Here is a 55,741-nt window from a genome sequence, read left to right as displayed (position 1 = left end):
AGGTTCGCAGTCCCGTCGAACGCGAGTGGGCGAACGAGAAACGCAAAGCCACCGAGGATCAACGCCTCGCCGCGCTGCTGACGCGCTACCGGATCACGACGGAGCGGAAGCCGAATGGCGCTCCCCGGCTAGCGAACGGTCCATGACCCGTCTCGCCGGCATCCTTCTCTTTCTCGCGCAGTTGCTTGCGGTCAGTCTCGCTGCGGCCGACGAGCTTCGGCCCGCCTATCTCGACATCCGGGAAACGGCGGCCGACGAATTCGCCGTCGTGTGGAAGGTCCCGGCGCTCGGCGATATGCGGCTGGGCATCTACATTCGCCTGCCTGCGTCCTGCCGCCCAAAGGCGGAGCCGGTCAGGACCATTCAGGCGGGGTCCTTCTTCGAGCGATCGAGCGTGGTTTGCGCCGGCGGCCTGAAGGGCCAGGAAATTTCCGTCGACGGCCTCAGGGCAGGCGTGACGGACGCGCTGGCGCGAATTGAGTACCGTGACGGCACGACGGAAGTCGCACGGATCACCCCGGACTCCCCGACCATCGTCGTCGTGGGCACCCAGAGCAGGCTCGAGGTCGCCAAGACCTATCTGCTGCTCGGGATCGACCATATCCTCACGGGTTTCGATCATCTGCTGTTCGTGCTGGCGCTGATGCTGCTGATCCGTGCTCCCTGGATGCTGGCGAAGACGATCACCGCCTTCACGATCGCGCACAGCATCACGCTGGCAGGCGCCACCCTCGGCTATTTCAGCCTGCCGCAGAAGCCCGTCGAAGCCGCTATCGCGCTCAGCATCGCCTTCGTTGCAAGCGAGCTCATCAAGATCAAGGCGGGCGAACGACGTCTGTCGCAAGCCTATCCATGGCTGGTCTCCTTCGCCTTCGGCCTGCTTCACGGCTTCGGCTTTGCCGGCGCGCTCAAGGAGACCGGTTTGCCGCAACTGGACATCCCGCTGGCTCTGCTCATGTTCAACATCGGCGTGGAGGCCGGCCAGCTCCTGTTCGTCGCAGCGATGCTGATCGTGGTCCGAGCAGCTACAGCGTTCGTTAAATTGCCTGTGGTGCCGGCCCGCCTCGCCGCCGCCTACCTGATCGGCACCATTTCCATGGTCTGGTTCGTCAACAGGGTCACAAGCTTCGCGATCTAGCGAGCGATCACCTCAACCAGTGAGCCGACAACCAGGGCCACTGCGGGCGCAACAGATCGGGTGCTTGGATTGCCTGCGACATTTGGCCTTCGATTGATCGTCCGCGATCAATGTCACTTCCCTCGCCTGTTACTCTTCGAAGGACGGTGACCTCTGATCTACCCCCAGCGAGTGCGATGCGTGCGGGGTAACGGGAGCGCAAATGAAGGCCTCACGCATTTTGATCCGAGCGCTCCTGGCTGTGCCTCTGTTGCTCATTGAAATCGAACCCGGCGCGAGCGACGGCTCCGATGACCACAACAACTGTGGTGTCGATGAACGGCCGCTTGCGCAGCGTCACTTGGCCACCGATAGCGAGGGCCGCACGAGTTGAACTGACGACTTGTACTTCACGTCGTGAACCGGAGGGACCCCGTCATGATCAGAAACGGGCTGTACGCGCTAACCGTCGAGTTGCTTGACGGCATTCAAGGCGGAGGCAATGGCGTCCTCGTATTGCGCGACGGCACGATCCGCGGCGGAGACTCCTACTTTTACTTCATCGGCTGTTACGTATGTAGCGGCGGCAGGTGGAAAGGCGAGGTCACCTCGCAAGAGCACACGCTGAACTTGGCGACGCGGCCCTTTGCACGAAAGGTCGCCACCGTTGGCTTCAGTGGATGCTATACCGACCGCGGCGCCGAAAACACCAACACCGCGTTGCTAGGCAATCGGAGCATTCCGTTCCGAACGACCCTGCGCCTGCTGCTCGCCGACCAGGACTTTGACGTGCTCGGCGCTCGATCGACGGCGTAACGACCATCTCCGATGAAGGCACGCAGGCGCTCCTGCCCGGGCCGGCCGCCGAAAACCGATCGAATGCGTTGATCGTGCCCGAGGGGCACGATCCGGCGAGCCCTATTTGGCGGCCGAGTACCAGATCGGCGACGTCCAGGCCCGTTCCTGCACCGTGGGCGCCACGCCTTCAAGCAACGGCAGTTTCGCGCGAAAGGCATCATAGGTGCTCCAGCGCGGCGTCGGGATCTGCAGCACGCGAGCGTAGTAGAGAGCGTGCTGGGTGGGATCGAAGTCGGCGTCCACCCAGGTCCCGGTCAGCTGCGGACTGCCACCCGAATTGCTGTAGGTTGCCGTCTTCACATCGACCGTATTCGCCACCGGCGGCAGCTTGCCGTCCGGACCGACTTTGCGATCGCCTGACCACGCGACGTTGACGATCTTCTCCTGCGGCGCGCCGTGCGCGCCGATCCAGCCTTTGATGATCTGGATGCGATCGAGATTGGCGTCCTTCGGACCCTTGATCGCCGTCACGTTGAAGCGCAATGGCCGCTTCTCGCCGGCGGCGACCGCCGGCAGGTTTCCGCCCATCGGCACCCCGAACCTGTACCCGTTCTCGACCATGGCCTTCGGGTTGGCGTCCGGCCCGGGAAGATCGAAACCCGCGAACATGCGGATCTTGATGCGGACACCACTGGTCGCAAACGTTTCCTTCGCCTTCATCGCGTCCCAGATCGCGCCCCGCGTATTGCTGGTCGCCCAGACGCCGGTGAGCGCGCCGGGGTTGAGGTCGATACCGCCGATCCAGCCGCCGACATCCGCGGTCCGGCGTCGCTCGACCGTACCGTCGGCGGCGCCATGGCTGCCGACCTTGAAGTTACTTTCGTCGGTATCGCCGGGCGTGCCGTTGTGGCTGTCGGTCCCTCCCACGACGCCGTATTTGTAGGGATTGGCTCCCAGCGTGCGCTCATATTCGAGGCCTTTGACGAGCCCATAACGAACGAAGTTTTCCTTCTGCGCCACGCGACCGCTGTAGTTCGCCATCGTGTCCGCGTTCTCGAAATTCGCGAATTCGTCGGCGGCCCAGAACTTGCGGTGAACTTCGGAATTGCCCTTCACCTGCATCATCTCAATCAGCGGCTCGAAATGGGCGCGCGTTTTCGCATAGGCTCCATCGATCGGCCTGCCCTGCGGATCGAGCGGGTCGAACATCATGCCCTTACTGGCGTTCGAGTTGTGCGGGATCGCGATCACCGAGGCGCCGATTCTCTCCAGGCCGCCCATCCAGGCCCAGAGCCCGTCCTCGCGATTGATATCGATGTAGCTCATGGGAATCTCGGGCACGCGGATGTCCCGGAAGAACACGTTGCGATGCAGATTGCCGCCCTTGGGCGCCGCGCTCCATTCGAACGCGGGAATCGTCGTGAACTTGCCGGGCTGATAGTTCCGCTCGGCGGCCTCGAGTTCGATGACCCAGGCGCTCTTCGTGGTCTCGGTACCTGCGAAGAACGGCGGGTGCTGCGGCGTCTCGGAACGGTTGCTCTTCACGACATAGTTCAGGAACCAAGTCTCGCGGTCCTCGATCGAGGTCATCGACCGCAATTCCTTCAGCTTGTCCTGATCGTGTCCGGGCGCGCCCGCGACCATGGTCGAGTACATCTCGCCGAGATATTCGGCGTGATCCGTCACCGCGGCGAAATCGAGAGGCTCGACGATGCGGTGCACCTGGCCGTTGACCGTCATCTTCTCGCCCTGGGCGAAGCGATACGCCCCATCCGGGGTCAGCCGCGCCCCGCCGAGATAGGCGTCCAGCGAATAGGCGGTGTGGACATGCGTTTCGCCAAAATAGGCCTCCCGCAGCGGATTGGACGGAGCCCTGGCCTCGGCGGCCACGATCCGCGCCTGCTCCTTCTGCATCGCAGGGCTGGCCGCCAGCAGCTTCAGATCGTCCGCTCGCGCTGCCACAGCACACAAGGATGCGGCCAGCAGCAGGCCGCCGCCGATGGCGCCATGTCCGATCGTGGTGACGCCCTCCCCTTTGTTGTTCATGTTCATGCCCCGTATGTATTGCCACCGCGCTTCGGGGCGCACGTCCGAAGATTTCCCGGGCCGGCGAGACACGCTCGTTTACCATGCATTTCCGGGACGAATTGTTCGCCCATGAACAATACGCCGGGAGATTCGAGATTGGCGAGCCAAACCGATCGATGGTGCCGACCACCCTGCGGCTCCATCAATTGCGTCGGGGGGCAGCGCAGCTCAACGCTGCAGCAGCAGATCCAGCTCGCTCTGCGCCTTCTTGACGGCTGCCGCGAACCAGCTCTGGCTTGGCGCTTCCTTGGCGAAGCAGGCCGTGAAAGCGGTCATCGCATTGTCTTCGCGGGTGATGTCGCCGCGCGGGTCCTTCTTGTCGACGGGCTTCGCCATCATCTGCTTCCAGACCTTTTCGCAGGCCGGGATCGGGGCCGTCTTCACGGCCTCGGTTGCGGCGAGGAAATAGACCTTGTCGCCCTGGATCGCGACCACATCGATTTCATTCGGTGAACCCTTGAGGTCGCCATTGCCGCGCATGCCGAGCACGGCGGCCGCGACGCTTGCCCCTGCGGGCTTCGCGATCGGCAGCTCCGCATATTTGGCGAAGGCGGCATCCTGGATGGCGTAATGGTAGAAGCGGTCCGATCTGAGCGCCGCGCCGATCTCCTGCGGGATGCCGTCGTCGCGATGTTCGCCCAGCCAGCGTTTGAGCAGCGTCGTCGTAGTCACCACCGCTTGCGTCTTGTAATCCTCGGAAGCGAAGCTGAGTCCGTCGAGATGGCCGAATCCGACGTCGTCCTTGAAGAGTGTGTCGACGTTCGACTTGCCCTCGGCGGGCAGCCCCTTGATCATGACCGGTCCCAGCAGGCCGCGCAGCACGCCTGCGAGCTCCTTCAGCGCCGCGTCGTGCTGCCTGGTGAGCTCGTCGCTCTCCTTGGCTTTCGAGAACTTTGCGATGTAGCGATCGCGCAGGTCGAGATAGTGCTGCTCGGGCGCGGCCGCATGGGCGGGCGTGGCGAAGACGAGCAGGCAGAGCAAGGCAAGCGATCTCATGCAGTGTCCGGAAAAACTGGGAGCGACCTTCAGTCTTTGTGCCCCTGCCGGCCGGGAAGGTTCATCCGGGAACGGCCCGCCCGGCCCTACTCCGCCGGCGTGAGTTGCTGCCGGCTCAGGCGAACAGCGGCCGTCTCGCGCACGCGGATTCGGGCGCGGCGCTTGCGCCACCAGATCACGACGCCGGTGACCGATAGCGCTGCCACCACCAATCCCATGATCGAGATCAGGATGCGGCCGAACAGCCCGACGATCCGGCCCGAATGCAACGGAAACTGCGCCTGCACGAAGATGTCGGCGGCGGTGCCGACCCAGGGCAGCCGCTCGCCGATGGGGCGGCCATCCTCGCTGTCGTAGTAGAGCTGCGCCGGGCCGACGCCGCCGGCGCCGTGATCGTCACCGGGATGGAAGAAGGCGGCGGCATAGACGCCATGAGCCGGGCCGTAGCTGATCGCGCCGACCGGGGTGGTCCACCCTCGCCCCTTGCCGTCGGCTGCCGCGCGTGCGGCGATGTCGGCGAAGGTCACCTTGGGCTCGATGGGATCGTCGAGATCGCGATAGGGCCGCTGCTCATACGGCGTCGGCGTGTAGTTCGACACCATCTTCATCAGCGGCGAGAACACCTCGAAATAGAGGTTCAGCGAGAACGCCGTGAAGGCGATGACGAACAGCACGCCCCAGGTCCACAGGCTGAAGGCGCGGTGGATGTCGAAATTGATCCGGTAGGCGCTGCCCGAGGTCTTGATGGTCCAGGCCGGCGCCCAGCGCGCCCAGAAGCCGCGCTCGAGCTGGCGTGCGACTTCAGGCGCCCGCGCGGCCCTGGCACGCCGCCGTGAAGGCAGCGTCAGGTAGAAACCGACGAAGCAATCGATGGTCCAGATGATGGCGATGACGCCGAGCAGGCGCATGCCCCAGCGGTCGCTACCCCAGAATTCCGGGATGTGCATCGTGTAGTGAAGCTTGTAGAGGAACGAGACGAAGTTCTCCCGCGTCACCGGCCAGACCGCGCCCCAGTAGCGGCGGCCGAGCTCCGCGCCGGTGTTGGGATCGAGGAACACCTGATTGTAGTCGAGCGGGTAACGCTTGCCGGTCGCAGGGTCGATCCGCGGCATGATGAAGAACCATAGCGAGTGGCCCTCCTCCGGCGTCATGAAAAGATAGACGACGCGCGCACGGGGATCGCGCTGCTCGATCATCTTCGCGAGCTCGATCGATGGTATCGCCGGGCCCTTGCTGCTGACGTCGAACAGATGGCTGTTCAGGACGTCGTCGAGCTCGTGATCCCAGGAGATGATCGCCCCGGTGATGCCGGAGAAGAACAGGAATCCGGCCGTGAGCAGTCCAGCCCAGCGATGCAGCCTGCCGAATATCGCTCTCATCGCTCAGATCTCATTCCGCGGGTCCGGCCCCCATTGCCGGACCGTCTTCAGTTGAATTCACCAGCGGCAGGTCAGCTTGCCGATGGCCTCGCGTCCTTCGGCATAGAAGCAACCTGACGCGGCGCCATAGCAGGCCGCAACACGATGCAGGTCGGTCAGGTTGGTGACGTTCAGCGACAGTCGCCAATTGTCACCTCTGTCGAGGCCCCACGCACAGCCGGTTTTGCCGATCTCGTTTCTGATGTCTCGCCCTAACGCAGCCGATTTCGGAGCGCGATAGGAACAGCATTAGAATTTCTTCAGACATGTATGCGGCAGGTGCGGCGAATGCGCCTAGCAGATGCATGGTCGCTGGATTTGGAATTCTTCTAAGCGAACAGGGCGGCCGGACAGGACAACGGCGATATCGAGAGCCAGAGCGTAGAACGAATCCTTTACCATCCCCTCGCCGCTCGATTGAGACTGACGCCCCCAGGAGGTAGACTCTGTTGCGGGATATTTCAGTCAGTTTGCGAAACGCGCCGCAACGTTCTGTGCGGGCGCGTGCTGGGCCTCCAGGGTTCGACATCCATGAACGAATTGCGCGCTGCGACCAGGCAATCCACGGCCAGGACCGGGATCATCGAGTTTGACGGCGCCAGGGGTGCCGTCAGGATCCCGTGCACGATCTGCGACGTCTCCGGTACAGGTGCGAGACTGAAGCTCGACTGGTCGCTGTCGTTTCCGAAGGAGGCCACGCTGGTCTTTGCCGACGCCCTGCGAAAGAGCTGTCGTGTCGCCTGGCAAAAGCGAAGGCTGCTCGGCGTCGCGTTCGCGGATGGCGTTGCGAGCCCGGACGAGCAGGCCCTCATGATGACCGAGGAAGAGCAGGCTCTGCACCGGCGTCACATCGGCGCGCAGGTCAAGGCAGCGCGGGAAGCGCGCGGTTACACAGAGGCCCAGATTGCGAACCTCATTGCCGTCTCGCCCGAGTTCGTGTCACGTGCCGAGAGCGGAGAGATGAGCATTCCGCTCCACCAGCTCACGCACATTGCCGATTTGTTGCTGGTCGACCTCGACAGCCTCGTTGCCGGACCGGCGTCGATCGGATTGGTGCCAGGCGAGGCGCGCGGCAGCGATCTCGAACTGGCGGCGGAGTGAAGGCGCGCGCCGAAGTCAGTGTATCCCGACAAGAAACTGAACCAGAGTCGCGCCGCCAATGGGCACGATGAGCAACAGCAGCACGTTGACGCCGAGCAGCCAGATCAGGACCTTCTGCTCCCGAACCGAGAGCCGACGCTGACGCGGGTCAGGCTGCGGGTCCTCCGGTGGCCAGGAGCCGGGCAGGTCAACGAACATATCGCTCACCTCATGGCTGGCTGAGAACCGGCAAGACCGGAACGACAGTGTCGCCACCGTGGCCATCACGTCAAGCTGGAACCCGGCTTCCGCCTAGCCGTCGTGGCAGCAACTGCCACCGCCCTTCCCCTCTCCCGCCAGCACGCTGCGGCTGTTGCGGTCCGGTGGAATGTCTCCGGCCGCATTGGCAGCGAAGAAACCGACCGGCTTCAGCATGAAGCCGGCATATTCGACCGGCATGATCGGAAAGTCCTCGGGCTTGCAGACATGGGTATGGCCGAACGAGTGCCACAGCACGATGTCGGCATTCTCGATACTTCTGTTCTGCGCTACATAGCGCGGCAGGCCATCGCCGCCAGCATGGACATTTGGATAGTCGCCGCTGGCGTATTTTTCGCTCGCGTCGAACGCTGTCACCCAGACATGCTTCGTCGCGAAGCCCCCGCGGCTGCGCACATAGCTGCCCTCCTGCGCCAGCATCAACGGGCTCGGATTGACCATGAGTTTATAGGCGGGAGCATTGCCGACCGAATTGGTCTCGTTGGGATTGCTGATCTTCCAGAATCGGCCGGTCTCGCCATTGGCGATCGCCGCCGCGTCGCGCTCGCGGGAGAGCACGCGCGTCGTGGTGTCGAACACGTTGCCGTGCGGATTGTCGCGTCCCCAGGGCCGCGGCACGAAGTCGTGCTCGGTCACGGTATTGCCACCGCCGTCGAGATCCATGTGCAGGCGCACGTTGAAGAAGTGCTGGTGCGTCGGCCCGCCGAGATTGTCGTCGACCATGCCGCCCCATTTGTAGGTCTCGCCCGGCCGCACCGCGGCGGTCTGGATGATTCCGGTGAGCTTGGTCTCGAGCTGGATCGTGCCGTCCTGGTAGAGATACCAGTAGAAACCATAGTCGTAGTTGCCGACCGTGGCGAAGAACGAGATCACCAGCCGCCGCGACCGGCGCACCTCGAACAGGCCGTTGCGGAATTCGTAGTGCTTCCAGGCAATGCCGTAGTCTTCCTCGTGCATGCAGATGGCGTTCTTCATGACGAAGGGCTCGCCCTTGTTGTCGGCGGCCGGCACGTCGAAATAATGGATGTTGCCGAGACAGTCGCAGCCGAGCTCGAGCGCATTCGCGAGCATGCCGAGGCCGTATTCGCCGGCGTCGAAGGCCGACTTCCAGAAATGGTTGGCGGTCGGGTCGGCGTAGGGCACCACCATTTCGGTGACGCTGGCGCGATGGATCAGCGAACGCTTGCGGTCGCCGTCCTGATAGGCGAGCTGATGCAGCACGAGGCCTTCGCGCGGCGTGAAGCCGACGCGAAAGCTCCACTTCTGCCAATCGACCTTCCATCCGTCGACGCGAAAGCTCGCGCCCTCGGGCTGCTCGATGTGCAGGGGCTTGATGTCCGCGCGCGGGCTTGCGACTTCGTGCGCGCCGTAGTTCCGCTTCTTGCGCGGGATCGGCACGATCTGGCTTTCGTCGGTGAGGTCGATGACCTTGCCGCCGATCAGATCGACCACCGCGACCACGCCCTCGATCGGATGGGCGTAGCCGTTGTCCTGGAGATGCTCGCGGAAATAGCTGACGGCGCGCACGATGCGGGCGCCGCGCTCGAATTCATTGTCGAAGAAGCCCGAGGAGAACGGGTCGACCTGAACGAGCTCGATGTCCTTGTCGCTGAGCCCGCGCCGCTGCATCGCCGCACGCCAGCCCGGATCGGCCTTCACAACAGCCTCGCATTTGAAGAACTCTTCCAGCATCACCGGCGGCTGCCCATAGGGCGCCTCGCGGTTGGGGAGGAGCTTCCGATCGACGATCTCGCCGCGGCCAAGATCCACGATGTGCTCGATCGCCTCGCCGGTGGCGATGTCAAGTGTCAGCACGAAGGCGCGGCGCGCTGCTCCGCCCGCGGCCAGCTCCTGCTTGGTCGGCTCTTCCAGCCGTACCGTCGGGAAGCGGCAGTGTTCCGGGGAGGTTGCTCCCGCACGCACCAGCGTGCAGGCCGCAGTGATCTCCTCAGTGGTCAGAGGATCGAGCGGATGCGCCGGGGCGGCGTGGGCGAGCGATCGGGCTTTGGCGGGATCGAGCATGATGATGTCCAGAAGTCAGCGCGGGGCAAGATGGGCGGTGATGGCGCGGAAGGCAGCGAGCCAGCGATGGTCGAGTGGCACGTCCATCGCCTTCGGCTGCGTCGCGAGCTTGGCGATGACGGTGTCGGAGGCCGGATCGACGTAGAGCCACTGGCCGTGGATGCCGATCGCCGCGAGATCGTTGCGTGACGGATCGAGCGTGTACCACTTGCTGCGGTAGCGCGCGCCCGGGAAGATCTCGGCGAGATCGCCGTCGGCCCAGGCCTGGGGATCTCCGTTCTCGTGGATGTCGTCGATCCACCAGCCCGGCACCACCTGCTGGCCCTCGACAACGCCGCGGCAGCGGATCATCTCGCCGAAGCGGATGAGATCGCGGGCAGTGACGGAAAGGCCGCCAGCGATGCGGCCCATGCCGTGGCTGTCGAGCGTGAGGGAGCCGTCCTCCTCGGCGCCCATCGGCTGCCAGAGATATTCTGAGAGGATGCGGGCGTAAGGCCTGCCACAGGCGCGCTCGCAGACCCAGCCGAGGACTTCCGTGTTGGTCGAGACATAGTGGAACACCTTGCCGTGCGGCTTGCCGGTGCCACGCAGGGTCGTGAGATAAGCGCGCTGGTGGCTGGGCTCGACACCCGATGGCGGCACATCCCAGCCTGAGGAGAAGCGGTAACGCGCGACGTCGCCGGCGGGATCCTCGTAATCTTCCTCGAACTTGATGGCGACGGCCATGTCGAGGACGTTGCGGACCGTGCAGCTGCCGTAGACGGAATTCTCCAACTCCGGCACGTAGCGCACCACCCTCGCCTCCGGATCAAGCAGCCCGCGCGCGGCCAGCACGCCGCAGAGCGTACCGGCAATCGACTTGCTGATCGAGCAGATCAGATGCGGCGTTGTCGCGCTCATGCCGTCGCCATACCATTCGTGGACCAGCGTGCCCCGATGCATCACGAGCAGCGCGTCGCCGAAGGTCTCGCGCAAGGTCGCCTCGATCGTGGTCGGCTTGCCGTCCGGCGCCGTGAAGCCGAGCTTGGCCAGCTCGCGCGGCGCGCTTCGTATCGGCGACGGATGCGCCGAGCGACGCACCTCGGCGGTGGGAAGTACTTCGCGAGTGTGGGTGAAGCCCCAGCGGATCGCGGGAAAGCTGCGCCAGTTGGCACGCGTCACCTGGGCCTCGGGCGCGGGCGGGCTGCCGCGCATGATCTCGGTCGGTCGCATCTTGGTCCCTCCACCAAGCGCCATCGCCGACCCCGGTGGTCGGAACGGCCGAGCCGGAAGGATGCATGAGGGGCGTATCGGGCGTTATCGAGTTCTGGCAATATTGTGCCGGACGGGCCCTGCTGACACGCCCGTCTGGCGCCTTTCTTGCTGGCTGATCGGAAACGAAATCTAGCGTTTTGTCATGGCCTTAAGCGCATCTCTTCCAATGCAAGACTCGGTGATTGCCGGCCTGCTTCAGGTCGCCAGCACCGATGTGGACGAGCATTGTGCCGCCCTCGGCCGCTGGCGGCTCAGCTATGACCAGATCAGCCCCGGCGCCTTCGCGGGCAGCTTCACCCAGGTCTCTCTACCCCGGCTCGATGTCTTCCGGGAGGTCACCAGCCAGCAGGTCCGCCAGTACGGCCAGCTCGGAGCCGGCAGCTTCGGCATCGGCCTCGCCTGGCACGGCGATGGCGCGGTCAGTTGCAATGGCGCCAGCAGCGCTGCGGGCGGCAAGGTCATCGCCTGCATCGATGCCGAGGTCGACATGTGTACGCCGAAGGCCTTCGAGCTCCGGGGTGTCGTGACCGGTGCCGCGCTGATCCAGGAGCTGGCCGTCCGGTTCGATATCGAACTGCCGCGGCCGCTCTGGCATCAGCTTGGGGTGATCGAGATGGCGGAGGCGCCGGTGGCGCGGTTGCGAACCCTCCTCGCCGCCATCCACGAGATGATCGCGACCGCGACCGCGCGGCTCGACGATGCGCTGGCGCGGCAGGCGCTGGAGGATGCACTGCTGGTCGAGATCATGGACATGCTGCCGACGGCCCGCGCCAGCGATCCCGGCCGCAGCGCGATGGCGCGCAAGCATACGGTCGACCGCGCCCGCGAACTGATGCATGACAGCGGCGAGCGCGCGCTGTCGCTGCTGGAAGTCTGCAAGTCCGTCGGCGCCAGCCCGCGCAAGCTCGGCTATTGCTTTCAGGAAGTCGTCGGCACCAGCCCGATGCGTTACTGGCGCGCGATGCGGCTGAACCGCGTCCGCCGCGAGCTCAAGCGCGGCGCCGAGACATCTGTCTACGACGTCGCCGTGCAGCACGGCTTCTGGCACTTCAGCCAGTTCTCGCTCGACTACAAGCGCCACTTCGCCGAGCTGCCCTCGGAAACGCTGCGGCGGGCGAGGCTCGCGCCCTGACGCGAGCGCTTGCCGCCTACCAGGTCGGCAGATAGGTGCCCTTGAAGCGCGTCTCCAGGAACGCCTTCACCGGCTCGGAATGGTACGTCTCGATCAGCTGCTTGACCCAGGGCTTGTTCTTGTCCTCTTCGCGGACGGCGAGGATGTTGACCCAGGGACCGTCGGGGTTCTCGCGTGCGATCGCGTCGGTGGCCGGGTTGAGGCCGGCCTGCACGGCGTAATTGTTGTTGATGGAGACGACGTCGACGTCCTGCAGCGCGCGCGGCAGCTGGGCCGCATCGAGTTCGACGAAGCGCAGCTTCTTCGGGTTGTCGGTGATGTCGGCGACGGTCGAGGCGACGTTGTTGGGGTCCTTCAGCTTGATCACGCCATGCAGGGCCAGGATCATCAGGCCGCGCGCGCCGTTCGAGGGATCGTTGGCGATGGCAACGCGGGCGCCTTCCGGAAGGTCCGCGAGTTTCTTGTATTTCTGCGAATAGACGCCCTGCGGCGAGCCAATCGTGTTGGCGACCTTGACGATCTTCCAGCCGGTCTTGGATATCTGATTTTTCAGGTAAGGCTCGTGCTGGAACGAGTTGGCCTCAAGATCCTTCAGCGCCAGCGCCTGGTTGGGAATCACGTAATCAGTGAACTCGACCACCTTGATGTCGAGGCCGCGTTCGGCGCCGACCTTCTTCACAACGTCGAGAATCTCGGCGTGGGGACCGGCGGTCACGCCGACACGGATGGATTCAGCCTGGGCAGTGGTTGCGAGCAAGGCCGCGGCTGCAAGGGTTGCCAGAAAACGCATTGAAGTCTCCGATATTGAACGAAAAGGATCAGCGATGCCGCAGCCGGCGATTGACCCGGCGCGCCAGATGGTCGCCGGCGCTCTGGACGAGCTGCACGAGCGCGATCAGCACGACGACGACCGCGAGCATCATCTCCGGCATGAAGCGCTGGTAGCCGTAGCGGATGCCGAGGTCGCCGAGACCGCCGCCGCCGACCGCGCCCACCATGGCGGAATAGCCGAGCAGGCTGACCACGGCGAGCGTGAGCGCGAGGACGAGGCCCGGCAGCGCCTCGGGGATCAGCACCTTGAGCACGATCTGCAGCGGCGAGGCCCCGAACGAGGATGCGGTCTCGATCAGGCCGCCGTCGACCTCGCGGATCGCGGCCTCGACGAGGCGCGCGATGAACGGCGTCGACGCGATGACGAGCGGCACGATCGCTGCCGTCGAGCCGATCGAGGTGCCGGCGATGAGCCGCGTGAACGGGATGATGGCGACGACCAGGATGATGAAGGGCGTCGAGCGCGTCGCATTGACGACGATGCCCAGCACGCGATTGATGGCCGGCGCCGAGAACAATTCGCCCTTGCGGCTGGTGGCGAGAAAGACGCCGAGCGGCAGGCCGAACGTGGTGCCGAGCAGCGCCGCGATTCCGACCATGTACAGGCTTTCGCCCGTGGCCTGGACGATCAGGTTGATGAGTTCAGGCGACATAGCCGAGACGCTCCGACGGGAATTGAAATTGCGACAGCCAGGCGAGCGTGCGCGTCACCGCCTGCTCGCCGCCGCCGGACTGGGGAATGCCGAGCGTGAGCGAGCCGACATGCTGGCCGCCGATCTCGTCGATGCGCGCCGAGAGCAGCGCCACGTCGAGGCCGAGTTCGCGGGCGAGCCGGGCCACGACCGTGTCGCCGGCCCCTGCCCCGCGCACCTGGACGCGGATTACGGCCTGTCCGCCAGCCACAGGCTCCGCCACGATCCGGCTTGCCAGCGAGACCGGGAGGCTGTCGCCGATTACCTCGGCGAGGAAGGACTGCGTGATCGGATGCTTCGGATGGGTGAAGATGTCGGCGACGTGGCCCTTTTCCACGACGCGGCCGGCGTCGAGCACGACGACCTCCTGCGCAAGCTGGCGCACCACCGACATTTCATGGGTGATCAGCACGATTGTCACGCCGAGCTCGCGGTTGATGTTCGCGAGCAGGTCGAGGATCGCGCGCGTGGTCTGCGGATCGAGCGCCGAGGTCGCCTCGTCCGACAAAAGCACGCTCGGCCGCGTCGCCAGCGCGCGGGCAATGCCGACCCGCTGCTTCTGTCCGCCGGAGAGTTCGGATGGATAGCGGTCGTGCTTGTCGGCGATGCCGACCAGTGCCAGTAGCTCGGCAACATGCGCCTTGATATCGGCCTTCGACCAGCCGGCGATCTCCAGCGGCAGCGCGATGTTGTCCGCGGCCGTGCGCGAGGACAGCAGGTTGAAATGCTGGAAGATCATGCCGATCGAGCGCTGCGCCAGGCGCAGCTCTTGGCCAGCCATTGCCGAGATGTCGCGGCCATCGACGATCACGCGGCCCGTGGTTGGCTTCTCCAGCCCATTGATGAGCCGCACCAGGCTCGACTTGCCGGCGCCGGAGCGGCCGATCACGCCGGTGATGGACCCGCGCGGAATTGCGAAGTCGATGTTCTCCAGCGCGTTGACGCCGGGCTTGCCGCGATAGGCCGGATAGGTCTTCGAGATACCTTCGAAACGGACCATCGGCTCCGGCCCGGTCGCAGCAGATGAAATCGCTTCAAGCTTTTCGGTCGGCTGTCCGATCGCGAGCGATTGGTGGGCGTTCATGGAGACGGCCTTCATGCACAATAGTTCGCTTGCCCGCGCCGCTCATGAGCGTGCGGGAATCAGGTCGCATGGAGCGACGGGGGTGAATTGCAATGCCGGCTGGGTGAAGCGCGCTGCACCGCAGCACGCACCATCGCCGTTTCCAGGCTTGCTTGCAATTTCAGATATTTGCGAGGAGTTGGACGAAGTTTTCCCAATCCGTCACGTGCGAAGAAAATTCGTCTTCCGACGGGATCATCGTCCTGCCGCGCCTGATCTACCGCCCCCTGAAGCGCGGCTTGCGGCGGGTCAGGAATGCTTCCACGCCCTCCTTGTGATCCTCGCTCAGGCTGGCGAGCGCGAACTGATCGACATCCATGTGGCTGGCGAGATCGTCCAGCGCATGCGCCAGCCGGTTGACGGTCAGCTTGGTCATGGCGACCGAAAGCGGCGGCTGCGCAGCGACCTTCCGGGCTAGCTCCATGGCCGCATCGAACGCATGGCCGGGGTCGGTCACCTGTTCCACCAGGCCCCATTCATACGCCTCGTCCGCGCTGATGCGCTGGTCGGCCAATATGACCGCCTGCTTGGTGCGGGCGGGTCCCATCAGGTGCAGCATGCGCGGGATGCTTTGCCAGCTCATGTTCATGCCGAGCCCGATCTCGGGCACGCGCAAATGCGCGTTGCGGCCCATGATGCGGAAGTCGAGCGCGACGGCAAGGGCCACGCCGCCGCCGACGCAAAAGCCCTCGATCGCCCCGATCGTGATTTGCTCCATCTCCTGCCAGGCGTGCGTCAGGCGCGGCCCGAGCTTGAGATGCCGCCGCAGCGTGCCGAGATCCATCTCCTTGCGCGAACGTCCCTCCGCATCCTTGAGGTCGAAGCCGGCGCTGAACGCGCCCGAGCTGCCGGTCAAGACGACGACCGATGTCGCGGCGTCGTCCTCGAAGCTGCGCGCCGCGGCCGTGAGCTGGCGCAGCGCGTCCGGGGAGAGTGCGTTGATGCCGTCGCCGCGGTCGAAACGCACCACCGCAATCCGGCCCTCGGGCCCAAGGCCCTTCTCGATCTTCACGTAGTCCGTCACGATGATCTCCAGGCGGTTTTTGGCGATTCTAGCGCACAAATGTCGTCACGAATATGGGACCCGATCACGATGCAAGGAACACTCGACAGGCCCGGGCCATTGCGCCTATCTTTGGCGCCATGAGCCACGATCACGACCATGACCACGACCATTCCGAGCTGTCGGAGACCGAGCTGCGCGTGCGCGCGCTCGAGACGATCCTGACCGAAAAGGGCTATGTCGAGCCGGCCGCGCTCGATGCCATCATCCAGGCCTACGAGACCAAGATCGGACCGCATAACGGCGCGCGCGTCGTCGCCAAGGCCTGGACCGATCCGGCGTTCAAGAAGGCGCTGCTGGAGGATGGCTCCAAGGCGATCGGCACGCTCGGACATGTCAGCCGCGTCGGCGACCATCTGGTCGTGGTCGAGAACACGCCAGAGCGACACAACATGGTCGTGTGCACGCTGTGCTCCTGCTACCCTTGGGAAATGCTGGGGCTGCCGCCGGTCTGGTACAAGGCGGCGCCCTACCGTTCGCGCGCGGTGAAGGATCCGCGCGGCGTGCTCGCCGATTTCGGCGTCACGCTGCCGAAGGACATGGAGATCCGGATCTGGGATTCGACCGCCGAGACACGCTTCCTCGTGCTCCCGATGCGGCCCGAGGGCACGGAAGGCTGGAGCGAAGAACAGCTCGCCGAACTCGTCACACGCGACTCCATGATCGGCACCGGCTTTGCGCGGAAGCCCGGAGCGCCGTCATGAACGGCGTGCACGACATGGGCGGCATGGACGGGTTCGGCAAGGTCGAGCCCAACGAGCCGATGTTTCACGCGGATTGGGAAGCGCGTGTCCTCGCCATGGTGCGCGCGATGGGGGCGGCCGGCGCCTTCAACATCGATACCTCGCGCTTCTACCGCGAGACGCTGCCGCCGCACGTCTACCTTTCCAGCACGTACTATCAGAAGTGGTTCCTCGGGCTCGAGGAGATGCTGATCGACAAGGGCTATCTCACCCGGGAGGAAGTCGCTGCCGGCCATGCGATGCAGCCCGCGAAAGCGCTCAAGCACGGCAAGTTCGACCTCGCCAATGTTGAGCGCGTGATGGTGCGAGGCAAGTTTGGCCGCCCTGCCCCGGCTCCAGCGAAATTCAAGATCGGCGATCGTGTCCGCGCCAAGAACATCCATCCGGCCACGCACACAAGGCTGCCGCGTTACGTGCGTGGCCATGTCGGCGTGGTCGAGCTGAACCATGGCTGCCACGTATTTCCGGATTCCGCAGCAATGGAGCGCGGCGAGAACCCGCAATGGCTCTACACCGTGGTGTTCGAGGGCAGCGACCTCTGGGGCCCCGACGCTGATCCGACCACAAAGGTCTCGATCGATGCATTCGAGCCCTATCTGGACCCCGCGTGATGAGCACGACGCTTGCTGCGGCCGCCACGGCGGCAATACCGAGCATTCCCCGCGATGACGACGGCCCGGTCTTCCGCGCACCCTGGGAGGCACATGCCTTTGCCATGGCGCTGACCCTGCATGAGCGCGGCGTGTTCACCTGGCCCGAATGGGCCGCCGCACTCGCCGACGAGATCAAGCGCGCGCAGGCGGCGGGCGACCCCGATACAGGCGAAACCTACTACCTGCACTGGCTGGCGACGCTGGAAGGCCTCGTCGCGCGCAAGGGCGTCGCCTCAGTCGAAACCCTCCACCGCTATCGCGACGCCTGGGACCACGCCGCCGACCGCACTCCGCACGGCAAGCCGATCGAGCTGCGGCCGGAGGATTTTGGCTAGCCAGCCGAACTTTCCGGGCGAACTTCTCGCCCAATCCATTCGGCGCGCTCCTTCGAGCAGCGAGATGCATGATCTCTCTCGCTGTATCAACACGAACGGACGAGCCTTGCCGCCTGATCGCGTTTTGAACTGATCTAAGTTTGGCTTGTTGACCTCGGCCAAAAGCGCGGGGTAACGCATGCGAGGTACCAGCAGCCTCGTCATGTGAGAACTCTGTGAACACGCCAGCGGGAAAAGACTCTGCGATCACCATCATGGCCGAGGAGGAGCCCGTCGAGATTGGTTTCCCGATGGTGGCCGCCTACCACGGTCAATCCGCGCTTGCCATGGCCGCGATCGTATTCCAGGCGCAGCGGGCAGCGTTCGCCGTGCTGTCGCCCGGGAAAATTCCGGCGCGACGTGACATCAGTATCGTGAGCGGACACCCGGGTCCGGGTGTGCGGGACGCGTTCGAATTCGTCACCCGCGCCGTGACCCGCGGGGCCTATAGCGTGGACCGCACGCTGAGCGAAGCGAGATTGGTGCCCGGCCACGACATTTCCTACAGCTTTCGAATTACGCTCGGAGAGCGAACCGTCGAGATGGCGTTGCGGCCTGGGGTGTTGCCGGAGCGGTTTTTCGAGCTGGTCTTCGCCAAGGATCGCACCACAGCACAGGAGCGCGAGCTGAGTGCATTGAAGCGCTCCATCGCCGAGGATGTTCTGGCGAAGGATCCAGGCGCCCTCTTCACCATGCGTGCGAGTTGATGGATGAAGCCGGGACTTGCGCTCAGCTTCGGTTATGACGACGGGTCGCTGCGCGCCTTGTCGGACGTCAAAGCCGAGCTGCGGGACATCTATTCGCTGCCCGACATCGATCTGAACGATTTCAGTGTGCTTTTCGTGAGCATGCACAGCGACCAGCGCTTTCTCGCGACTCGTGCGGGCCAGATCGAGGAATACCTCGTTCGCGGCGGCGTCGTCGTGGCAAACGGTCACCACGCCTACTCCTATCTCCCGCGCATGGGAGCTTTCCACACCATCGACAATTACAAGCTGAGCGACATCACGGTCTTGCGCCTCGCCGAGCATCCCATCTGGCACGGTATTGACCCGCATGACCTGACCTTCCGCCGCGGCGTCTCCGGCTTCTACGGACGGGTCTGGCACGATGCGCCGCCGGATGCGCTGGTTGTTCATGCCCTCGGCCAGCCGAACCTGCCGCTCGACTTCATCTATCCGGTCGGTCGAGGTCACGTTCTCTTCCACGGAGGAAACGACCTCTGGACGTTCGGCAGCGAGGAGAAACAGCTGGCGCCCCGGATCATGCAATGGGTCGCAGAAGGACGAAACGTTCAATGAGCCTGGCGATCCTCGACGGCGGCACGTTTTATCACCACGCGGCCATTCACGGCCGGCGCTATCGAGAGCTGTTCGACAAGATCATCTACGCTCCTGAGCTCACGACGGATGCCTTGGCCGGCGTCACTTTCCTGATCGTGCCGGATCGCATCAATCCGAACGTTCTTCGCGCCCACCGCGATGTCCTGATCCATTTTGCTAAAGCCGGGCACACGCTGTTCGTGTTCGGCGAGAATCGCGCCGACGCGTGGCTGCCAGGCGTCACCTGGGCGGCGCGGCCGACAAACTTCTGGTGGTGGCTCGACAAGAATGCGCATCCACCGAACCGCCTGCTGGCGTCCGACCATGAACTGTTTCAGGCGGTGCCGTTCGAAAGCATGATATGGCACTTCCACGGCGTATTGACCCCGCCACCAGGGGCTAGGGCGCTGATCGACGTGCCGGCCGATCCTGAGGGCCGCGACAGTGGCGGAGCGCTGCTTTACGAGGATCGTGTCACGCTGCCCGGGCGGTTGCTCGTCTCGACACTGGATCCATTCTATCATCACGGCAGCAATTTCATGCCGGCCACCACGAAGTTCCTCGACGGCTTTCTGCCTTGGGCGAAGCGAAAGGCTGCGTCCCAAACCGATTCCGCCGACCGCTGATCTCAGGGCGTGTGAGGCTGACCCGGAGCCTTGCTCCGCAAGCCGTGCAACGGCACGATCGCAGAGGCCGTCTCCTCGTCCGCATGGACATCCACGCGGCGCACCGGGACCCCATACATCCGAGCGAGATTGCTCTCCGTCAGCACCTTCTCGGTCGGACCGGAGATGTGAGTGCCATCCCGCTGCATCAGCAAGGTCGTATCGGCGATACCGATTGCATGGTCCGGGTGATGGGTCGTGAACAGCACGGTCAGACCGAAGGAGCTTGCGAGACGCAGCAGCAGTCTAAGAACGACGCCCTGATTGGCCATATCGAGTGCCGAGGCTGGCTCATCCAGCACAAGGACCTTGCAGTCGCTGGCCAGTGCGCGGGCCAGCAGGACGAGCTGCCGCTGTCCCCCGCTCAGTCGGTCGTAACGCTGCTCCGCGAGCCCCACCAGACCGACTTCCTCGAGAGACTCATATGCACGTTCTCTGTCCTTGCGTCCCGGCGAGCTGAACCTGCCGAGATAGCGGCTTCGTCCCATCAGGACCATGTCGACGGCACTGTAGGACTGATCGGCCGTCAATGCCTGCGGTACGAAACCCACATGGCCGTCGATGTCGATGATTCCTTCCTTGAGCCTCAATGTTCGGCTGATCGCGCGCAGCAAGGTCGTCTTGCCGCAGCCATTGGGTCCGAGGATCGCTGCGATCCCGGCCGAAGGAAACGTTACGGACAGCTCGCGAAAGAGCCATTGCTGGGATCCGTAGCTGTGGCCTGCATTCTCGATACGGATCATGCTGCGCCGCTCTTGGTGGTGCGCCGGAGGAGCAGCGCGAAGATCGGCGTCCCGATGAGCGCCGTGATGATCCCGACCGGAATCTCGGCCGGCGTGAGCGACCGCGCCAGCGTGTCCGCTGCAACCAGGAAGATGGCGCCAAGGAATGTCGATACCGGCAGCAGCTGACGGTTGTCCGCCCCGACGAATATGCGCGCAAGGTTTGGAATGATGAGACCGACCCATCCGATCGTTCCGCTGACCGCAACTTGGGACGAGATCGCAAGACAAGCCGCGGCCAGAAGGATCAAGCGATCACGCCCCGGATTGACGCCGAGGGTTCGAGCCTCTTCATCTCCGAGCGAAAGGACGTTGACCCGCCACCTCATCCCGATGAGTACGCTGGCTGCGGCAGCGGTGCAGACCGCAATCAGGCCGCAGTGCAGCCAGGTCGAAGGCGCAAAGCTGCCCAGCAGCCAGAACACGATGACTTGCAACGTCGTCTCGGGATCGGCCAGATAGGTCACAAGTCCGACCAGAGCGGTGCAGAACGCGCTGACGACCACGCCCGCGAGCACGAGCGTGAGGATCGGCGAGAGATTATCGCTGCGATGGAGCGCAAGCACGGCGACGAGCGCCAAGGCGGCTCCTCCAAAAGCACCGATCTGGACGAGTGGGCCGAACCCGACGAGGAAGATGACGATGACGCCGCCGAGGGCAGCTCCGGAAGAGGCTCCGATTGTCTGGGGACCAACCAGCGGATTGCGGAAGATCGCTTGAAGCACTGCGCCGCACAGCGACAGGCCCGCGCCTGCGATGGCGGCAGTGAGCACGCGCGGCAGCCTCACCGTTTCGACGACGACTGCTTCCGTGGTTGTCCATGTCGCCTTGACTGCGACCAGGTGCGACAAGATGATCGACACCACAGTGCCGAACGGGACCTGATACCGTCCCGACGCTATCGACCACAGCAGGACGAGGATCAGGCCCGCGGCGAGCGCAACGTAAAGCAGGACGAAAGATCTTTCGTCCCGCGAGGGGAGACTCGTCGCCGATCGGGAGATAGCGCTTCCCATCAATGAGCCCGATAAGCTTCGTAGCCGGCCGAGCCGGCGTTATCCTTGAGAAACAGGATTCCGTCTATCTCCTCATCGGTGGGACTGTAATTGTAGAGAAAGCCGAACCAGCTCTTCACCGAGGCACGAATGCTCTCCTGCACACGTTCGGGATGCAGCAGACCGGCCAGCCAGAGCCACCCAAGGGCCGACTCGTGACTTGGCGGATCCCAGCGATAGCCCCCGAGAGGGACGCGGTACACGCGGCGTGCCTGAACGGCCTCGACGCCCTGCCAGCGCGGATCGCGATACAGATCGGACGGCATCGCGGAATCGAAGTTTCCAAGCAGGATGACTTGCGGATTCCACGCGAGGATCTGTTCAATGGTCACGGTGCTGATCGAAGCGGTGCCGCCGACCGCGTTCTGTCCGCCCGCCAGCTGAATGGCAAAATCCAGCGCCGTTCCTTTGCCGCTGACGCGCAGCGTGTTTGTGGCGCGATTGAAATAGAGCACGCGCGGTCGCTGCGTCGACGACAGATCGGCAAACCGCGACGTCAGCCACTGGCGAGTCTCTTCCTGCTTTCGAAGGAGTTCGTTGGCGCGGTCTTCCCTGCCCGCGATCTTCCCCATCAACTTCACGTACTCGACATAGTTCTCGAACGAGCCCACACGCATGCCGACGACGGGAATCCCGGTCCGGTCCAATGGTCCGATGACCTCGTTGTTGTTGGCCCATTGGAAGATCGCATCGGGCCGCAATGCGAGGATTGCCTCTACGTTCGGGGCGAAGTTCGATGCATCTCCGCCGGTCGTTATCGCCGTCTGGATCTTCCTGAAGCCCGGAAAAAGCTTTCCGAAAATCCCCTCCTGCATCGCGCGTGCGGCGTAATCGTTCATGCCGACGATCTTGCTGTCGCCGCCATCGATCGTCATGAACGTCGACGGAGCCGGGATCGGAATGATGACCAGGCGTTCCGGCAGCTGGCTGAACGAGAGCTTGAGGTTGCGCTGGTCGGTCAGATCGAGCGCGTTCGCAGAACCGAGCTCCCCGAACGCAATCACAAGGATCGTCGCCAAGCCCAGTGATGGTCTTACCCAATGCAACAGCGACAGCATGAAATGCAGAACCTCGGAGACGCCGAGGATCGTCTACCCGGCGCTGATGATACGGCTACATAGTCCAATGGAAGGAAGATTCAAAAGCAAAATGCGCGTCGTGCGCGGAGGTGCGGCTGCCGGAGATTAGAATCGTTCGAAGAACGAAGTGTCGTTCGATCGCGACGACGAGTGGCCGAATCCCGTGCAGCAAACGCTTGATTGGTGAGCAGAGCATCCAGTGAAATTTGAATCTCTCGAAACTCGACTTCGGAAGATGGCACAAGTGATTTTGGCACGATAAGACGCCCGAGGCTGGCTGGATGCTGAGGGATATCGTCGATGCTTTCGAGAACGATCGTTTTTGACTTTGGGAGGAGTTCACTTTTTTCGTCGACTTGGAGATGGAGTGTAGGGCTTGCTTGTGTGGCGGCCACGGCATCGAGCGTAGTCGCGGAAGCCCAGACGGCGGGTAGTTCATCGCAACAATCCGTGCTGCCGGCGGTGACCGTCGAGGCTGGAAAACCGTCGAAGCCTCGTCGCACGGCACGGCAGAATGCAACGCGCGCGGCGCGACAAACCCCGTCACAGGCTGTCCAGCCGGCACAAGGCGGGCAAGGTGTCGCAACAGCTCCTGAAGGCACGAACAGCGATTCCCTGAAGCCCATGGGCGGCAGGCTGCCGCAACCTGGAATTCCTCATCTTGCGGAGCAGAGCATCACGGTTGTTGACCGCGCGCAGATCGAGGCGACTTCGCCGACCGGCCTTCTCGATATTCTCGCTTCGGTCCCGGGCGTCTCGATCGCCCGCTCCGGCGGCATCGGTGGTCAGATCTACCTGCGAGGCTTCTCCTCGAACAGCTTCCGCTCGCCGATGTTCATCGACGGCGATCGCTTCCGTGGCCGCAATACGCTGCAGCTCAATTATCTCGCACCTGACGAGGTCGAGCGCGTCGAAGTGATCCGCGGTCCAGGCTCCGTCGTCTATGGCAGCGAGGCGCTGACCGGACTGGTCAACGTCGTGACCCGGTCGTACACCGGCGACACGTCGGGGCCATTCCGGTTTACGGGCGGCGGCTGGTCGACCGGCTACGGAAGCGTCGCCAATTCGGTCTCCACCTACGACTGGGTCAAGGGCGCCGGACAGGGCTTTGATTTCATCGGCGGCTTCGCCGGCCGCTGGGGCGGCGACTATCGAACTCCGCTCGGGACGGTGCCGAATAGCGACTATCAGAGCATCGGTGGCAATATCAAGCTCGGCTATACGCCCGATATCGGACACAGGCTGGAGCTCTCCTTGCGCTCCTACAGCGAGGTCGATGGGCGAGCCGGCGGCGTCGGCGGCGCGCCGGGTGCGCCATATCTCCAGGTCCGGCAGGACCCCAATCAGGTTCATTCGGCGCGCATCGCTTATTCGGGCGAACTCGACGGCCTGGTGAAGCACGTCGAGAGCTCATTCTACGTCAACTATTTCGACACGAAGCTCTCGACGATCAACAACACCATCAACGCCGCCGGCATTACCACCAGAACCGTCAAATCCACCAGCCACGTCATCGGCCCCCTGGTGATCGGGGGACGCTCGCTCGCCGAAATTCCCTGGCTCAGCCCTTGGGGTGCAACCAAGACGACGGTCGGTCTTGACGGCTTCCGGGAAGCACGGCCGGGCAGTGAGTTGACCTCCGAAACCATCACCCGCAATGGAACGACGGGGGCCGTGATAAGCGACGTGTTCTCTCCGTACACCAAGCAAGGTCCTGACACGACACAGTCCAACATCGGTGCCTTCGCCCTGCACGAATGGAAGCCGATCCAGCCGCTGACGCTTTCGGCGGGCGGCCGTTTCGACTGGTTCAACACGACCACTGAGACCTCACCGCTCGCGTCGAGCATTCCGGCAAACGTCCGGGCAGTCTATGCGAGCAATACCAACGTCGATCAGACGGCCCCAACGGGGAGCCTTGGCTTTGTCTACGCCATCCTGCCCACGGTCGATCTGCTCGGCAACGTGGCGACCTCGTTCCGCCAGCCGACGAACTCCGAGCTGTACGCTGTGACGGCCACCCAGCTTCCCAATCCGAGCCTGAAGCCCGAGAGCGGCGTGACGTATGAAGGAGGAGCACGCTTTCACACGTCCAACGCGGAGCTCAAGGTTACGGCGTTCGATACGCACTACGAGAACTTCCTTCAAACGGTCGCAGTGACGCTCAACGGCGTCGGGGGCTATACCCAGTCGCAGAACGTCGGCAAGGCCGAGGTCACCGGCGTGGAGTTGGAGGCTCGCTGGCAGATCACGCCGGCCGTCAACGTGTTCACGAATTTTGCCCAGCTGCGGGGCACCAACACGCTGACCGACAAGCCGCTGCCGTTTCTGGCACCGTATCGCGGGCGGGTTGGGATTCAGTACGCTGACCCGAGTGGCAGCTACTCGATTCTGGGTGTGGTGGATTGGGCTGCCAGCAAGACCCGGATCGACACGGCGCAGGAGTATACGACCTCGGGCTACGCCATTCCCAAGCTATATGCCACGCTTCAACTGGGGAAACTGGTATCTCCGCAACTCGGCGATACCAAGCTGATCCTCGGCCTGGAAAACATCTTCAACACGGCCTATGTCGACGCCTCGACGTTCGTGAACCGCTCCTATCCACGGAGCTTCACGAACCCTCTGGTGGAGACGGGCCGAAATTTCTCGGTGAAGCTGCAGCACACTTTCTAGCGGCCGCTACCTTTGCGCCACATACTCCGCCCACCCCTTCGCCCGCAGGGTGCACGCCGGGCACTCGCCGCAGCCATGGCCCCAATCGTGCTGCGCCCCGCGTTCACCGAGATAGCAGGTGTGCGAGTGCTCGCGGATGAGATCGACGAGCCCCTCGCCGCCGAGGTCATGCGCGAGTTTCCAGGTCGCAGCCTTGTCGATCCACATCAAGGGCGTGTGCAGCTCGAACTTTCTGGCCATGCCGAGCGAGAGCGCGGCCTGCATGGCGCGGATGGTCTCGTCCCGGCAATCGGGATAGCCGGAATAGTCGGTCTCGCACATGCCGCCGACGATGTGGCTGATCCCGCGTCGATAGGCCAGTGCCGCGGCGAAGGTCAGGAACACGAGGTTGCGGCCGGGCACGAACGTATTGGGCAGGCCATCGGCCCCCATCGCGATCGCGACGTCGCGTGTCAGCGCCGTCTCGGAGACGGCCGCGAGCGTCGGGATCGATAGCGTGTGGCTCTCGCCGAGCCGTGCGGTCCAATCCGCATGCAGGCTCTTGATGCCGTCGAACAACCGCTCGCGGCAGGCGAGCTCGATGGCGTGGCGTTGGCCGTAGTCGAACCCCAGCGTCTCGACGCGGCCAAAGCGGCTGAGCGCCCAGGCCAGGCAGGTGGTGGAATCCTGGCCGCCGGAGAACAGCACCAGTGCGGTCTCGGAGGAAAATGCGTCACTCATGGTGCGCGCTTTAGCACTGCGCGACCTGCTCGCCAATCGGTGGAAATCGGACTGTTCCGCCGCAGCAGGCTGGGACCGCCGGCCCGGTTTTGGCATAAGGTTGCCGACCCAGGAGCCTGCCCCGCAATGACCCCTTCCCGCGACATTTCCCGCCTGATCGAGATCATGGCAGCGCTGCGAACGCCGGTGACCGGCTGCCCCTGGGACCTCGAGCAGGATTTTGCGACGATCGCGCCCTACACGATCGAAGAGGCCTATGAGGTGGTGGACGCCATCGCCCGCGGCGATCTCGACGATCTGCGCGAGGAGCTCGGCGATCTCCTGCTCCAGGTCGTGTACCACGCCCAGATGGCCTCGGAGCAGAACGCGTTCGACTTTGGTGACGTCGTCGAGGGCATCACCGGCAAGATGATCCGCCGCCATCCTCATGTCTTCGCCGACAAGAACGGCAATCTCGCCTCCTCCCATGTCAAGGAGGTCTGGGATCGCATCAAGGCCGAGGAAAAAGCCGAGCGCGCCGCGCGCCGGCCGCCGGAGGATGCCCCGTCGCACAAATCGCTGCTGTCGGGCGTCAAGGCCGGCCAACCCGCTTTGACCCGCGCCATGGAGCTCCAGCGCAAGGCTTCCACCGTCGGCTTCGACTGGAACGACCCGCGCGCGGTCTTGCAAAAGATCCGCGAGGAAGCCGACGAGATCGAGGCCGCACTTGACCGCAACGATAAGCAGGAGCTGACCGAGGAAACCGGCGACCTGATGTTCGCCCTCGTCAACCTCGCCCGCCACGTCGATGCCGATCCGGAAGCCGCACTGCGCGCGACCAACGCGAAGTTCGAGCGTCGCTTCGCCTATATCGAGCGGGCGCTGCAGGCTCAGGGCCGCACGCTGGAGGACGCGTCGCTGGCTGAGATGGATGCGTTGTGGAATGCGGCGAAGGGTGAGGAGACGAAGGCGTCAGAGAGAGGCAACGACATGCGCCGGTAACTCCGCTGTCGTCCCGGCGTTCGCCAGTACACGCCGGTTATGTGGCGTGATGCGGCACGGCGTCGAACCTGTTCACCACGATATCCCGCTTGGTCTCGTCCACCCGCACCGTCATGTCGAAGCGACCGTCGTGCAGCTCCTTCGACAGCACCTCGGCGTTGCGGTGCAGCCAGCTGATGCCGGCGCCGTCCGAGGCGTCGATGGAGAGATCGAGCGTGGTGCGCTTGGCGGCGAGGCGTTCCTCGATCGCGGCGAGCAGTGCGTCGATGCCCTCCCCTGATACGGCCGAGACCAGCATCGCCGGATGATCTGCCGGCCTGCGTGCAGCGATGTTCAGAAGCTCTTCACGCTGCTCGGCGTCGAAGCGATCGATCTTGTTCCAGACTTCGATGATCCGGCCGCTGTCATCGGGGTTGATGCCGAGCTGGCGCAGCACCGCGTCGACATCGCTCTGCTGCGCCTCGGCGTCTTCATGGGAGATGTCGCGGACATGCAGGATGACGTCCGCCTCCAGCACCTCCTCCAGCGTGGCACGGAAGGCGGCGACGAGCTGGGTCGGAAGATTGGAGATGAAGCCGACGGTGTCCGACAGCATCGCCTTGCCGCCATGCGGCAAAGTGAGCGCGCGCAAGGTGGGGTCGAGCGTCGCGAACAGCATGTCGGCGGCCTGCACGTCGGCGCGCGTCAGGCGGTTGAACAGCGTCGACTTGCCGGCGTTGGTGTAGCCCACCAGTGCGACGACGCGGTACGGCACGCGCTGGCGGCCGGCGCGATGCAGACGCCGCGTCGCCTGCACCTTTTTCAGCTCGCTCTCGAGCTTGGAGATGCGTTCCTGAATCAGGCGGCGGTCCGCCTCGATCTGCGTCTCGCCGGGACCGCCCATGAAGCCGAAACCGCCGCGCTGGCGTTCGAGATGGGTCCATGAGCGGACCAGGCGCGAGCGCTGGTAGTTGAGATGCGCGAGCTCGACCTGGAGCGAGCCCTCCCTGGTCTTGGCGCGGCGGCCGAAGATCTCCAGAATGAGCCCGGTGCGGTCGAGCACCTTGGCCTGCCATTCCTTCTCGAGGTTGCGCTGCTGGATCGGCGACAGCGCGCAATCCATCACCACGAGCTCGACCTCCAGACTCTTGATCAGCCCGGAGATCTCCTCGACCTTGCCCTTGCCGATATAGGTCGCCGGCCGGATCTGGCCGACCGGAGCGATGATGGCGTCGGCAATGACGAGATCGATCGCACGCGCGAGGCCCGCGGCCTCGTCGAGCCGGGCCTCCGCGTCGCGCAGGACATGGCTTTCCGATTGCGCGTCGGCATTACCTGCGCGCACTCGCAAATAGGGGCCGATGACCAGCACCCGCCCCGTATGTGCCCCTGCCGACCGCGGACGGTCGGCATCCCCGCCGAAGTTCCGGGGTTCCAATCAGATCACTCTCAAGCCGGCTGGTCCTCGCCGCCTTCGAACAGCTGAATCGGAGCGCCCGGCATGATGGTCGAGATCGCATGCTTGTAGACGAGCTGCGAGTGACCGTCGCGCCGAAGCAGCAAACAGAAATTGTCGAACCAGGTCACGATGCCCTGGAGCTTCACTCCGTTGACCAGAAAGATCGTCAGTGGCGTCTTGGTTTTGCGAACGTGATTAAGGAAGGTGTCCTGCAGGTTTTGTGCGCGGTCTGCCGCCATTGTTTTTTTCTCGCTTTGAGTTTCTTTTTATTGCGCCGGTTGCGGCCCTCTTTGTGAATAGCGGGGCCTCTTCCGGTTGCCGTCCCTCATGAGATCCCCCTCGGAAGGAACAGCACTGCAATTAGAGGACAGGTGGACCCTTTAGGCAAGCCGCTTCACGCGGCAGCCCCTGCCGATGGCCCCGAAAAACTACGGAAATCGATGATTTTCCTCGCTGATTCCTGATGTCCGACCGCGCGCGGCCATGTCAGCCGACGCCAAGGGCCTTCAGCTTCCGATGCAGCGCCGAACGTTCCATGCCAACAAACTCGGCCGTGCGAGAAATATTTCCCGAGAAACGGCTGATCTGCGCAATCAAATAGTCGCGCTCGAACACCTCGCGTGCTTCGCGCAGCGGCAGGCCCATGATGTGCTCACCGTTGTTGCTGGTCGGCATCGCCGGCACCATGGAGCCGACGTCCTGCGGCAACATGTCGGCCGTGATGATGACCTCGGGCCCTCCGGCCGCCAGAATCATGACCCTCTCGACGTTGTTGCGGAGCTGTCGCACGTTGCCCGGCCAGACGTGGGATTGCAGCACGGCCATCGCGTCCTGACCGATCTGGCGCTTGGGCAGGCCGCTGCCGGCCGAGATCTGCTCCATGAAGTAGTCGATCAGCTCCGGAATGTCTTCGCGTCGCTCCGACAGCGCCGGCACGCGGATCGGCACCACCGAGAGCCGATGATAGAGGTCCTCGCGGAAACGGCCGGCCGCGATCTCCTCTTCGAGATTGCGCGCGGTCGAGGAGATGATGCGCACGTCGACCTGCACCTTGGCGGTGCCGCCGACGCGCTGGAACGACTGCTCGACCAGCACCCGCAGAATCTTGTTCTGGGTCTCGCGCGGCATGTCCGCGATCTCGTCGATGAACAGCGTGCCGCCATGGGCCTCCTCGAGCGCGCCGGGCTTGCGCGGCTGCTCGCCGTTGGACTGCTCGATGCCGAACAGCTCATGCTCCATCCGCTCGGGCGTGATCGCGGCGGCATTGATGACGACGAAGGGACCGTCGGCGCGGCCCGAGGCCGTATGCAGCGTGCGCGCGGTCAATTCCTTGCCGGCGCCGGCGGGACCGACGATCAGGATGCGGCTGTTGGCCTTGGCCGCGCGCTCGATGGTCTGGCGCAGCTGGTTCATGCTGGGCGAGCGGCCGACGAGCTGGCTGGCGCTCGGCGCGAGCTGCTTCAGCTCCTTCACCTCCCGCTTGAGCCGCGAGTTCTCCAGGGCACGATTCGCAACCAGGATCAGGCGATCGGCCTTGAACGGCTTCTCGATGAAGTCGTAGGCGCCGCGCTTGATCGCCGCGACCGCGGTCTCGATGTTGCCGTGGCCGGAGATCATCACGACCGGCAGATCGGCATTGTCCTTCTTCACCTGCTCCAGCAGCTGCAAGCCGTCGAGCTTGGAGCCTTGCAGCCAGATGTCGAGAAACACCAGATGCGGCCGGCGATTGGCGATCTCGGCGAGCGCCGTATCGCTGTCGCGCGCCGTCCGGGTCACGAACCCCTCGTCTTCGAGAATGCCCGCAACGAGATCCCGAATATCGGCCTCATCATCGACAATCAGAATTTCACTTGCCATGGGTCGCGCCTGCCTTGTCAGCTGCCTGTTGAGGCTTCGATCTTCGTTGAATCATTTGTCTTTTCAGCCGGCTCTTTGGTTTCGGAGGCCGGCTCTTTTGTTTCGTGGTTCTTGACGGATTCCGCAGCCGTTCGATCGGTTTCGGGCTTGGATGTCGTCCCGGTCGCTTGCTTGGCCGCCGGCGCCTGCTCGGCCGCCTCGGACTTCGCGGGTTGCCCCGAGATGGCAAAGCGCATCCGCATCCAGGCACCGCGCTGCCCTTCACGGAAGTCGGAGGCGTCCTTCAGCTCGATCCGCCCGCCATGGTCTTCCAGCACGCGGCCGACGATGGCCAGCCCCAACCCGGTGCCCTTGGCGCGCGTGGTGACGTACGGCTCGAGCAAGCGCGAACGCGCGACCTTTGGTAGTCCGATGCCGTTGTCGATCACATCGATCAGCACGTCGTCGCCCTCGCGTGACACCACGACGTCGATGCGGCCTTTGCCGAGCTCCTCCGGGGGGACCTGCTCGATTGCCTCGGTGGCGTTCTTGACGATGTTGGTGACCGCCTGCGAGATCAGCCGCCGGTCGAACTGCGCGCGGAGCGGATCGTCCTTGAACTCGGCCTCGATGTCGATCTCGGGATGGGCGACCTTCATCAGGAAGACGGCCTGCCGCACCGTGTCGGCGACGTCCTCGCCTTCCATCACCGGCTTCGGCATCCGCGCGAAACGCGAGAACTCGTCGACCATGCGCCTGATGTCGTCGACCTGACGCACGATGGTGTCGGTGCACTGGTCGAAGATCTGCTTGTCCTTGGCCTCGGTGATGTCCTTGCCGAACTTGCGGCGGATGCGCTCGGCGGAGAGCTGGATCGGCGTCAGCGGGTTCTTGATCTCGTGCGCGATGCGGCGCGCCACGTCGCCCCAGGCCGAGGTGCGCTGCGCCGAGACCAGCTCGGTGATGTCGTCGAGCGTGATGATGTGGCTGTCGTGCGGCTGGTTCTTCTCGGCGCTGACGCGAACGGACAGGTTGCGTTCCTGTCCGTCGCGGTTGATCGTGATCTGGCCCTGCACCAGGCGCTGGGTCCCTTCCCGCGCCGTCTTCATCATCTCGTCGAGTTCGGGCAACACTTCGGAAAGCGGATGACCGAGCGTCTCCGCTTCGGAGTGGCCGATCAGCTTCTCGGCGGAGCGGTTGAGGATGCCGACGCTGCCGGAGGCATCGACGCCGATGATGCCGGCGCTCGCCGAAGACAGCACGGCCTCGATGAAACGGCGGCGGCTGTCGATGAGGTCGCTGGCGTTGACGAGTTCGTCGCGCTGGCTGCGCAATTCCTGCGTCATCTTGTTGAAGGTCTCGCCCAGCTGGGCGAGATCGCCTTCCGACTGGTGTACCGGCACCTGGACGTGGAGATCTCCGGTCGAGACCGTCTGCGCCGCGTTCATCAGCCGCCGGATCGGCGAGACCAGCGAATTGGCGAAGTTGAGGCCGATCAGCACCGAGGCCATCAGAATGGTCAGCGCGATCACCGCGAACATCAGCGCGAAGGCGACCTGGATGCCGAGCCGGCGCGACTCGATCTGCGCGTATTCGGCGACGCTGACCTCGGTCTGCTTGAGCTGATGGACGACGTTCGGATCGAGAGGGCGGGCAACATAGAGGAAGGTGTCGTTGAAGGCGCGCAGGCGGATCACCGCGGCGACGAAGCTCGCGTCCGGCAGGACCGCGATCTCGGGCTCGTTCTCGTTGACGTTGCTGAGAAAGTCCGGCGCGGGCGGCGAATACGCCAGCCGCATGCCGGTGTCGGCGGATTCCAGGATGTTGGTGTTCTTGTCGATGATCATCGCGCCCGGCAAATTGCGCGAGGCGGCACTCGCCGTCAGCATCTCGCGAAACGAGCGGCGGTCCTGGTCGTAGAGCGGCCGGGCATGGGCGATGTCGTTGGCCATGCCGATGATGTCGCCACGGATCAGCTGTGCGTGGTCCTGCATATAGGCCCGGGCGATCGTCAGCGAGTTCTGGATCACCTCCTTGGTCGGGCCGGAGAACAGGCGGTCGAGGCCGCGCTCGATGGTGACGTTGGCGACGACGGCGACCAGCACCGCCGGCAGCACCGCCACGATCGAGAACAGGCTGACGATCTGGACGTGGAGGCGCGCTGCCGCCCTGCCCCGCCGCCGCGCCAGGATCAGCTGCCAGAGCTCGCGGATGATGATTCCGACCAGGAGCAGGATGGTGCCCGCGTTGATCAGGTAGAACGAGCGGACCACCTCCGGCGTCGGCTCGATCCTGGTCAGGCCGGTCAGGACCAGGAAGGTCAGGAGAGCCGACAGCAGCGCCAGAGCGACGGCAACGGGCGCCAGCCAGCGCCGCAGCGACCAGCGCTTGGGCTCTTCGGCTAGGGTCGTGTCAAAGTGTGCGGCCGAGGTGTCTGCGCTGGTCATTCCGGCAATGGCGATGCTGAAAACGGGCCCGCGATGGGCGGGTACTGATGTATTCGTACCACATTGTTGCCGAATTGCGACAATTCCGCGGCGCTTCGGTTGTCACTCATGGACGCCATCCACAACCACATGCCTAGTGGACGGGAACGGTTTCCCGCCATTCCGGCTTGACCCGGCATGGACAGGATATTTCTCGCAACAATGATCTCGGCCGTTCTTCTGCTGATCGTTGCCGCCGACCTCCTGGTCAACGGCCTTGGCCTGCAGCAGCCGCCGGCGAATGTCGCCAGCGTCGTGCCGGCATCCGGCGGCCTCGTCAGATAGACATGATGCCGCGTGTTGCGGCCGAATGATCAATTTGAATGTGAGAGCGGAACATTTCGATCCGATTCGGACTTCTGCTCACCGCGTCAGCCATAACGGCCAGCGCGATCCGGACAGGCTCAGCTCCACCTTGGTAGGGGGGAGCTGAGCCACCGTCGGCTTCGAGAGTTTAGCCCCCGCTCCGATAGACCTGGATGTCGAGGTCCCGGATCTTCTTCCGCAGCGTGTTGCGGTTGAGGCCGAGCAGGTCGGCGGCGCGGATCTGGTTGCCGCGGGTGGCGGCAAGGGCTGCGGTGAGCAGCGGCACCTCGATCTCCTTGAGAATGCGGTGATAGAGGCCGGGCGGCGGCACGCCGTTCGGAAAGCCCTGGAAGTGCGACGACAGATACGCCTCCACCGCGCCGCCCAGGTTGTCGACGCCCTGCTGGACCGCGGCACCCGGGCTGACCGAGGGCGGCGCGAGCTCGCCGTCGATGACGGACGCCGTGATCACGTCCTGGGGATAGAGCGCGGCAAGGCGCCGGGCGAGGTTTTCGAGCTCGCGCACGTTGCCGGGCCAGCGGTGCTGCTTCATCCGCTCCAGCGCCAGCGCATCCAGCTTCTTCGGCGGCAGGCCGTCCTTCTCGGCCAGCGTGAAGAAATGCCGCACGAGATCCGGCAGGTCCTCGATGCGCTCGCGCAACGGCGGCAGCCGCAGCGGCACGACGTTGAGCCGGAAGAACAGATCTTCGCGGAACAGGCCCTGCTGGATCAGCACGCGCAGATCCTTGTTGGAGGCCGCGACGATGCGCACGTCGGTCTTGATCGGCGTGCGGCCGCCGACGGTGGTGTACTCGCCCTGCTGCAAGACGCGCAGCAGACGGGTCTGCGCCTCCATCGGCATGTCGCCGATTTCATCCAGGAATAGCGTGCCGCCCTCGGCCTGCTCGAAGCGGCCGGAGGCGCGGGTGTTGGCGCCGGTGAAGGCGCCGCGTTCGTGGCCGAACAATTCGGACTCGATGAGGTCGCGCGGGATCGCGGCCATGTTGACCGCGACGAACGGGCCGTTCCGGCGCTTGCCGTAGTCGTGCAGCGCCCGCGCCACCAGCTCCTTGCCTGTGCCGGACTCGCCCGTGATCATCACGGTGAGATCGGTCTGCATCAGGCGCGCCAGCACGCGGTAGATTTCCTGCATCGCCGGCGAGCGGCCGACCAGCGGGATCGCCTCCATCTCGGCATCTTCGTCCGGCGTCGAGGTCCGCTCCTTCGGTTCGGCGAGCGCGCGGCCGACGATGGCGATCAGCTCCTTGAGGTCGAAGGGCTTCGGCAGATATTCGTAAGCCCCGCGCTCGGAAGCGCGGATCGCCGTCATGAATGTGTTCTGCGCGCTCATGACGATGACGGGCAGATTCGGCCGCATCTTCTTGATCCGCGGCAGCAGGTCGAACGCGTTCTCGTCGGGCATCACCACGTCGGTGATGACGAGATCGCCCTCGCCCTGGCTGACCCAGCGCCACAGCGTTGCGGCATTTCCGGTCAGCCGCACTTCGTAACCGGCGCGGGACAGGGCCTGATTGAGAACGGTGCGGATGGCGGTATCGTCATCGGCTACGAGAATGCTACCTGCGGGCATTGTTGATCCTCATTTTGCCCCCTGTGACGCAGGCGACGACTTCCCGGCAGAGTCGGCGCGACTGCTTTGATCGGCATGTTTCACCGATGTGGAATACATCGGCATCAGCACGCGGAAGGTGGTTTTGCGCGGCTGAGATTCGCATTCGATGATGCCCCCGTGATCGCCGACGATCTTGGCGACCAGCGCGAGGCCCAGACCCGAGCCCGTCTGCTTGGTGGTCACGAAGGGATCGAACAGGTTGGGCAGAAGATCGTCGGGCACGCCGGGTCCGTTGTCCTTCACGCAGAATTCGAGCGGAAGGGATACCCGGGACTTTTGACCGGGCACTGACAGGCGCACGCCGGGACGGAACGCGGTGGTGAGCTGGATCTCGCCGTCGGGCACGTCGATCAGCGCCTCTGCGGCGTTCTTCACGAGGTTGAGGAACACCTGAATGAGCTGATCCTGGTTCGCCAGCACCGGCGGCAGCGAGGGATCGTAGTCCTCGATGAAGCGGATGTTGCGGGCAAAGCCCGACTGCGCCAGCCGCTTCACGTGGTCGAGCACCGAATGGATGTTGACGGGACCGCGCACCACGGGCCGTTCGTCGCCGAACACCTCCATGCGGTCGACCAGCGTCACGATGCGGTCGGCCTCGTCGCAGATCAACCGCGTCAGCATTCGATCCTCGGACGAGGCCTGCTGCTCCAGGAGCTGCGCGGCGCCGCGGATGCCCGAGAGCGGATTCTTGATCTCGTGCGCCAGCATGGCTGCCAGCGCGATCACCGAGCGCGCGGCGCTGCGATGGGTGAGCTGGCGGTCCATCTTGTCGGCGATGGTGCGCTCCTGGAGCATCACCACGATATGGCCGGGCCGCTCGGTCAGCGGAGCCACGTGCAGATCGACCTGACGGTCGCCGCCCATGCGCGGCGTACCCAAATCGACCTTGTATTCGTTGACCGGCGAGTTCGACGAGCGCACCTGATCGATCAGCGCGAGCAAGGGGCTGCCGAACGGCACCAGCTCCTTCAGCGATTGCCGCTTCAGAAACTGCGTCGAGATCTCGAAGAATGCCTCGGTCGCGATGTTGGCGGCGACGATCTTGCCGTCCGGCCCGATCATCAGAACGGGATTGGGGAGCGCATCCAGGATTGCGTCGCTGTCGGACAGCTTGCGATGGTCGGCGGCGGAGCTCATGCTGCGGCGCTCCATGCGAAGTCGTCGAAGGCGTCTTGCAGCGAACTGTGAACGAGGCGCGGATCCTCCGAGATCAAGATCTTCCGGCGCCAGGATTTCAGCTTCTCGGCCGGCGCACGGCTCGCCTGCGCTGCGACATCGAGCGCCCATCCCAGATGCTTGCGGGCATGCTTCAATCCGATGCGCAGACCGTAGAGCGCGCAAACGCCATCATAGAGGGTGCGGACATAATGCAGCTGCGTTTCGAGCGAGGGCGTCGCTTCCTCGGCCCCGCCCTGCAGACGGCGGCCGATCTGACCAGGCAGCCAGGGCTGGCCCTGCGCGCCGCGGCCGATCATCACGGCGTCGGCGCCGGAGGCCTCCAAGGCAGCGAGCGCCTTCTCGTAGGATGTGATGTCGCCGTTGACGACGAGCGGAATGGCGATCGCTTCGCGCACGGCGCGGATCGCGTCCCAATCGGCCTCGCCCTTGTAGAACTGGCAGCGGGTGCGGCCATGGACGGTGACGAGCTTGACGCCGGCGGCCTCCGCGCGCCGCGCCAACTCCGGCGCGTTGCGTGTACGGTCGTCCCAGCCGAGCCGCATCTTCAGCGTCACCGGCACCTTCACCGCCGCGATCGTCGCATCGATCAGGCTGACGGCGTGGTCGAGGTCCCGCATCAGGGCCGAGCCGGACTGGCCGCCGGTCACGTGTCGGGCCGGACAGCCCATGTTGATGTCGATGATATCGGCGCCTTCGGCTTCGGCGATCCGGGCACCTTCCGCCATCCAGTGCGGCTCGCAGCCGGCGAGCTGGACCACATGGGGCCCGATACCCGTCGCTTCGCAGCGCAACCGGGACATCCGGTGGCCATTGGCGAGCTCGTCGCTCGCGGTCATTTCGGACACGACGAGACCGGCCCCAAGCTCGGCGGCCAGCCGGCGGACGGGCGAGTCAGTCACACCCGACATCGGCGCCAGGAAGACCGGGGTGGCGACTTCAATATCGCCTATTTTCAACGGCTTAGAGCCGGATACTGCCGAGCCGGTCACAGGGGTCTCGTTGACTAGGCAGGGCCTCATCGCGCCTGCCATGATCTATCTTGCGCACAATTCTTGTGCAGTCAAGCGTCATGCCTACAGTTTAGACAATTCTGCAGATCTTGCAAGTGCAGTGCAGCAAAATGCCGTTTCCCACAATCCGGGGAAACCCCCTTTTTTTGCGGCCCTGCCGTGCTAGAGGCATGCCGGAAATCACCCCCGACTCTTTCACCAAACTGAGTACTTGAGTCCTATGGCGAAATCACAACGCACGGCGGTCGTCCTCGTGGCGGCTGGACGCGGCCTGCGCGCCGGCGCCGGCGGGCCTAAACAGTATCGGGCGATCGGCGGCGTGCCCGTGATCAATCGCGCCATGGAGGCCTTCAGCCGGCACCCCGAGGTATCAGCGGTGCAGCCGGTGGTAAACCCCGACGACAGTGCCATGTTCATGGCCGCGGTCGCAGGGCTCGAACACGAGCCGCCCACCAGTGGCGGCGCGACACGGCAGGCATCAGTGCTCGCCGGCCTCGAAGCGCTCGCAAGGCACGCGCCCGACATCGTCCTGATCCACGACGCCGCACGTCCCTTCGTCTCGGCAGGCCTGATCTCCCGCGCGATCGAAGCTGCGAACCGCACCGGCGCCGCGATCCCCGTCATCGCCGTCACCGACACGATCAAGCTCACCGGAGAGAACGGCGATGTCGAAGGCACGCCGGACCGCGCGCGCCTCAGAGTCGCGCAGACGCCGCAATCCTTTCGTTTCGACGTCATCCTCGAGGCGCATCGTCGCGCGGCGAAGGAGGGACGCTCGGATTTCACCGACGATGCCGCCATTGCCGAATGGGCGGGATTGACGGTCGCAACCTTTGAAGGCGATGTTGCCAACATGAAGCTCACCACTCCCGAGGATTTCGTGCGCGAGGAAGCGCGCCTGGCCGCCCAGCTCGGCGACGTCAGGACCGGCACGGGCTATGACGTGCATGCCTTCGGCGACGGCGACCATGTCATGATCTGCGGCGTGCGCGTTCCGCACACGAAGGGTTTTCTCGCCCATTCCGATGGCGATGTCGGCCTGCATGCGCTGGTGGACGCCATCCTCGGAGCGCTGGCCGACGGCGACATCGGCTCGCACTTCCCGCCGAGCGATGCGAAGTGGAAAGGCGCCTCCTCCGACCAGTTCCTGAAATACGCCATCGAGCGAGTCGCCCAGCGCGGCGGCCGCGTCGCCAATCTCGAGGTGACGCTGATCTGCGAGCGGCCGAAGATCGGCCCGTTGCGCGATACCATGCGCGCCCGCATCGCCGAGATCTCCGGCGTCGACATCTCGCGCGTCGCCGTGAAGGCGACGACCAGCGAACGGCTCGGCTTCACCGGCCGCGAGGAAGGCATCGCGGCCACCGCGAGCGCCACCATCCGCCTGCCCTGGAGCGTCTAGGCCATGGGCGGCAGCGACGCACGCGCCCTCTCCCGCTCGCTGCTCGATCTGTGCCGGATGCGCAAGCTGACGATCGCGACCGCTGAGTCGTGCACCGGCGGCCTCGTCGCCGGCGCGCTGACCGACATTCCCGGCTCCTCCGACGTGATTGATCGCGGCTTCGTCACCTACTCCAACGACGCCAAGCGCGCGATGCTCGGCGTCGAGGCAGGCACGCTCGCCAATTTCGGCGCGGTCAGCAAGGAGACCGCAACCGCGATGGCGATCGGTGCACTGGAGCGTGCCGGCACCGATCTGGCGGTCGCCATCACCGGCATCGCCGGCCCCGGCGGTGCGACGCCCGGCAAGCCGGTCGGCCTCGTGCACTTCGCCGCCGCCGCGCGCGACGGCCGCATCATCCATCGCGAGCACCGCTTCGGCGCGATCGGCCGCAGCACTGTGCGCCAGCGCTCGGTGGTCGAGGCGCTGCGCCTCCTGATGGAGCTTGCGCGCGGCCCGCAAGCCCAGGCCAAGCCACGCCGCGAAGCCGTCAGCCGCCTGCGTCCGCGCGCGACACGCTCGCCGCGCCGGCACGCGGTGAAGCGCAGGCCGCCGCGTTCGCCGCGGGTCTGAATCGCCTCGCTTGGGGCTTGCGGGCGATCATCCGGATCGTGGCCATTGCAGCCCTGGCTTTTCTCCTGGCGGGCTGCCTTGGAAGCGCCTCAGCCCATCGCGAGCAGCGCGCTCGCATGATCGAGCACCCGCTGCTTGACCGCATCGGCATCGGATGGCTTCACCTTCGCACTCACGGTCAATTCCACGAGGGGCGCGGCCGGGTCGGCGGCGATCACCTTCGATACGTTGACCGCCGGGGCAGCCCGCTCGTCAATGAGCGGATCCTCACGCAGCTCCTTCAGGATCTGGGCAGCGAGCGCATTGGCCGAGCCGGCCCTGACAGGAAAGGCCACCTTGACCTCGCCTGTGCCAGGATAGGCGCTGCGGTTGATGATGGCCGCGCCCCATACTTGTCCGTTGGGCAAGAGGATCTGCGTGTTGTCGGGCGCGACCAGCTCGGTCATGAACAGCGACAAGGATCTCACCTTGCCCGCCCTGCCGGCGACCTCGACATCATCGCCGATGTGAAACGGCCGAAACAACAGCAACATGACGCCGGCGGCGAGATTGGAGAGCGTGCCCTGTAACGCCAGACCTATGGCGAGCGATGTGGCGCCGAGCACGGCAACGAGGCTTGCAGTCTGTATACCAAACAGCTGCAGCACGGCGATGCCGACCACCGCGAGCACGGCGTAGCGAACTACGCTGGCGACGAACAAGGTCACCAGCGGATCGACACGATGCGTAACGCTCAAGACACGGGTCACGAGCCGCTGCATCGCGCCGGACAGATACCAGCCGACCGCCAGCAGCAGGATCGCGTAGATCGCGTTCAAGCCATACAGAACGAGCGATGCTTTGAGCGTGTCGAAATTGATGGTCATGGCGACTCCGACCCGGACAACCCGAAGAGAACCCGCAACGACGCAAAATGATCCCGATGGGAAAGCTCGCGAGTCTGTCAAACTCGATCGAGATCGCCGATGCACGAGCCACGACCAAACGTCATCAGCGCGCCCGATCTTGCGCGAGAAAATAATGGTGCAATAATGCCGTTCTACGTTGGGCTCCGGAATCAACCACCAACATCGTGGAGGGCGACGAAATTGTTCGCTCGCGCCGTGGCTTCGGCCGTCGTGATCGTCACTATGGCCACCATCGATGGTCCGGCCGCGCAAACCGCCAACCAGCCGCCGGACACGATGGCGGCGCGGGTCGAGGCCTGCACGCCCTGTCACGGCAACAAAGGTGAAGGCACCAGCGACGTCTATTTCCCGCGCCTTGCCGGCAAGCCGGCCGGTTATCTCTACAATCAGCTCCTCGCCTTCCGAAGCGGCCGGCGCAAATATCCGCCGATGAACTATTTGCTGGAGTTCTTGCCCGATCCCTATCTGGAGGCGATGGCGGAGTATTTTGCCAGCGAGCACCCGCCACTGCCGCCACCGGCGCCGACGGAGGTCAGCAAGGACGTGCTGGCGCTGGGAGAGACGCTCGCCATCAGCGGCGATGCCGGCCGCAATATTCCGGCCTGCGTGAGCTGCCATGGCCCCGGACTGACCGGTATGCAGCCCGGCATCCCCGGCCTCTTGGGCTTGCGCACCGCCTATATCAGCGCCCAACTCGGTGCCTGGCGTTACGGCACGCGTACGGCGAAGTCGCCCGATTGCATGCAGCTGGTTGCGGGTCATCTGACCGAGGCCGATGTCACTGCTGTTTCTGCCTGGCTCGCGACACGGCCGGCACCAGCCAATCCGGCTCCGGTCCCGAAAGGCACCTACGCGCTGCCCTTCGGCTGCGGCAGCCAGCCCAACTGACGAGGCAGATGATGGGCTCGAAACTATCGATCAAGCGCTTGTCGATCAAATTCCTGGCTCTTGCCGCGCTCACCACTGCTGTGCAGGCGCAGGACAAGACTCAAGACAAGTCCAGCGACATCATCACACGCGGCGAATATCTCGCCCGTGCCGGCGATTGCACCGCCTGTCACACCGCGCCGGAGGGCCGCCTGTTCGCTGGCGGCCGTGCCATGCCGACCCCATTCGGCACGCTCTACACCTCCAACATTACGCCTGATACCGAGACCGGGATCGGCAAGTGGAGTGCGGACGATTTCTACAAGACAATGCACAGCGGCCGCTTCCCGGATGGCGGGCTTATCTATCCGGCGATGCCGTTTGCGTCCTACACCAAGGTCACGCGCGCCGACAGCGACGCGATCTACGCGTATTTGCGCTCGATCCCGCCGGTCAGCCAGAAGAACAAGCCGCACGAGTTGCGTTTCCCTTATGACAATCGCCAGCTCATCCTCGGCTGGCGCACGCTTTTCTTCAGTGAAGGTGAGTTCAAGCCGGATCCGACGAAGTCGGTGGAATGGAATCGCGGCGCCTACCTTGTCGAGGGTCTCGGCCATTGCGGCATGTGCCATTCGCCCATCAACGCGCTCGGCGGGACCTCCCAATCGGAAGCCTTCAAGGGCGGCCTGATCCCGATGCAGAATTGGTACGCGCCCTCGCTCACGTCAAATCGCGAGGCGGGGCTCGGCGACTGGAGCATCAAGGACATCACGGACCTGCTCCAGACCGGTGTTTCCATGCGCGGCGTCGTCTACGGCCCGATGGCCGAGGTCGTCCACAACAGCCTGCAATATCTCACTGACGAGGACACCAGGGCGATGGCGGTGTATCTCAAGAGCATCGCAGAGCCCTCGCCTCCGCCGCCGGCGAGAACGACGCTGCCGACGACCGAGAGCAGCCTGCTGATCAGCCTCGGCAAGACCGTTTACGACAAGAACTGCGCGAGCTGTCACGGCACGCAGGGCGAAGGCAAGCCGCCGCACTGGCCGCCGCTTGCCAACAACCAGTCGATCGAGATGCAGTCGGCGGTCAATCCGATCCGCATGGTCCTCAATGGGGGCTATCCGCCTGGCACCAAGGGCAATCCGATGCCCTACGGCATGCCGCCTTTCGCAGGCCTTCTGTCCGACAACGAGATCGCAGCCGTCGTCTCCTACATCCGGACCGCCTGGGGCAATCGCGGCACGCCGGTCTCGGCGCGCGAGGCCAACGAACTGCGCTCCGCACCGCTGAACTGAGAGACGCCAGGAATCCGTTATGATCAATTCCGATCCGCCGACCAGCCCAGCCGCCGCCGACCAGGCGGTCGAAGAGGTCGTCGCGCAGGGGCCGTCCGGCGCGATCGTGCTCGCCGGCATCGCCACGGCCTGTGTGGTCGCGATGTGGCTGGCGTTCTATCTGTTCGTGTTCCTGCCGCGTGGTCCGCTGCAATGAGCGTAGAGGAAACCCAGCACGGCAGCGCCGAGGTCGCGGCCCGCGTCGAGCGGCGCTGGGCGACCATTTCCGTGATCATCATCGTCGGCATGGCGCTGCTCGCCGCATTTGCCGGCATACACCGCGCGACCATGCCGCAGCCGCGCGTCGAGACCACCGATCCATCGCGACTGCATCTCTCCGGCGAATTCGTCGAGAGCAATCTCGGTAGCGTGCTTGAAACCAATGGCAATGTGACCGTGCGGGCAATCGGCCAGCAATATTCTTTCACACCGGCCTGCATCCTTGTGCCCGCGGACACGCCGATCACGCTGCGCGCCACCAGCGCCGACGTCGTGCACGGCATCCTGATCCAGGGCACCAACGTCAACACGATGCTGGTGCCGGGCTACATCTCCGAGCAGCCCATGCGCTTTGCGAAGACCGGCGACTATCTGATGCCTTGCCAGGAGTTTTGCAGTTTCGGCCACGAGGGAATGTGGGGCAAGGTCAAGGTGATCGACAAGACTGAATTCGCCGATCGTGCAAAGGGCGGCGGGAGGTTGAGCTGTGTTGGCCAATAGGAAGCTCATCCTCGCCCATTTCTGGCTGGCCTTTGCCGTGTTCGGCATCGCGCTCACGCTCGGCGCCTGGCAGATGTTCATCCGCAGTCCGATCGGCACCTGGCTGTCCAATCCCGAGCTCTATTACCGTTCGCTGACCGCGCACGGCACGGTGATGGGCTATGTTTTCCCGACCCTGGTCGCGATGGGTTTCGGCTACGCCATCAGCGAGTCCGCGCTGGCGCAGCGTCTGGTCGGCGTACGCTGGGCCTGGGCCGGATTCTGGCTGATCGTCGCCGGCAGCATCATGGCGCTGATCCCGATCGCGCTCGGCCGCGCCTCGGTGCTCTACACCTTCTATCCGCCGCTGATCGGTAACGTCTTCTACTATGTCGGCGTGGTGCTGGTCGTGGTGGGCTCCTGGATCTGGGTCGCGCTGATGTCGATCAACCTGCGCGTCTGGCGCAAGGCCCACCCCGGCGCGCCGGTGCCGCTGGCGATGTTCGCCAATGTCGCCGGCTCGTATTTGTGGGCCTGGACCGCGGTCGGTGCCGCGCTCGAGCTGCTGTTGCAGATCATTCCGGTCGCAGCGGGGCTGAAGAACACCATCGATGCCGGCCTCGCCCGCGTGTTCTTCTCCTGGACGCTGCACGCCATCGTCTATTTCTGGCTGATGCCGACCTACATCGCTTATTACACCATCGTGCCGCGCGCGATCGGCGGCCGCGTCTATTCCGACACCATGGCGCGGATATCCTTCATCCTGTTCCTTGTGGTGGCGATGCCGATCGGCATGCACCACACCTTTGCCGATCCGCAAGTCGGCGCCGGCTTCAAGTTTATCCATTCGGCCTTCACGGCGCTGGTGGCGTTGCCGACATTGCTGACGGTGTTCACGATCTGCGCCTCCGTCGAGATCGCCGCACGTCTGCGCGGCGGGCGCGGCCTGTTCGGCTGGATCAGGGCCCTGCCCTGGGACAATCCGATGATGCTTGCCCTGGCCTTCTCCTTCGTCATGCTCGGTTTCGGCGGTGCCGGCGGTCTCATCAACATGAGCTATCAGCTCGATGCGTCCATCCACAACACGCAGTGGATCACCGGACATTTCCACCTGATCTTCGGCGGCGCCATCGTGATCATGTATTTTGCGATCGCCTATGATCTTTGGCCGCATCTGACCGGCCGCGAGCTGATCGATCTCCGGCTGATCCGCACCCAGCTCTGGCTGTGGTTCGTCGGCATGATGGTCACGACCTTCCCGTGGCACTGGGTCGGCATTCTGGGCATGCCGCGCCGCATGGCCTATTTCGACTTCAGCGATCCCGCGATCGCGCCGCAGGCGCTGTCCGTCACCCTTTCGGCGATCGGCGGCTTCATCCTGCTGGCATCAGGCATCCTCTTCCTGGTCATCCTGGCGCGCGGCATGCGCGCACCGCAGACCGATGCCGGCCCGTATCGCTTTGCGCTGGCCGTGCACCAGCCCGCGACCGTGCCGGTCGCGCTCAACACGCACGCATTGTGGGTGGCGCTGATGATCGCGCTCACCCTCACCAATTACGGCTACCCGATCCTCACGCTGGCGCTGAACGAGGGTACCTCGGTGCCGGCCGTCTATGTGGGAGCGCAGTGATGGGCACGCGCGACCTCTTTACCCATCGTAACAGTCATTTCAGGATTGGCGTCGGGATCACTGCCGCGATCCTGATCGTCACGGCGATCGCCGGCTTCATCGTGCTGCCTTTCGCGCAGCCCTGGGTGCAGTTCGCCAATGTCTGGGACGCGATCTGCAGCGCCGCCGGCGTGCCGCAGCGCGCGCCAACCGTGAAGGCGCCCGAACAGGCAAAACGCCTGTCCGAGGTCGTGCTCACCTCGCACACGCTGTCGCGTCCGAGCCAGGAGGCGATCGGCCGCGGCGCGACGCTGGCACAGCGCTGCGCCATCTGCCATGGCCCGACCGGCATCAGCCGCGCGGACTCGCCCAATCTCGCCGGACAGTACGCCGCCGTCATCTACAAGCAGTTGCACGATTTCCGCTCCGGAGCGCGCACCAATGCCGTGATGTCGCCGTTCACGATCAACCTGACCGATCAGGAGATCGCCGATCTCTCGATGTACTACGCCTATCTGCCGCGGCTTCCGGCCTACCACCCGACGCCGCAGCTGCCGAAACCCAACATCGTCATCTACGGCGCGCCGATGCGCGGAATCGCTCCCTGCGGCTCCTGCCATGGCAGCCTCGACAACAAGGTCGGCAGCCCGTGGCTGGAGGGGCAGTCCGAGGCCTACATGAAGGCGCAGCTCCAGGCCTTCGCCTCCGGCGAACGGCGCAACGACATCAGCCAGCAGATGCGCAACATCGCGCGCGCGATGACGCCGCAGGAGATCGAGCAGGCCGCAGCATACTACGCCTCGCAGCCCCCCGATGTGGTGAAGGCTGTGGATTGAGGGGCGCGCCTGCCTCCTCGTCGTCATTGCGAGCGCAGCGAAGCAATCCAGAATCCCTCCGCGGAAAGACTCTGAATTGCTTCGTCGCGTCGCTCCTCGCAATGACGGTTGAGAGAGCGTGCCCCGTCGAGACTACGACGACGCCAGCTTCGGCCGGCCGTAGATCGCATCGGCCCGCTTCTCGAAGGCGGTGGAAAACCGCGCGAACGCGGCGTCGAACATCGAGCCCATCAGCATCGCGAGCATGCGGCTCCTGAACTCGTAGGAGAGGAAGAATCCGACGTCGCAGACGCCCTCGCCCTTGGGCTCGAACGTCCAGCGATTTTCGAGGTTGCTGAAGGGGCCTTGCAGATATTCGACCAGAATCTTCAGATTGGCGCGGTCGAGCGTCACGCGGCTGGTGAAGGATTCCTTGATCAGCTTGAACGACACGGTCATGTCGGCGACCAGCACCTCGGTGCCGTCGGGCTTCGCCATGCGCTGGCGCACCTTGAGCGCGCTGCACAGCGGCACGAATTCCGGGTAGCGCTCGACGTCGGCGACCAGATCAAACATCTCGGATGCGCTGTGACTGACACGGCGCTTGCTCGAAAATTGGGGCATGGCGATTCAGCGGGCGTTAGCTGCCCGCGCGACCTTCAGTCTCGCAAAGTCCTCGCCGGCGTGATGCGACGAGCGGGTCAGCGGGCTCGCCGACACCATCAGGAAGCCCTTGGTGTAGGCGACCTTCTCATAGGAAGCGAACTCGTCGGGCGGCACATAGCGCATCACGGCGTGGTGCTTGCGGGTCGGCTGGAGGTACTGGCCGATGGTCAGGAAATCGACCTCGGCCGAGCGCAGGTCGTCCATCACTTGGAGCACCTCGTGGCGCTCCTCGCCGAGGCCGACCATGATGCCGGACTTGGTGAAGATGGTGGGATCGAGCTCTCTGACCCGCTGCAGCAGCCGGATCGAGTGGAAATAGCGCGCTCCGGGTCGCACCGTGAGATAGCGCGACGGCACGGTCTCCAGATTGTGGTTGAAAACGTCCGGCTTCGCCGCGACCACGATTTCGAGTGCCCCCTCCTTGCGCAGGAAGTCCGGCGTCAGGATCTCGATCGTGGTCGTGGGGCACGCGGCCCGGATCGCGCGGATGGTCTGGGCAAAGTGCTCGGCGCCGCCGTCTGCGAGATCATCGCGGTCGACGGAGGTGATGACGACATGGGCAAGGCCGAGCTTGGCGACTGCCTCGGCGACGTTCTGCGGCTCGGCCGCATCCAGCGCATTCGGCAGGCCGGTCTTGACGTTGCAGAAGGCGCAGGCCCGGGTGCAGGTGTCACCCATGATCATGAAGGTCGCGTGCTTCTTGTCCCAGCACTCGCCGATGTTCGGGCAGCCCGCCTCCTCGCACACGGTGTGCAGGCCGTTCGCCCGCACGATGTTGCGGGTGTCGGCATAGCCGCGGGTGTTGGGCGCGCGCACGCGAATCCAGTCCGGCTTCGGTGGCGAAGCGGAATCGGGCTTATTCACCTTTTCGGGGTGGCGCGGGCGCAGCGGGTTCGAGATGGTATCGACGATAACGACCATGGGGTGTCCGGTCTGTTCAGGTTCTACCTAGTCGGTCTGGCCCGGCATCGCAACCCGGCTCGCCCCGCTTCAGGGAACATGGCAGATATGGGCAATATCCTGCTCTGTTCTCAGGCGATTCTCACCTCGAATGGCTCCAGTCTCGAAACCCTCCACACCGCGCCTCGGCAAAGCCCTGAAGCGCGCCTTTTTCGCACGCAGCGTGCATGAGGTGGCGCCTGACCTCATCGGCGCCACCATGCTGGTCGACGGCGTCGGCGGGATCATCGTCGAGGTCGAGGCCTATCATCATACCGACCCGGCCGCGCACTCCTATCGCGGACCGACGCCACGGAACCAGGTGATGTTCGGCCCGCCCGGCTTTGCCTATGTCTATCGCTCCTACGGCATCCACTGGTGTGTGAACTTCGTCTGCGAGGAGGAAGGCTCGGCCAGCGCCGTGCTGATCCGCGCACTGGAGCCGACGCACGGCTTGGCCGCGATGCGCCGGCTCCGGCATCTCCAGGATGCGCATGCGCTGTGCTCGGGTCCGGGAAAGCTGACCGAGGCGCTCGGCATCACCATCGCGCATAATGCCCTGCCGCTGGACCGGCCGCCGATCGCGCTGCATGCGCGGACCGAAGACTTCGAGGTCGCAACAGGCATCCGGATCGGCATCACCAAGGCCGTCGAGCTGCCCTGGCGCTACGGCATCAAAGGCTCGAAGTTCCTCAGCAAGCCGTTTCCGAAGTGACCGTCATTCCGGGGCGGCTCGCAGAGCCGAACTCCGGTGCGCAATTGCGCACCTGAGAATCTCGAGATTCCGGATTCGATGCTGTGCATCACTCCGAAATGACGACGAGCTCACGACGCCTGCTTCAAGCGCTCCTGGGCCTCAAGCAGCTTCGCCTTGCGCGCCAGCGCCGCCTCGCGCTTTTCGCGCTCCTCCTCGACGACCTCTTCGGCCGCATTGGCGACGAACTTCTCGTTCGCCAGCTTGGACTCGGCGCGCTTGATGTCGGCGTCGGCCTTGCCGATCTCCTTGTCGAGGCGCGCGCGCTCGGCGGCGACGTCGATCACGCCCTTCAGCGGCAGCGCGGCCACCTCGCCGCGCACGAGCAACTGAACCGCACCGTCGGGCGCGCGGTCGGCGAAGGAAATATCCGACAGCCGCGCCATGCGCTTGATGACGTCGGTCCAGCGCGGCGCGCGCTCCCGCGTCTCGGCCGAAGCGCCGGCGAGCACCAGCGCCGTCAGCGTGGCCGGCGGGATGTTCATCTCGGCACGCACCGAGCGGATCTGGGTGACGAGATCGATCACCCAACCAATCTCGGCCTCGGCCGCGGGATCGGTGAAGTCGGCATGATCGAAGATCGGCAGCACCCAGGCCGGCGAAACGAGCGCATCGGTCGGTTCCGCCGTCGCCGCCAGCATCGCGAGCTGCTCCGGCGTCGGCTCGGACGGCTTCAGCGGCCACGGTGCCAATGCGAGCAAGCCCTCGCGCCTGGCCGTCACCTCCCACAACTCCTCGGTGATGAAGGGCATGAAGGGGTGCAGCAGCTTGAGGATCTCGTCGCGCGCCCAGGCGACCATGGCCCGGGTCTCGTCCTTGGCGGGACTGTCGGGACCGAGCAGCACCGGCTTTGCGAGCTCGACATACCAGTCGCAATAGACGTTCCAGACGAAGCGATAGATGCTGCCCGCGGCGTCATTGAACCGATAGGCTTCGATCGCCTCGGTCACCTCGCGCGTGGTGTGCGCGGTCTCATGCGCGATCCAGCGGCTCAGCGTCTCCTTCACCTTCGCCGGCTCGAAATCTTCAGGCACGGCGCAATGGTTCATCTCCGCGAAGCGACAGGCGTTCCAGAGCTTCGTCGCGAAATTGCGGTAGCCCTCGACGCGGCTGGTGGCGAGCTTGATGTCGCGGCCCTGTGCCGCCATCGCGGCCAGCGTGAAGCGCAGTGCGTCGGCGCCGTATTCGTCGATCAGGTTGAGGGGATCAATGACGTTGCCCTTCGACTTCGACATCTTGGCGCCCTTCTCGTCGCGGACGAGGGCGTGGATGTAGACCGTCGAGAACGGCACCTCCTTCATGAAGTGCAGGCCCATCATCATCATGCGGGCGACCCAGAAGAAGATGATGTCGAAGCCCGTCACCAGCGCGTTGGTCGGGTAGTAGCGCTGCACCTCGGGCGTATCGTCGGGCCAGCCCAGCGTCGAGAACGGCCACAGCGCCGAGGAGAACCAGGTGTCGAGAACGTCCTCGTCACGCGTGATGAAGCCTTCGCGCTTGTTGCGGTCGAGCGCCATCTCGCGCCCCTGCTCCGGCGTGATGACTTCCTGCTCGACGTAATAGCCGAGCGCGTGACTGACGGCCTCCTCTTCGGTCTCGGCGACGAACACCTTGCCATCCGGACCGTACCAGGCCGGGATCTGGTGACCCCACCAGAGCTGGCGCGAGATGCACCAGGGCTGGATGTTCTCCATCCACTCGAAATAGGTCTTTTCCCAGTTCTTCGGCACGAACGTGGTTTCGCCCGAACGCACCGCCGCGATCGCGGGCCTGGCCAGCGTCTTGGCGTCGACATACCACTGGTCGGTCAGGTACGGCTCGATCACGCTGTTCGAGCGGTCACCATGCGGCACCATGTGGGTGTGCGGCTCGATCCGCTCGACGAAGCCGAACGATTCCAGCCGCTCGACGATGCGCTTGCGCGCCACGAAGCGGTCGACCTTGTGGAACTCCTCGGCGAACTGCGAGGCGCCCTCCGGCAGGTCACGCAAATAATCCTCGTTGTCGACGAGATCCAGGCACCCTTCCTTGTCGAGCACGCTGATCCGCCGCAGGCCGTGGCGATTGCCAACCTCGAAATCGTTGAAGTCGTGCGCCGGCGTGATCTTGACCGCGCCGGAACCCTTCTCCGGATCGGAGTATTCGTCGGCGACGATCGCAATCTTGCGGCCGACCAGCGGCAGGATCACGTTCTTGCCGATGAGATTCTGATAGCGATCGTCCTCGGGATGCACGGCAACGCCGGTGTCGCCGAGCATGGTCTCGGGCCGCGTGGTGGCGACGACGATGAAGCTCGACGGATCGTCGGGATTGAAGGTCTTGCCCTCGATCGGATAGCGCAGATACCAGAGGTGGCCCTTGACCTCGACCTGCTGCACCTCGAGATCGGAGATCGCGGTCAAGAGCTTGGTGTCCCAGTTCACCAGCCGCTTGTCCTTGTAGATCAGCCCCTCGCGGTGCAGCTCGACGAACACCTTGACCACGGCCTTCGACAGGCCCTCGTCCATGGTGAAGCGCTCGCGCGACCAGTCGCAGGAGGCGCCGAGACGCTTGAGCTGGTTGATGATGGTGTCGCCGCTCTCGGCCTTCCACTGCCAGACGCGCTCGAGAAATTTCTCGCGGCCCATCTCGCGACGGCCGGGCTGCTGACGCTCCATCAGCTGGCGCTCGACCACCATCTGGGTGGCGATGCCGGCGTGGTCGGTGCCGGGCTGCCACAGCACGTCGCGGCCGCGCATGCGCTCGAACCTGCACAGGATGTCCTGGAGCGTGTTGTTGAGCGCGTGGCCCATGTGCAGCGAGCCCGTCACGTTCGGCGGCGGGATCACGATGGTAAAGGGCACGGCATCGCGGCGGTCGGGGCGGCCGGCCTTGAAGGCAAGGCTGTCCTCCCACACCACGGACATGCGGGCTTCGATATCGGCGGGCTGGTAATTTTTCTCGATCATGGGGCGCTAGAAAGCCGCGCGAGGGAGCCAAGTCAACGAAAAGGTCAGCGCAGACGGGCTTTCGGCGATCGACGAACCCAATATGGCGTGCGGGCGGGGCTATATCAGGGCCGCGCGGCCTGCGGCCCTATCTGCCGCCGCGCGAGACCCGCTCGATTTCGGCCTTCACGATGCGTTCAACGAGGCCCGGCAGGTTGTCGTCCAGCCAGGACTTCAGCATCGGTCGCAACATTTCCTTGACCAGATCCTCCAGCGTCCGCGCGTTGCTGCTGAGCACCGTGTGGGCCAAGGAATTGAAAGCGGATTCGACCGCGGAAACCGTCGATTGCGCGAGGATCGGCTGCTGCGGCGGCAGCGGCGGGGCGTCAAAGTCCACCGGCGCATAGGACGGTGGCGGCGTGGGCCGCGGCGGCGGTTCGGCGAATTCGAGATCGTCGCGCGGGTCGACCTTGCGGAAGCTGGGCGGCGGCGGCGGAGGCGTCGGATCCACCGCCATATCGTCCGTCAATTCGAGCACGTCGGGTTCGGGTTCGGGCTCCGGCTCGGGAGCGCGGACCTCGGGCGCAGGTGTGGCGGCGTCGAGCCCCGCCAGCAGCGCGTCGATATCGTCCTGGTTGTTGGTTGCGTCCGCCGCGGGCGCGGGTGGCGGCGGCGGAGCCGGTTTCGCAACTGGCGGCGCAGGCTTCTCGGCAGCAGGTTTTGCGGGCGCGACCTTCGATGGCGGAATGTCGTTCATGGCCGGGGGCTTCGGCGGCGCGACGGGCGCTGCGGGTTTGGCGGCCTCTGCCGGCGGGGGCTTTGCCTCATCGTCGGCGATGATGCGCCGGATCGAGGCCAGAATCTCCTCCATCGAGGGTTCTGTGACCTTTGCAGGCTGCGTCATCTGCGACTCCACATCATCAACGCCCTCGCATGCGCTGTTTTACCACCAAGCACGACGGGATTGGCCGGTTCCGGACGGGAAGCCCGTCATTTTCGTCGCGGCAGCCCGACTTGTCCCCAGATCACGGCTCAACGTGCAGCGGTGCGTCCCTGCCCCAGCACTCAACCCGTTACGCACACGACATCAACGCGGGGCGAATCGACCCGCATCATCTTGGCAAGGCTATGTCAGGGATTTTGACGATTGCAAGCAAAGCACCGGTCGACCTCGGGTGTTCGCGAGGTCGACCGGATGATTGCGGGGATCAGCGCCCGTCGGGCGTGCGCACGCCCGCCCAGCTGTCGCGGACCTGATGATAGTGAACGCTGGGGTCGTAGGTCGTCGTCGGCAGGCCAAGGACCTGCGGCGATAGACGGCCGACGGCACTCAGCACGGAATAGGACGCAACAACGCGATCGTGCTGTGCGGTGACGAGTGCGACACGCGCATTGACCAGCGCCTGCTGCGCGTTGAGCACGTCGAGCGTGGTGCGCTGGCCAGCCTTGGCCTCTTCACGGACGCCGTTCAACGCGATCTCCGAGGCGGTGACCTGTGCCTGTGCGGACTGCACCTGTGCCTTGCTGGCCTGCAACTGGCCCCAGGCCTGCACGACGGTGGCACGAGCCTGATCGCGTGTCGTCTCCAGGTTGAGGCGCTGTTGCGCAAGATTCTCCTTGGACTGACGAATAAGCGCGTATTCAGCGCCACCCTGATAGATCGGAGCCGAGATCTGCGCGACCGCAGAGGCTCCGAACGAGCGGTATTGAATCAGGGACTGCTCGAAGGACTGGGTGACGGATGCTTGCAGGGTGACCGTGGGAAGCAGCGCGCCTTCGTTGATCTTCACCTGAAGATAATTAACGTCGATACCGTACATGCCCGCTGTCACGTTGGGGTTCTCGACGAGCGCGAGCTCGATCGCGGCTGCGAGCGTCGGAGGCAGGAACCGATCGACGGGCGAGCCCGGGGCGAGGTTCGTCGGCTCGTTACCGATGATGCGCCGGAAGTTCGCCCGCGTCGTGGTCAGATTCGCTTCGGCAGTGAGCGCCTGCGTCTTGCCGGCAGCCAGTTGCGCCTCCGATTGCGCGACGTCGGTGCGTGTTACTTCGCCGACGTTGAAGCGGTCGCGGGTCTGCTTCAGCGTCTGCTCGAGCACGCGCACGTTGCTGCGCTGGACTTCCAGCGTGGCGGCGTCGCGCAGATAATCCATGTACGTCGTCGCGGCCTGGAGCAGCAGGCTCTGGTCAAGCACGCGCAAACCTTCGCGGGCTCCGGAAACCTGGCTTTCGGCGGCGCGAGTCCGGTTGGCAGTCTGGTTGCCATTGTACAATGTCTGGGACGCGGTCAGTCCCACGCTGCGCGGATAGCCGGTCCCGTTGATGGGGTCGCTGTTGCTGGCGCTCTTGAAGTCCGAGTATTGGTAACCAGCACTCGCCGTCAGCGAAACCCTCGGGCGATAGCCCGACAAGGCCTGAGGCACGTTTTCGTCAGTCGAGCGCACCTGGGCACGCTGCGCGTTGAGCTGCGGATTGTTCTGATAGGCGCGCACCAGCGCTGCCTCGATCGTATCCGCCAAGGCAGGCGTCGGCCCGGCAAGCGCCAGCAGCAGGACCGAAACAGCAGCTCCGGTGAAGAGCTTCACCCCATGCATCCCTGAAATTCCGTTCATTCTAACGTCCGGCTCGTGCCCGCGAGCTGGGTTACCGTCTACGAGTGGAGTCGTTGCCCCGTCGCAACATAGGACGCGGTCAAGCGCGACGGAACTACCTGAGGGTGGTTCCCAGTGGAAACTCTTCACGTGCAGCATCCCGGCCACACTTCTGATTCAGAACGGGATTTTAACGGGCTTTGGCCTCAGAAGACGAAGGCTGCCGCCCGTTCCAGCCCGGGCAGGACCGGGGCTGCGGCGTCGAACAGCGCCCGATGGCCGAATTCGCCGTGGGTGCGGGTCACGATGGTGGCGCGCGGCGGCCTGGATTCGGCCGAAACTCCCACCAGACGCCCGCCTTCCTTCAGCTGCCCGAGCAAAGCTTCCGGCATGACTTCGGCCGCACCGTTCAGGACGATCACGTCATAGGGCGCAGCAGAAGGGTCACCGTCGGTGCAGGCGACCGCCTTGCAGGAGACATTGGCAAGCCCCAGGGCGGCGAAGGCGTCCCTGGCCTTGGTGGCCAAAGCCGCATCGCATTCGGTCGCGGTGACCTGCCGCGCGAGCTTGGCGGTCAGCGCGGCGAGGTAGCCGCTGGCACAGCCGACGACCAGCACGCTGTCCCCTTCGCCGATTTCGGCGGCCTGGAGCAGCTTGCCGGTCAGCGCCGGCTTTATCAGGAACCGCTTGGCGCCGCCTTCGCTGACGTCGAGGTCGACGTCGAGGTAAGCCAGTGCCTGGCGGCCCGCCGGCACGAAGGCCTCGCGCGGAACCGTGAGCATGGCATCGAGAACACGACGGTCGGTGACGTCACTGGTGCGCACCTGGCCATCGACCATCTTTTGGCGCGCGGTCGAAAAACCGGACATGAGCGGACCCTGCAATGCGGACGATGCCGCGAAGGAAATTCGCGGCATCTTTGGAACATGCTTGGTCAAAACGCAACATGGCCGTTGGCCATGATCAGGCGTCCGCAACTCCTCCAATCGACCGGCCGGCCAGTCTCATTCGATCGCCACTGCAAGGCGGCCGATCAGAGCGGCGACCTCGTCCAGCCGCGCCGAATCCTGCGTCTCGACCGCGCGCGCCAGACGGGCGAGGCATTCGTCGTCGCTGAGCTCGGGAACGCCAGGGGGTAGAATCGAGGGGGCCATGTGAGAGCGGTCGACCTGGATGTCTGGCATGGGAATCAGCTCCATGAATGTCCGGCAAGATCGATGCTCGTTGTGAATTGAGTCGATTTGGCGCCGCACGCATGGCCTGCGCGTGCCCGCGCACACTTGTGATTTGAGGGCCGATTGCGCGCCTGAATCGTCGATCCGGGGTTCAAGGATCAGGACAAGAAGGTCTGACGTCGCCTGAGAATGCGAGCGCAAATCCTTGAATTGTAAAGAAAATTTGGCTCCCCGGGCTGGATTCGAACCAGCGACCATCCGATTAACAGTCGGATGCTCTACCGCTGAGCTACCGAGGAAAAGGCGAACCGTTCGTTCGCGCGCGGCTGCGTATAACAAAGCCGCTTGCGCTTGCAAAGGACGAATTCGTCGTCATCCGCAACGCTCCCAAGGAGGGGGCTGGAATGACCCCTCCTCCGGTCATGTCGGCCAGAAGCACTATTCCGCGAGGAACGAGGTGGTCTTGGTACCGGAGTCGTAGCGCAAGCGGAGCGCAGTGAGCTTGCAGAGGTTGACGTTTTTCCACAGCACTGCCTCGTCGTAGTTATGCCAGTCGACGCGGATGTTCCAGACGCAGCCTTCGTCGTCATCGTCGAACTCGACATAGGTGCTGGCCTGGTTCTGCAACACCTTGTCGAGCTCGTTGTCCCATTCGTCCAGGCCATCGTCCGGCCCATTGAAGCCCAGAAATTTGATGGCATAGCCGGTCTCGTTGACGACCGTGACGTTGCGGGCATCGGCCGCAAGAGACGGTGCGGCGACGATCGAAAGGCCGATGGCGATGAGTCCGGCGAGAAAGTGCTTCATGTGAAATTGCTCCGATCGAAACAGGTCCCGGCGCCTGACGTCGCTCGACGCAGGCGCCGCGGCGAACAAGGCGTTGCCTCAAGGCTCGTCCGGAGCGAGATCGAACGGCTCAACACACGATCGATCCGCGCTCCGGAACGTCGCGCGACGCGAGACGCGCCCAGCCTGTCTATCGATTCGAATTCTCCGCAGCAATGAACGGGCGTTCATAGATCGGCGGCGCTTGCTTTCTCCGGCACCGGCGCCGGCACGGCCGCGCCGTTGCTCTTGCCCGTCACGGCGCCAACCAGAGCCTTGACGGGATCGTCGTCCGGCGTAAAGCCGCTCTGGCGCAGGATCTCGTCGATCATCGGGCGCAGCGCGTGCACCTTCAGGAGCTCACCGGCAAGCCCTTCGCCGAAGCCGACATTGCCGGCGCCGGCACCATTGCCGTTGCCGCCGAACGCACCGCCGGTGTGCAGGATGCGGACATCCTTCAGGTTCGCGATTGGCTTCACCATCTCGGCGAGTGCCGACGGCATGGTCTCGATCCGCTTCTTGGCGATCTCGAAATCGATCACGTTGCTGCCGAGCTTGTTCTGAGCCTCGTTCTTCATCGTTATAACGGCGGCCTCGGCTTCACCGATGTTGCGGACGCCGACAGCCTTGATCTTGTTGGACTCGGCTTCGGCAGTAGCCAATGTCGTGATGGCTTCGGCGCGGTCTAGCGCCGCCTTCTTCTCGGCTTCGGCAGCGACGATCACCTCGGTCGATTTGCGCTCGGCCTCGGTACGGGCGGCCAGCACCTGGGTGAGGCGGGCGC

55 protein-coding genes and 1 tRNA gene (1 of these 56 cut by a window edge) are annotated in these 55,741 nt (G+C 64.5%); 23 read left to right on the top strand and 33 right to left on the bottom strand.

Annotated features, from left to right (window positions below; all coding sequences use genetic code 11):
• Together AX729_RS15450 and AX729_RS15445 are read left to right on the top strand one after the other, a co-directional pair.
• Nucleotides 1-146: the final stretch of a peptidylprolyl isomerase gene (locus AX729_RS15450; RefSeq protein ID WP_061024451.1), read on the top strand. Its footprint begins 718 nt before the window's first position; 146 of the gene's 864 nt are visible here — the last part of the coding sequence; its start codon lies beyond the left edge, outside the window; its stop codon occupies nucleotides 144-146.
• Nucleotides 143-1,138, top strand: coding sequence for a HupE/UreJ family protein (locus AX729_RS15445; RefSeq protein ID WP_061024449.1), 996 nt, complete (start codon nucleotides 143-145; stop codon nucleotides 1,136-1,138). The genes AX729_RS15450 and AX729_RS15445 overlap by 4 nt, the downstream gene beginning before the upstream one ends.
• A 211-nt stretch (nucleotides 1,139-1,349) precedes the next feature.
• Here AX729_RS15445 and AX729_RS41520 read toward each other — a convergent pair whose 3' ends face one another.
• Complete coding sequence (locus AX729_RS41520; protein WP_283807804.1) at nucleotides 1,350-1,478, bottom strand: hypothetical protein; 129 nt, start codon at nucleotides 1,476-1,478, stop codon at nucleotides 1,350-1,352.
• 77 nt (nucleotides 1,479-1,555) lie between these two features.
• Between AX729_RS41520 and AX729_RS15440 the strand changes: the two genes are divergently transcribed.
• Nucleotides 1,556-1,933: a hypothetical protein gene (locus AX729_RS15440; RefSeq protein WP_061024447.1), complete on the top strand. Its 378-nt coding sequence runs from the start codon at nucleotides 1,556-1,558 to the stop codon at nucleotides 1,931-1,933.
• Nucleotides 1,934-2,035: 102 nt separating this feature from the next.
• Here AX729_RS15440 and AX729_RS15435 read toward each other — a convergent pair whose 3' ends face one another.
• From AX729_RS15435 to fsrB, 3 genes are all read right to left on the bottom strand, one after another.
• Nucleotides 2,036-3,961: a DUF3604 domain-containing protein gene (locus tag AX729_RS15435; protein ID WP_061024445.1), complete on the bottom strand. Its 1,926-nt coding sequence runs from the start codon at nucleotides 3,959-3,961 to the stop codon at nucleotides 2,036-2,038.
• A 210-nt stretch (nucleotides 3,962-4,171) separates the two neighbouring features.
• Nucleotides 4,172-4,999, bottom strand: coding sequence for a hypothetical protein (locus AX729_RS15430; protein WP_061024443.1), 828 nt, complete (start codon nucleotides 4,997-4,999; stop codon nucleotides 4,172-4,174).
• Nucleotides 5,000-5,085: 86 nt separating this feature from the next.
• Entirely contained in the window at nucleotides 5,086-6,378 is a 1,293-nt protein-coding gene (gene fsrB, locus AX729_RS15425; protein ID WP_061024441.1) for a siderophore utilization protein FsrB, read from the bottom strand.
• 570 nt (nucleotides 6,379-6,948) lie between these two features.
• Here fsrB and AX729_RS15420 point away from each other — a divergent pair.
• Nucleotides 6,949-7,518, top strand: coding sequence for a helix-turn-helix domain-containing protein (locus AX729_RS15420; RefSeq protein WP_061024439.1), 570 nt, complete (start codon nucleotides 6,949-6,951; stop codon nucleotides 7,516-7,518).
• Nucleotides 7,519-7,533: 15 nt separating this feature from the next.
• Here the strand turns inward: AX729_RS15420 and AX729_RS15415 are convergent, their stop codons facing one another.
• From AX729_RS15415 to AX729_RS15405, 3 genes are all read right to left on the bottom strand, one after another.
• Nucleotides 7,534-7,716: a hypothetical protein gene (locus AX729_RS15415; protein WP_061024505.1), complete on the bottom strand. Its 183-nt coding sequence runs from the start codon at nucleotides 7,714-7,716 to the stop codon at nucleotides 7,534-7,536.
• Between the two features lie 93 nt (nucleotides 7,717-7,809).
• Nucleotides 7,810-9,798, bottom strand: a complete 1,989-nt coding sequence (locus tag AX729_RS15410; protein ID WP_061024437.1) for a primary-amine oxidase — start codon at nucleotides 9,796-9,798, stop codon at nucleotides 7,810-7,812.
• Between the two features lie 15 nt (nucleotides 9,799-9,813).
• A complete protein-coding gene (locus AX729_RS15405) occupies nucleotides 9,814-11,010 on the bottom strand; it encodes a serine hydrolase domain-containing protein (RefSeq protein WP_061024435.1) in 1,197 nt (398 codons plus the stop codon).
• A gap of 184 nt (nucleotides 11,011-11,194) precedes the next feature.
• On the opposite strand from AX729_RS15405, the gene AX729_RS15400 reads away from it, so the two are divergent.
• Nucleotides 11,195-12,184, top strand: coding sequence for a helix-turn-helix domain-containing protein (locus tag AX729_RS15400; protein ID WP_061024433.1), 990 nt, complete (start codon nucleotides 11,195-11,197; stop codon nucleotides 12,182-12,184).
• A 16-nt stretch (nucleotides 12,185-12,200) separates the two neighbouring features.
• On the opposite strand, the gene AX729_RS15395 is transcribed toward AX729_RS15400, so the two are convergent.
• The 4 genes from AX729_RS15395 to AX729_RS15380 form a co-directional block, all read right to left on the bottom strand.
• Nucleotides 12,201-12,974: a MetQ/NlpA family ABC transporter substrate-binding protein gene (locus AX729_RS15395; protein WP_061024431.1), complete on the bottom strand. Its 774-nt coding sequence runs from the start codon at nucleotides 12,972-12,974 to the stop codon at nucleotides 12,201-12,203.
• 28 nt (nucleotides 12,975-13,002) lie between these two features.
• Nucleotides 13,003-13,668, bottom strand: a complete 666-nt coding sequence (locus AX729_RS15390) for a methionine ABC transporter permease (RefSeq protein WP_061024430.1) — start codon at nucleotides 13,666-13,668, stop codon at nucleotides 13,003-13,005.
• On the bottom strand, nucleotides 13,658-14,806 hold the full coding sequence (locus AX729_RS15385) for a methionine ABC transporter ATP-binding protein (RefSeq protein ID WP_197433606.1): 1,149 nt from the start codon (nucleotides 14,804-14,806) through the stop codon (nucleotides 13,658-13,660). The genes AX729_RS15390 and AX729_RS15385 overlap by 11 nt, the downstream gene beginning before the upstream one ends.
• Before the next feature lie 241 nt (nucleotides 14,807-15,047).
• Nucleotides 15,048-15,854: an enoyl-CoA hydratase/isomerase family protein gene (locus AX729_RS15380; protein ID WP_061024502.1), complete on the bottom strand. Its 807-nt coding sequence runs from the start codon at nucleotides 15,852-15,854 to the stop codon at nucleotides 15,048-15,050.
• Nucleotides 15,855-15,973: 119 nt separating this feature from the next.
• Here AX729_RS15380 and nthA point away from each other — a divergent pair, with 119 nt between their 5' ends.
• From nthA to AX729_RS15350, 6 genes are all read left to right on the top strand, one after another.
• Complete coding sequence (nthA, locus tag AX729_RS15375) at nucleotides 15,974-16,597, top strand: nitrile hydratase subunit alpha (RefSeq protein ID WP_061024428.1); 624 nt, start codon at nucleotides 15,974-15,976, stop codon at nucleotides 16,595-16,597.
• Nucleotides 16,594-17,247: a nitrile hydratase subunit beta gene (gene nthB / locus AX729_RS15370; protein WP_061024426.1), complete on the top strand. Its 654-nt coding sequence runs from the start codon at nucleotides 16,594-16,596 to the stop codon at nucleotides 17,245-17,247. Before nthA ends, nthB begins: the two co-directional genes overlap by 4 nt.
• Nucleotides 17,247-17,624, top strand: coding sequence for a nitrile hydratase accessory protein (locus tag AX729_RS15365; protein ID WP_061024424.1), 378 nt, complete (start codon nucleotides 17,247-17,249; stop codon nucleotides 17,622-17,624). Before nthB ends, AX729_RS15365 begins: the two co-directional genes overlap by 1 nt.
• A gap of 215 nt (nucleotides 17,625-17,839) precedes the next feature.
• On the top strand, nucleotides 17,840-18,370 hold the full coding sequence (locus AX729_RS15360) for a hypothetical protein (RefSeq protein WP_245325209.1): 531 nt from the start codon (nucleotides 17,840-17,842) through the stop codon (nucleotides 18,368-18,370).
• 3 nt (nucleotides 18,371-18,373) lie between these two features.
• Nucleotides 18,374-18,964: a hypothetical protein gene (locus tag AX729_RS15355; protein ID WP_061024419.1), complete on the top strand. Its 591-nt coding sequence runs from the start codon at nucleotides 18,374-18,376 to the stop codon at nucleotides 18,962-18,964.
• Complete coding sequence (locus AX729_RS15350; protein ID WP_061024418.1) at nucleotides 18,961-19,611, top strand: hypothetical protein; 651 nt, start codon at nucleotides 18,961-18,963, stop codon at nucleotides 19,609-19,611. The genes AX729_RS15355 and AX729_RS15350 overlap by 4 nt, the downstream gene beginning before the upstream one ends.
• Nucleotides 19,612-19,613: 2 nt before the next feature.
• Here AX729_RS15350 and AX729_RS15345 read toward each other — a convergent pair whose 3' ends face one another.
• From AX729_RS15345 to AX729_RS15335, 3 genes are read right to left on the bottom strand one after another with little or no spacing between them, the layout of a single operon-like run.
• A complete protein-coding gene (locus AX729_RS15345) occupies nucleotides 19,614-20,393 on the bottom strand; it encodes an ABC transporter ATP-binding protein (protein WP_061024415.1) in 780 nt (259 codons plus the stop codon).
• A complete protein-coding gene (locus AX729_RS15340; protein WP_082770442.1) occupies nucleotides 20,390-21,448 on the bottom strand; it encodes a FecCD family ABC transporter permease in 1,059 nt (352 codons plus the stop codon). The genes AX729_RS15345 and AX729_RS15340 overlap by 4 nt, the downstream gene beginning before the upstream one ends.
• Nucleotides 21,448-22,545, bottom strand: coding sequence for an ABC transporter substrate-binding protein (locus AX729_RS15335; RefSeq protein ID WP_063817252.1), 1,098 nt, complete (start codon nucleotides 22,543-22,545; stop codon nucleotides 21,448-21,450). The genes AX729_RS15340 and AX729_RS15335 overlap by 1 nt, the downstream gene beginning before the upstream one ends.
• 645 nt (nucleotides 22,546-23,190) lie before the next feature.
• Here AX729_RS15335 and AX729_RS15330 point away from each other — a divergent pair.
• Entirely contained in the window at nucleotides 23,191-25,242 is a 2,052-nt protein-coding gene (locus tag AX729_RS15330) for a TonB-dependent receptor (RefSeq protein ID WP_245325207.1), read from the top strand.
• A gap of 6 nt (nucleotides 25,243-25,248) precedes the next feature.
• Here the strand turns inward: AX729_RS15330 and queC are convergent, their stop codons facing one another.
• On the bottom strand, nucleotides 25,249-25,962 hold the full coding sequence (gene queC, locus AX729_RS15325) for a 7-cyano-7-deazaguanine synthase QueC (RefSeq protein ID WP_061024409.1): 714 nt from the start codon (nucleotides 25,960-25,962) through the stop codon (nucleotides 25,249-25,251).
• Nucleotides 25,963-26,088: 126 nt separating this feature from the next.
• Here queC and mazG point away from each other — a divergent pair, with 126 nt between their 5' ends.
• Entirely contained in the window at nucleotides 26,089-26,943 is an 855-nt protein-coding gene (gene mazG, locus AX729_RS15320; protein WP_061024407.1) for a nucleoside triphosphate pyrophosphohydrolase, read from the top strand.
• Between the two features lie 37 nt (nucleotides 26,944-26,980).
• Here the strand turns inward: mazG and hflX are convergent, their stop codons facing one another.
• The 4 genes from hflX to AX729_RS15300 form a co-directional block, all read right to left on the bottom strand.
• Nucleotides 26,981-28,360: a GTPase HflX gene (hflX, locus tag AX729_RS15315; RefSeq protein ID WP_061024405.1), complete on the bottom strand. Its 1,380-nt coding sequence runs from the start codon at nucleotides 28,358-28,360 to the stop codon at nucleotides 26,981-26,983.
• Nucleotides 28,361-28,371: 11 nt separating this feature from the next.
• Entirely contained in the window at nucleotides 28,372-28,620 is a 249-nt protein-coding gene (gene hfq / locus AX729_RS15310; protein WP_007591126.1) for an RNA chaperone Hfq, read from the bottom strand.
• A gap of 247 nt (nucleotides 28,621-28,867) precedes the next feature.
• The gene (gene ntrX, locus AX729_RS15305) at nucleotides 28,868-30,238 is read right to left on the bottom strand and encodes a nitrogen assimilation response regulator NtrX (RefSeq protein WP_061024403.1); all 1,371 of its coding nucleotides are present in this window, start codon (nucleotides 30,236-30,238) and stop codon (nucleotides 28,868-28,870) included.
• A 17-nt stretch (nucleotides 30,239-30,255) separates the two neighbouring features.
• Nucleotides 30,256-32,664 (bottom strand): sensor histidine kinase, encoded by a 2,409-nt coding sequence (locus tag AX729_RS15300; protein WP_061024401.1) that lies wholly within the window; start codon nucleotides 32,662-32,664, stop codon nucleotides 30,256-30,258.
• Between the two features lie 201 nt (nucleotides 32,665-32,865).
• Here AX729_RS15300 and AX729_RS41515 point away from each other — a divergent pair, with 201 nt between their 5' ends.
• Entirely contained in the window at nucleotides 32,866-32,988 is a 123-nt protein-coding gene (locus AX729_RS41515; RefSeq protein WP_283807803.1) for a hypothetical protein, read from the top strand.
• A 169-nt stretch (nucleotides 32,989-33,157) separates the two neighbouring features.
• Here AX729_RS41515 and ntrC read toward each other — a convergent pair whose 3' ends face one another.
• Genes ntrC through dusB form a run of 3 tightly spaced genes read right to left on the bottom strand, consistent with a single transcriptional unit; the run spans nucleotide 33,158 to nucleotide 36,777 of the window.
• On the bottom strand, nucleotides 33,158-34,600 hold the full coding sequence (gene ntrC / locus AX729_RS15295; protein ID WP_061024399.1) for a nitrogen regulation protein NR(I): 1,443 nt from the start codon (nucleotides 34,598-34,600) through the stop codon (nucleotides 33,158-33,160).
• Between the two features lie 9 nt (nucleotides 34,601-34,609).
• Nucleotides 34,610-35,779 (bottom strand): two-component system sensor histidine kinase NtrB, encoded by a 1,170-nt coding sequence (locus AX729_RS15290; RefSeq protein ID WP_061024498.1) that lies wholly within the window; start codon nucleotides 35,777-35,779, stop codon nucleotides 34,610-34,612.
• Nucleotides 35,776-36,777, bottom strand: coding sequence for a tRNA dihydrouridine synthase DusB (dusB, locus tag AX729_RS15285; protein WP_197433607.1), 1,002 nt, complete (start codon nucleotides 36,775-36,777; stop codon nucleotides 35,776-35,778). The genes AX729_RS15290 and dusB overlap by 4 nt, the downstream gene beginning before the upstream one ends.
• A gap of 274 nt (nucleotides 36,778-37,051) precedes the next feature.
• Between dusB and AX729_RS15280 the strand changes: the two genes are divergently transcribed.
• Together AX729_RS15280 and AX729_RS15275 are read left to right on the top strand one after the other, a co-directional pair.
• Complete coding sequence (locus tag AX729_RS15280) at nucleotides 37,052-38,233, top strand: bifunctional 2-C-methyl-D-erythritol 4-phosphate cytidylyltransferase/2-C-methyl-D-erythritol 2,4-cyclodiphosphate synthase (RefSeq protein ID WP_061024394.1); 1,182 nt, start codon at nucleotides 37,052-37,054, stop codon at nucleotides 38,231-38,233.
• Between the two features lie 3 nt (nucleotides 38,234-38,236).
• A complete protein-coding gene (locus AX729_RS15275; RefSeq protein ID WP_061024391.1) occupies nucleotides 38,237-38,845 on the top strand; it encodes a CinA family protein in 609 nt (202 codons plus the stop codon).
• Nucleotides 38,846-38,934: 89 nt separating this feature from the next.
• Here AX729_RS15275 and AX729_RS15270 read toward each other — a convergent pair whose 3' ends face one another.
• On the bottom strand, nucleotides 38,935-39,711 hold the full coding sequence (locus AX729_RS15270) for a mechanosensitive ion channel family protein (RefSeq protein WP_061024389.1): 777 nt from the start codon (nucleotides 39,709-39,711) through the stop codon (nucleotides 38,935-38,937).
• A gap of 222 nt (nucleotides 39,712-39,933) precedes the next feature.
• Between AX729_RS15270 and AX729_RS15265 the strand changes: the two genes are divergently transcribed.
• From AX729_RS15265 to AX729_RS15245, 6 genes are read left to right on the top strand one after another with little or no spacing between them, the layout of a single operon-like run.
• A complete protein-coding gene (locus AX729_RS15265) occupies nucleotides 39,934-40,641 on the top strand; it encodes a c-type cytochrome (protein WP_061024388.1) in 708 nt (235 codons plus the stop codon).
• A gap of 8 nt (nucleotides 40,642-40,649) precedes the next feature.
• Nucleotides 40,650-41,918, top strand: a complete 1,269-nt coding sequence (locus AX729_RS15260) for a c-type cytochrome (RefSeq protein WP_061024386.1) — start codon at nucleotides 40,650-40,652, stop codon at nucleotides 41,916-41,918.
• A gap of 19 nt (nucleotides 41,919-41,937) precedes the next feature.
• Entirely contained in the window at nucleotides 41,938-42,114 is a 177-nt protein-coding gene (locus tag AX729_RS40490; RefSeq protein WP_018641890.1) for a hypothetical protein, read from the top strand.
• Nucleotides 42,111-42,677: a cupredoxin domain-containing protein gene (locus tag AX729_RS15255; RefSeq protein WP_061024383.1), complete on the top strand. Its 567-nt coding sequence runs from the start codon at nucleotides 42,111-42,113 to the stop codon at nucleotides 42,675-42,677. Before AX729_RS40490 ends, AX729_RS15255 begins: the two co-directional genes overlap by 4 nt.
• On the top strand, nucleotides 42,664-44,286 hold the full coding sequence (locus AX729_RS15250; protein ID WP_061024381.1) for a b(o/a)3-type cytochrome-c oxidase subunit 1: 1,623 nt from the start codon (nucleotides 42,664-42,666) through the stop codon (nucleotides 44,284-44,286). Before AX729_RS15255 ends, AX729_RS15250 begins: the two co-directional genes overlap by 14 nt.
• On the top strand, nucleotides 44,286-45,101 hold the full coding sequence (locus AX729_RS15245) for a c-type cytochrome (protein WP_061024378.1): 816 nt from the start codon (nucleotides 44,286-44,288) through the stop codon (nucleotides 45,099-45,101). Before AX729_RS15250 ends, AX729_RS15245 begins: the two co-directional genes overlap by 1 nt.
• A 132-nt stretch (nucleotides 45,102-45,233) precedes the next feature.
• On the opposite strand, the gene AX729_RS15240 is transcribed toward AX729_RS15245, so the two are convergent.
• Both AX729_RS15240 and lipA read right to left on the bottom strand, forming a co-directional pair.
• Nucleotides 45,234-45,704, bottom strand: a complete 471-nt coding sequence (locus AX729_RS15240) for a type II toxin-antitoxin system RatA family toxin (RefSeq protein WP_061024377.1) — start codon at nucleotides 45,702-45,704, stop codon at nucleotides 45,234-45,236.
• 6 nt (nucleotides 45,705-45,710) lie between these two features.
• Nucleotides 45,711-46,667 carry a lipoyl synthase gene (gene lipA / locus AX729_RS15235; RefSeq protein WP_061024375.1) on the bottom strand — a complete coding sequence of 319 codons (957 nt, stop codon included), beginning with the start codon at nucleotides 46,665-46,667 and terminating at the stop codon, nucleotides 45,711-45,713.
• A gap of 130 nt (nucleotides 46,668-46,797) precedes the next feature.
• On the opposite strand from lipA, the gene AX729_RS15230 reads away from it, so the two are divergent.
• Nucleotides 46,798-47,400, top strand: coding sequence for a DNA-3-methyladenine glycosylase (locus AX729_RS15230; protein WP_061024374.1), 603 nt, complete (start codon nucleotides 46,798-46,800; stop codon nucleotides 47,398-47,400).
• 110 nt (nucleotides 47,401-47,510) lie between these two features.
• On the opposite strand, the gene AX729_RS15225 is transcribed toward AX729_RS15230, so the two are convergent.
• From AX729_RS15225 to AX729_RS15190, 8 genes are all read right to left on the bottom strand, one after another.
• Nucleotides 47,511-50,387 carry a valine--tRNA ligase gene (locus AX729_RS15225; RefSeq protein WP_061024372.1) on the bottom strand — a complete coding sequence of 959 codons (2,877 nt, stop codon included), beginning with the start codon at nucleotides 50,385-50,387 and terminating at the stop codon, nucleotides 47,511-47,513.
• 127 nt (nucleotides 50,388-50,514) lie between these two features.
• Entirely contained in the window at nucleotides 50,515-51,270 is a 756-nt protein-coding gene (locus tag AX729_RS15220; RefSeq protein ID WP_061024497.1) for a PopZ family protein, read from the bottom strand.
• Nucleotides 51,271-51,574: 304 nt separating this feature from the next.
• A complete protein-coding gene (locus AX729_RS15215; protein WP_061024370.1) occupies nucleotides 51,575-52,960 on the bottom strand; it encodes a TolC family outer membrane protein in 1,386 nt (461 codons plus the stop codon).
• Nucleotides 52,961-53,163: 203 nt separating this feature from the next.
• Nucleotides 53,164-53,826 carry a protein-L-isoaspartate O-methyltransferase family protein gene (locus AX729_RS15210; RefSeq protein ID WP_061024495.1) on the bottom strand — a complete coding sequence of 221 codons (663 nt, stop codon included), beginning with the start codon at nucleotides 53,824-53,826 and terminating at the stop codon, nucleotides 53,164-53,166.
• Nucleotides 53,827-53,961: 135 nt separating this feature from the next.
• On the bottom strand, nucleotides 53,962-54,141 hold the full coding sequence (locus tag AX729_RS15205) for a hypothetical protein (RefSeq protein WP_061024492.1): 180 nt from the start codon (nucleotides 54,139-54,141) through the stop codon (nucleotides 53,962-53,964).
• A 215-nt stretch (nucleotides 54,142-54,356) separates the two neighbouring features.
• Nucleotides 54,357-54,431: transfer RNA gene (locus AX729_RS15200), tRNA-Asn, on the bottom strand.
• Nucleotides 54,432-54,570: 139 nt separating this feature from the next.
• Nucleotides 54,571-54,939: a hypothetical protein gene (locus AX729_RS15195; protein WP_061024367.1), complete on the bottom strand. Its 369-nt coding sequence runs from the start codon at nucleotides 54,937-54,939 to the stop codon at nucleotides 54,571-54,573.
• Nucleotides 54,940-55,145: 206 nt separating this feature from the next.
• The coding region (locus AX729_RS15190) for a flotillin domain-containing protein (RefSeq protein ID WP_283807802.1) at nucleotides 55,146-55,741 on the bottom strand (596 nt) is incomplete at its 5' end.

This window comes from Bradyrhizobium sp. CCH5-F6 (genome assembly GCF_001556045.1).
In the GTDB taxonomy this organism is placed as follows: Bacteria; Pseudomonadota; Alphaproteobacteria; order Rhizobiales; family Xanthobacteraceae; genus Bradyrhizobium.
Note: the sequence above shows the minus strand (reverse complement) of the source record. Positions and strands in the feature narration are given on the sequence as shown.

Excerpts from the sequence above, each read along its gene's own strand:
- AX729_RS15445 (WP_061024449.1), top strand. The coding sequence starts at position 143 with ATGACCCGTCTCGCCGGCATCCTTCTCTTTCTCGCGCAGTTGCTTGCG.
- AX729_RS15440 (WP_061024447.1), top strand. The coding sequence starts at position 1,556 with ATGATCAGAAACGGGCTGTACGCGCTAACCGTCGAGTTGCTTGACGGC.
- AX729_RS15435 (WP_061024445.1), bottom strand. The coding sequence starts at position 3,961 with ATGAACAACAAAGGGGAGGGCGTCACCACGATCGGACATGGCGCCATC.
- AX729_RS15430 (WP_061024443.1), bottom strand. The coding sequence starts at position 4,999 with ATGAGATCGCTTGCCTTGCTCTGCCTGCTCGTCTTCGCCACGCCCGCC.
- fsrB (WP_061024441.1), bottom strand. The coding sequence starts at position 6,378 with ATGAGAGCGATATTCGGCAGGCTGCATCGCTGGGCTGGACTGCTCACG.
- AX729_RS15420 (WP_061024439.1), top strand. The coding sequence starts at position 6,949 with ATGAACGAATTGCGCGCTGCGACCAGGCAATCCACGGCCAGGACCGGG.
- AX729_RS15415 (WP_061024505.1), bottom strand. The coding sequence starts at position 7,716 with ATGTTCGTTGACCTGCCCGGCTCCTGGCCACCGGAGGACCCGCAGCCT.
- AX729_RS15410 (WP_061024437.1), bottom strand. The coding sequence starts at position 9,798 with ATGCTCGATCCCGCCAAAGCCCGATCGCTCGCCCACGCCGCCCCGGCG.
- AX729_RS15405 (WP_061024435.1), bottom strand. The coding sequence starts at position 11,010 with ATGCGACCGACCGAGATCATGCGCGGCAGCCCGCCCGCGCCCGAGGCC.
- AX729_RS15400 (WP_061024433.1), top strand. The coding sequence starts at position 11,195 with ATGGCCTTAAGCGCATCTCTTCCAATGCAAGACTCGGTGATTGCCGGC.
- AX729_RS15395 (WP_061024431.1), bottom strand. The coding sequence starts at position 12,974 with ATGCGTTTTCTGGCAACCCTTGCAGCCGCGGCCTTGCTCGCAACCACT.
- AX729_RS15390 (WP_061024430.1), bottom strand. The coding sequence starts at position 13,668 with ATGTCGCCTGAACTCATCAACCTGATCGTCCAGGCCACGGGCGAAAGC.
- AX729_RS15385 (WP_197433606.1), bottom strand. The coding sequence starts at position 14,806 with ATGAAGGCCGTCTCCATGAACGCCCACCAATCGCTCGCGATCGGACAG.
- nthA (WP_061024428.1), top strand. The coding sequence starts at position 15,974 with ATGAGCCACGATCACGACCATGACCACGACCATTCCGAGCTGTCGGAG.
- nthB (WP_061024426.1), top strand. The coding sequence starts at position 16,594 with ATGAACGGCGTGCACGACATGGGCGGCATGGACGGGTTCGGCAAGGTC.
- AX729_RS15365 (WP_061024424.1), top strand. The coding sequence starts at position 17,247 with ATGAGCACGACGCTTGCTGCGGCCGCCACGGCGGCAATACCGAGCATT.
- AX729_RS15355 (WP_061024419.1), top strand. The coding sequence starts at position 18,374 with ATGAAGCCGGGACTTGCGCTCAGCTTCGGTTATGACGACGGGTCGCTG.
- AX729_RS15350 (WP_061024418.1), top strand. The coding sequence starts at position 18,961 with ATGAGCCTGGCGATCCTCGACGGCGGCACGTTTTATCACCACGCGGCC.
- AX729_RS15345 (WP_061024415.1), bottom strand. The coding sequence starts at position 20,393 with ATGATCCGTATCGAGAATGCAGGCCACAGCTACGGATCCCAGCAATGG.
- AX729_RS15340 (WP_082770442.1), bottom strand. The coding sequence starts at position 21,448 with ATGGGAAGCGCTATCTCCCGATCGGCGACGAGTCTCCCCTCGCGGGAC.
- AX729_RS15335 (WP_063817252.1), bottom strand. The coding sequence starts at position 22,545 with ATGCTGTCGCTGTTGCATTGGGTAAGACCATCACTGGGCTTGGCGACG.
- AX729_RS15330 (WP_245325207.1), top strand. The coding sequence starts at position 23,191 with ATGGGCGGCAGGCTGCCGCAACCTGGAATTCCTCATCTTGCGGAGCAG.
- queC (WP_061024409.1), bottom strand. The coding sequence starts at position 25,962 with ATGAGTGACGCATTTTCCTCCGAGACCGCACTGGTGCTGTTCTCCGGC.
- mazG (WP_061024407.1), top strand. The coding sequence starts at position 26,089 with ATGACCCCTTCCCGCGACATTTCCCGCCTGATCGAGATCATGGCAGCG.
- hfq (WP_007591126.1), bottom strand. The coding sequence starts at position 28,620 with ATGGCGGCAGACCGCGCACAAAACCTGCAGGACACCTTCCTTAATCAC.
- ntrX (WP_061024403.1), bottom strand. The coding sequence starts at position 30,238 with ATGGCAAGTGAAATTCTGATTGTCGATGATGAGGCCGATATTCGGGAT.
- AX729_RS15300 (WP_061024401.1), bottom strand. The coding sequence starts at position 32,664 with ATGACCAGCGCAGACACCTCGGCCGCACACTTTGACACGACCCTAGCC.
- AX729_RS41515 (WP_283807803.1), top strand. The coding sequence starts at position 32,866 with ATGATCTCGGCCGTTCTTCTGCTGATCGTTGCCGCCGACCTCCTGGTC.
- ntrC (WP_061024399.1), bottom strand. The coding sequence starts at position 34,600 with ATGCCCGCAGGTAGCATTCTCGTAGCCGATGACGATACCGCCATCCGC.
- AX729_RS15290 (WP_061024498.1), bottom strand. The coding sequence starts at position 35,779 with ATGAGCTCCGCCGCCGACCATCGCAAGCTGTCCGACAGCGACGCAATC.
- AX729_RS15280 (WP_061024394.1), top strand. The coding sequence starts at position 37,052 with ATGGCGAAATCACAACGCACGGCGGTCGTCCTCGTGGCGGCTGGACGC.
- AX729_RS15275 (WP_061024391.1), top strand. The coding sequence starts at position 38,237 with ATGGGCGGCAGCGACGCACGCGCCCTCTCCCGCTCGCTGCTCGATCTG.
- AX729_RS15270 (WP_061024389.1), bottom strand. The coding sequence starts at position 39,711 with ATGACCATCAATTTCGACACGCTCAAAGCATCGCTCGTTCTGTATGGC.
- AX729_RS15260 (WP_061024386.1), top strand. The coding sequence starts at position 40,650 with ATGATGGGCTCGAAACTATCGATCAAGCGCTTGTCGATCAAATTCCTG.
- AX729_RS40490 (WP_018641890.1), top strand. The coding sequence starts at position 41,938 with ATGATCAATTCCGATCCGCCGACCAGCCCAGCCGCCGCCGACCAGGCG.
- AX729_RS15255 (WP_061024383.1), top strand. The coding sequence starts at position 42,111 with ATGAGCGTAGAGGAAACCCAGCACGGCAGCGCCGAGGTCGCGGCCCGC.
- AX729_RS15245 (WP_061024378.1), top strand. The coding sequence starts at position 44,286 with ATGGGCACGCGCGACCTCTTTACCCATCGTAACAGTCATTTCAGGATT.
- AX729_RS15240 (WP_061024377.1), bottom strand. The coding sequence starts at position 45,704 with ATGCCCCAATTTTCGAGCAAGCGCCGTGTCAGTCACAGCGCATCCGAG.
- lipA (WP_061024375.1), bottom strand. The coding sequence starts at position 46,667 with ATGGTCGTTATCGTCGATACCATCTCGAACCCGCTGCGCCCGCGCCAC.
- AX729_RS15230 (WP_061024374.1), top strand. The coding sequence starts at position 46,798 with ATGGCTCCAGTCTCGAAACCCTCCACACCGCGCCTCGGCAAAGCCCTG.
- AX729_RS15225 (WP_061024372.1), bottom strand. The coding sequence starts at position 50,387 with ATGATCGAGAAAAATTACCAGCCCGCCGATATCGAAGCCCGCATGTCC.
- AX729_RS15220 (WP_061024497.1), bottom strand. The coding sequence starts at position 51,270 with ATGACGCAGCCTGCAAAGGTCACAGAACCCTCGATGGAGGAGATTCTG.
- AX729_RS15215 (WP_061024370.1), bottom strand. The coding sequence starts at position 52,960 with ATGCATGGGGTGAAGCTCTTCACCGGAGCTGCTGTTTCGGTCCTGCTG.
- AX729_RS15210 (WP_061024495.1), bottom strand. The coding sequence starts at position 53,826 with ATGTCCGGTTTTTCGACCGCGCGCCAAAAGATGGTCGATGGCCAGGTG.
- AX729_RS15205 (WP_061024492.1), bottom strand. The coding sequence starts at position 54,141 with ATGCCAGACATCCAGGTCGACCGCTCTCACATGGCCCCCTCGATTCTA.
- AX729_RS15195 (WP_061024367.1), bottom strand. The coding sequence starts at position 54,939 with ATGAAGCACTTTCTCGCCGGACTCATCGCCATCGGCCTTTCGATCGTC.